This window comes from Kitasatospora sp. NPDC048662 (genome assembly GCF_055587065.1).
The window spans coordinates 1-57671 of record NZ_JBVJHA010000020.1; the positions used below are offsets into that span (position 1 = coordinate 1).

General features: G+C 73.7%; 42 protein-coding genes. 27 read left to right on the forward strand and 15 right to left on the reverse strand.

Features of this window, described 5'->3' with window-relative positions:
• From ACZ6R9_RS32315 to ACZ6R9_RS32360, 10 genes are all read left to right on the forward strand, one after another.
• Positions 1–196: elongation factor 1-alpha C-terminal domain-related protein (locus ACZ6R9_RS32315; RefSeq protein ID WP_465542230.1), on the forward strand; the 196-nt coding region annotated here is incomplete at its 5' end.
• Between the two features lie 103 nt (positions 197–299).
• The gene (locus ACZ6R9_RS32320) at positions 300–1229 is read left to right on the forward strand and encodes a metallophosphoesterase family protein (protein ID WP_465542232.1); all 930 of its coding nucleotides are present in this window, start codon (positions 300–302) and stop codon (positions 1227–1229) included.
• Complete coding sequence (locus tag ACZ6R9_RS32325; protein WP_465542234.1) at positions 1226–1888, forward strand: 4'-phosphopantetheinyl transferase family protein; 663 nt, start codon at positions 1226–1228, stop codon at positions 1886–1888. Before ACZ6R9_RS32320 ends, ACZ6R9_RS32325 begins: the two co-directional genes overlap by 4 nt.
• A 286-nt stretch (positions 1889–2174) precedes the next feature.
• Positions 2175–2927, forward strand: a complete 753-nt coding sequence (locus ACZ6R9_RS32330) for a 2OG-Fe(II)-dependent halogenase WelO5 family protein (RefSeq protein WP_465542236.1) — start codon at positions 2175–2177, stop codon at positions 2925–2927.
• Positions 2928–2985: 58 nt separating this feature from the next.
• The gene (locus ACZ6R9_RS32335; RefSeq protein ID WP_465542238.1) at positions 2986–3783 is read left to right on the forward strand and encodes a phytanoyl-CoA dioxygenase family protein; all 798 of its coding nucleotides are present in this window, start codon (positions 2986–2988) and stop codon (positions 3781–3783) included.
• 11 nt (positions 3784–3794) lie between these two features.
• Entirely contained in the window at positions 3795–4916 is a 1122-nt protein-coding gene (locus ACZ6R9_RS32340) for a zinc-binding dehydrogenase (RefSeq protein ID WP_380479042.1), read from the forward strand.
• A gap of 84 nt (positions 4917–5000) precedes the next feature.
• Positions 5001–6110, forward strand: a complete 1110-nt coding sequence (locus ACZ6R9_RS32345) for a winged helix DNA-binding domain-containing protein (protein WP_380479040.1) — start codon at positions 5001–5003, stop codon at positions 6108–6110.
• Positions 6111–6161: 51 nt separating this feature from the next.
• On the forward strand, positions 6162–7433 hold the full coding sequence (locus ACZ6R9_RS32350) for an MFS transporter (protein WP_380479039.1): 1272 nt from the start codon (positions 6162–6164) through the stop codon (positions 7431–7433).
• Positions 7434–7483: 50 nt separating this feature from the next.
• A complete protein-coding gene (locus ACZ6R9_RS32355; protein WP_465542241.1) occupies positions 7484–11035 on the forward strand; it encodes a condensation domain-containing protein in 3552 nt (1183 codons plus the stop codon).
• On the forward strand, positions 11032–12573 hold the full coding sequence (locus ACZ6R9_RS32360; protein ID WP_380479035.1) for an amino acid adenylation domain-containing protein: 1542 nt from the start codon (positions 11032–11034) through the stop codon (positions 12571–12573). The genes ACZ6R9_RS32355 and ACZ6R9_RS32360 overlap by 4 nt, the downstream gene beginning before the upstream one ends.
• A gap of 12 nt (positions 12574–12585) precedes the next feature.
• On the opposite strand, the gene ACZ6R9_RS32365 is transcribed toward ACZ6R9_RS32360, so the two are convergent.
• Together ACZ6R9_RS32365 and ACZ6R9_RS32370 are read right to left on the reverse strand one after the other, a co-directional pair.
• A complete protein-coding gene (locus ACZ6R9_RS32365; protein WP_380479033.1) occupies positions 12586–13317 on the reverse strand; it encodes a sulfotransferase-like domain-containing protein in 732 nt (243 codons plus the stop codon).
• On the reverse strand, positions 13314–16751 hold the full coding sequence (locus tag ACZ6R9_RS32370) for a condensation domain-containing protein (RefSeq protein ID WP_465542243.1): 3438 nt from the start codon (positions 16749–16751) through the stop codon (positions 13314–13316). The genes ACZ6R9_RS32365 and ACZ6R9_RS32370 overlap by 4 nt, the downstream gene beginning before the upstream one ends.
• Before the next feature lie 152 nt (positions 16752–16903).
• Here ACZ6R9_RS32370 and ACZ6R9_RS32375 point away from each other — a divergent pair, with 152 nt between their 5' ends.
• Positions 16904–17632 carry a thioesterase II family protein gene (locus ACZ6R9_RS32375; RefSeq protein ID WP_380479029.1) on the forward strand — a complete coding sequence of 243 codons (729 nt, stop codon included), beginning with the start codon at positions 16904–16906 and terminating at the stop codon, positions 17630–17632.
• Positions 17633–17740: 108 nt separating this feature from the next.
• On the opposite strand, the gene ACZ6R9_RS32380 is transcribed toward ACZ6R9_RS32375, so the two are convergent.
• Positions 17741–18775, reverse strand: coding sequence for an acyl-CoA dehydrogenase family protein (locus tag ACZ6R9_RS32380; RefSeq protein WP_380479027.1), 1035 nt, complete (start codon positions 18773–18775; stop codon positions 17741–17743).
• Positions 18775–19821: an acyl-CoA dehydrogenase family protein gene (locus ACZ6R9_RS32385; protein WP_465542246.1), complete on the reverse strand. Its 1047-nt coding sequence runs from the start codon at positions 19819–19821 to the stop codon at positions 18775–18777. The genes ACZ6R9_RS32380 and ACZ6R9_RS32385 overlap by 1 nt, the downstream gene beginning before the upstream one ends.
• Before the next feature lie 264 nt (positions 19822–20085).
• Here ACZ6R9_RS32385 and ACZ6R9_RS32390 point away from each other — a divergent pair, with 264 nt between their 5' ends.
• Genes ACZ6R9_RS32390 through ACZ6R9_RS32400 form a run of 3 tightly spaced genes read left to right on the forward strand, consistent with a single transcriptional unit; the run spans position 20086 to position 27967 of the window.
• A complete protein-coding gene (locus ACZ6R9_RS32390; protein ID WP_465542248.1) occupies positions 20086–23388 on the forward strand; it encodes a non-ribosomal peptide synthetase in 3303 nt (1100 codons plus the stop codon).
• Positions 23388–24146, forward strand: coding sequence for a thioesterase II family protein (locus tag ACZ6R9_RS32395; protein WP_380479022.1), 759 nt, complete (start codon positions 23388–23390; stop codon positions 24144–24146). The genes ACZ6R9_RS32390 and ACZ6R9_RS32395 overlap by 1 nt, the downstream gene beginning before the upstream one ends.
• Before the next feature lie 11 nt (positions 24147–24157).
• On the forward strand, positions 24158–27967 hold the full coding sequence (locus ACZ6R9_RS32400; RefSeq protein ID WP_465542250.1) for an SDR family NAD(P)-dependent oxidoreductase: 3810 nt from the start codon (positions 24158–24160) through the stop codon (positions 27965–27967).
• Between the two features lie 725 nt (positions 27968–28692).
• On the opposite strand, the gene ACZ6R9_RS32405 is transcribed toward ACZ6R9_RS32400, so the two are convergent.
• Genes ACZ6R9_RS32405 through ACZ6R9_RS32440 form a run of 8 tightly spaced genes read right to left on the reverse strand, consistent with a single transcriptional unit; the run spans position 28693 to position 35472 of the window.
• Positions 28693–29457, reverse strand: a complete 765-nt coding sequence (locus tag ACZ6R9_RS32405; RefSeq protein WP_380479018.1) for a thioesterase II family protein — start codon at positions 29455–29457, stop codon at positions 28693–28695.
• Positions 29454–30740 carry a cytochrome P450 gene (locus ACZ6R9_RS32410; protein WP_465542253.1) on the reverse strand — a complete coding sequence of 429 codons (1287 nt, stop codon included), beginning with the start codon at positions 30738–30740 and terminating at the stop codon, positions 29454–29456. Before ACZ6R9_RS32410 ends, ACZ6R9_RS32405 begins: the two co-directional genes overlap by 4 nt.
• A gap of 1 nt (position 30741) precedes the next feature.
• Positions 30742–30990, reverse strand: a complete 249-nt coding sequence (locus tag ACZ6R9_RS32415; RefSeq protein WP_380479014.1) for a phosphopantetheine-binding protein — start codon at positions 30988–30990, stop codon at positions 30742–30744.
• Between the two features lie 43 nt (positions 30991–31033).
• Entirely contained in the window at positions 31034–31987 is a 954-nt protein-coding gene (locus ACZ6R9_RS32420; protein WP_465542255.1) for a transketolase family protein, read from the reverse strand.
• Positions 31984–32763 carry a transketolase gene (locus ACZ6R9_RS32425; protein WP_465542257.1) on the reverse strand — a complete coding sequence of 260 codons (780 nt, stop codon included), beginning with the start codon at positions 32761–32763 and terminating at the stop codon, positions 31984–31986. The genes ACZ6R9_RS32420 and ACZ6R9_RS32425 overlap by 4 nt, the downstream gene beginning before the upstream one ends.
• The gene (locus ACZ6R9_RS32430; RefSeq protein ID WP_465542259.1) at positions 32760–34058 is read right to left on the reverse strand and encodes a DegT/DnrJ/EryC1/StrS family aminotransferase; all 1299 of its coding nucleotides are present in this window, start codon (positions 34056–34058) and stop codon (positions 32760–32762) included. Before ACZ6R9_RS32430 ends, ACZ6R9_RS32425 begins: the two co-directional genes overlap by 4 nt.
• Positions 34055–35065 carry a BtrH N-terminal domain-containing protein gene (locus ACZ6R9_RS32435; RefSeq protein ID WP_465542261.1) on the reverse strand — a complete coding sequence of 337 codons (1011 nt, stop codon included), beginning with the start codon at positions 35063–35065 and terminating at the stop codon, positions 34055–34057. The genes ACZ6R9_RS32430 and ACZ6R9_RS32435 overlap by 4 nt, the downstream gene beginning before the upstream one ends.
• Complete coding sequence (locus ACZ6R9_RS32440; RefSeq protein ID WP_465542263.1) at positions 35062–35472, reverse strand: hypothetical protein; 411 nt, start codon at positions 35470–35472, stop codon at positions 35062–35064. The genes ACZ6R9_RS32435 and ACZ6R9_RS32440 overlap by 4 nt, the downstream gene beginning before the upstream one ends.
• A gap of 399 nt (positions 35473–35871) precedes the next feature.
• On the opposite strand from ACZ6R9_RS32440, the gene ACZ6R9_RS32445 reads away from it, so the two are divergent.
• From ACZ6R9_RS32445 to ACZ6R9_RS32505, 13 genes are all read left to right on the forward strand, one after another.
• Entirely contained in the window at positions 35872–36048 is a 177-nt protein-coding gene (locus ACZ6R9_RS32445) for a lysine biosynthesis protein LysW (protein WP_380479003.1), read from the forward strand.
• Between the two features lie 45 nt (positions 36049–36093).
• Positions 36094–36942 (forward strand): RimK family alpha-L-glutamate ligase, encoded by an 849-nt coding sequence (locus ACZ6R9_RS32450; RefSeq protein WP_380479001.1) that lies wholly within the window; start codon positions 36094–36096, stop codon positions 36940–36942.
• On the forward strand, positions 36939–37919 hold the full coding sequence (gene argC, locus ACZ6R9_RS32455) for an N-acetyl-gamma-glutamyl-phosphate reductase (protein WP_380478999.1): 981 nt from the start codon (positions 36939–36941) through the stop codon (positions 37917–37919). Before ACZ6R9_RS32450 ends, argC begins: the two co-directional genes overlap by 4 nt.
• A gap of 16 nt (positions 37920–37935) precedes the next feature.
• Positions 37936–38766, forward strand: a complete 831-nt coding sequence (locus ACZ6R9_RS32460) for a [LysW]-aminoadipate kinase (RefSeq protein WP_465542266.1) — start codon at positions 37936–37938, stop codon at positions 38764–38766.
• Complete coding sequence (locus ACZ6R9_RS32465; protein WP_380478995.1) at positions 38763–39866, forward strand: [LysW]-lysine hydrolase; 1104 nt, start codon at positions 38763–38765, stop codon at positions 39864–39866. Before ACZ6R9_RS32460 ends, ACZ6R9_RS32465 begins: the two co-directional genes overlap by 4 nt.
• An 11-nt stretch (positions 39867–39877) precedes the next feature.
• Positions 39878–40696 carry an SDR family oxidoreductase gene (locus ACZ6R9_RS32470; protein WP_380478993.1) on the forward strand — a complete coding sequence of 273 codons (819 nt, stop codon included), beginning with the start codon at positions 39878–39880 and terminating at the stop codon, positions 40694–40696.
• Between the two features lie 92 nt (positions 40697–40788).
• Entirely contained in the window at positions 40789–44196 is a 3408-nt protein-coding gene (locus tag ACZ6R9_RS32475; RefSeq protein WP_465542269.1) for an amino acid adenylation domain-containing protein, read from the forward strand.
• 63 nt (positions 44197–44259) lie between these two features.
• Positions 44260–46077, forward strand: a complete 1818-nt coding sequence (locus ACZ6R9_RS32480; protein ID WP_465542271.1) for a non-ribosomal peptide synthetase — start codon at positions 44260–44262, stop codon at positions 46075–46077.
• Positions 46078–46151: 74 nt separating this feature from the next.
• A complete protein-coding gene (locus tag ACZ6R9_RS32485) occupies positions 46152–46352 on the forward strand; it encodes an MbtH family protein (protein WP_380478987.1) in 201 nt (66 codons plus the stop codon).
• A gap of 51 nt (positions 46353–46403) precedes the next feature.
• Positions 46404–51767: a type I polyketide synthase gene (locus ACZ6R9_RS32490; RefSeq protein ID WP_465542274.1), complete on the forward strand. Its 5364-nt coding sequence runs from the start codon at positions 46404–46406 to the stop codon at positions 51765–51767.
• A complete protein-coding gene (locus tag ACZ6R9_RS32495; protein WP_380478983.1) occupies positions 51767–53002 on the forward strand; it encodes a cytochrome P450 in 1236 nt (411 codons plus the stop codon). Before ACZ6R9_RS32490 ends, ACZ6R9_RS32495 begins: the two co-directional genes overlap by 1 nt.
• Positions 52999–54069 carry a methyltransferase gene (locus ACZ6R9_RS32500; protein WP_465542276.1) on the forward strand — a complete coding sequence of 357 codons (1071 nt, stop codon included), beginning with the start codon at positions 52999–53001 and terminating at the stop codon, positions 54067–54069. Before ACZ6R9_RS32495 ends, ACZ6R9_RS32500 begins: the two co-directional genes overlap by 4 nt.
• A 190-nt stretch (positions 54070–54259) precedes the next feature.
• The gene (locus ACZ6R9_RS32505; protein ID WP_380478979.1) at positions 54260–54694 is read left to right on the forward strand and encodes a VOC family protein; all 435 of its coding nucleotides are present in this window, start codon (positions 54260–54262) and stop codon (positions 54692–54694) included.
• Between the two features lie 26 nt (positions 54695–54720).
• Here ACZ6R9_RS32505 and ACZ6R9_RS32510 read toward each other — a convergent pair whose 3' ends face one another.
• From ACZ6R9_RS32510 to ACZ6R9_RS32520, 3 genes are read right to left on the reverse strand one after another with little or no spacing between them, the layout of a single operon-like run.
• Positions 54721–55974, reverse strand: coding sequence for a kynureninase (locus ACZ6R9_RS32510; RefSeq protein WP_380478977.1), 1254 nt, complete (start codon positions 55972–55974; stop codon positions 54721–54723).
• Positions 55971–56840: an alpha/beta hydrolase family protein gene (locus ACZ6R9_RS32515; RefSeq protein WP_465542279.1), complete on the reverse strand. Its 870-nt coding sequence runs from the start codon at positions 56838–56840 to the stop codon at positions 55971–55973. Before ACZ6R9_RS32515 ends, ACZ6R9_RS32510 begins: the two co-directional genes overlap by 4 nt.
• Positions 56833–57669, reverse strand: coding sequence for a tryptophan 2,3-dioxygenase (locus ACZ6R9_RS32520; protein WP_380478973.1), 837 nt, complete (start codon positions 57667–57669; stop codon positions 56833–56835). The genes ACZ6R9_RS32515 and ACZ6R9_RS32520 overlap by 8 nt, the downstream gene beginning before the upstream one ends.
• Positions 57670–57671 lie beyond the last annotated feature (2 nt).

Here is a 57671-nt window from a genome sequence, read left to right on the forward strand (position 1 = left end):
CGACACCCTCCAACAACGGCCCGCCACCGAAGGCCTGAACGTCAACGACATCGGCCACGTGACCCTGCGCACCGCCGAACCACTCGCCCTCGACAACTACGCCGACAACCGCCGCACCGGCTCGTTCATCCTGATCGACCCGGCCGACGGCACCACCCTCACCGCCGGCATGGCGGGAACCGATCTTCGGGCCTAATGATGCTGATCCACTCCCACGAACGCTCCGAGACGGTAGATTCGAGCACACTCCGCACGGTGGGAGCGGGGCAGTGTCAGACGGCAGATCGGAAGTCCGGTCCATGAGTCAAGCGCACAACTACGCTCCACCGCCCGGCTCCAGTGAGCCGGGCCGGCTGCTGGCCGTGAGCGATCTGCACGTCGGGATCGCCGACAACCGGCCACTGGTCGAGTCGCTCCGGCCGACGTCCGAGCGGGACTGGCTGATCGTCGCGGGCGACGTGGCCGAGCAGGTACGGGACGTCGAGTGGGCGCTGCGGCTGCTCGCGGGCCGGTTCGCGCGGGTGGTGTGGACACCCGGCAACCACGAGCTGTGGAGCACCGCGAAGGACCCCGTGCAGTTGGGCGGGCGGGACCGCTACGAGCATCTGGTGGCGGTCTGCCGGGAACTCGGGGTGGCCACCCCGGAGGATCCCTTCCCGCACTTCCAGGGGCCGGACGGGCCGTACGCGGTCGCCCCGGTGTTCGCGCTGTACGACTACTCGTTCCGGATGCCGGGGACGGCGAGCAAACAGGAGTCGCTGGCCCGGGCCCGGGAGGCGGGCGTGGTGTGCACCGACGAGTACCTGCTGCGGCCGGACCCGTACGGATCGATCGAGGAGTGGTGCCGGCAGCGGGTGGCGCTCACCGAGCGGCGGCTCGCCGCGCACGATCCGGAGGTGCCCTTGGTGCTGGTCTCGCACTGGCCGCTGGTGCGGCAGCCGACCGAGCTGATGCGCTATCAGGAGTTCACCCAGTGGTGCGGTACCGAGCTGACCGCCGACTGGCACCGCCGTTTCCACGTGGCGGCGGTGGTCTACGGGCACCTGCACATACCGCGGACCACCTGGTACGACGGCGTGCGGTTCGAGGAGGTGTCGATCGGCTACCCCCGGGAGTGGGGCCGCCGCGGGCATCCGCTGGGGCTGCTGCGGCAGGTGCTGCCCGCGCCGGACGCCGGCGAGCGGCCGGGCGTCCGACGGGAGTTGCTCCGGCGCGGGACGGACGCGTGATAGCCGGGCTGCTGCCGGACGAGGTCCGGTGCGTGGTGCGGCGGGAGGACGGTTCGCCCAGCGAGCCGCTGTTCCCGGCGGAGGAGGCCCTGCTGGTACAGGCGGGGCCCAAGCGCCGGGCGGAGTTCACCACGGTGCGTGGCTGCGCCCGGCGGGCGCTGGCGGGGCTGGGGCTGCCTCCGGTCCCGGTCCTGCCCGGGCAACGGGGTGCGCCCCAGTGGCCCGCGGGAGTGGTGGGCAGTCTGACGCACTGCGAGGGCTTTCGGGCGGCGGCGGTGGCCCGGGCGGGCCGCATCCGGTCGCTGGGCATCGACGCCGAGCCGAATCTGCCGCTGCCGCCGGGCGTGCGCGAGGTCGTCCTGCGGCCGGCCGAGCTGCGGCTGCCGGACGGGCCGCAGGGCAGCGGCGGCGTCCACCTGGACCGGCTGGTGTTCAGTGCGAAGGAGAGCGTCTTCAAGGCCTGGTACCCGCTGACCGGGCTGGAGCTGGACTTCCTGGAGGCCGAGCTGAGGCTGAGCCCGGCGGCTCCGGGGAGCGCCGACGGATCCTTCGAGGCCAGGCTGCTGCGCAGCGCGCCGGGCTTGTCCGGAACCCTTCACGGGCGATGGTCGGTGCGCGACGGAATTGTGGCGACCGCGGTCGTGGTGAATACCGGTTGAAGAGTCGGGATTTCCCCGGGGAAATGTCGGTGAGTGCCCTCCCCGGCATTTTGATCAAGGAGCGGTGTTGATCATGGTCGGGACTCGGGAGCACTTCGGAAAGCCTTGACGCGATTGCATCGGGCCGACTATAAAAGGACCGTCTCTGCGGCTAATCTGCTTGTGTGGTACGTCGTTCCACCGCAGGAGGAGGGGACCGGTGTCGGACGGAATTCTCACTTCACCCGAGCTTCGGGATGTCAGTACAAATGGCTCGCCAATCTATACGCTTTTCGATGTGGAAACGGTGGACGAGCTTACTGCCGACCATATTCTGAGGCTCGCGGCGGGTGTTCTCGGCGCGGTCCGGATCAGAAACTTCGCACCATTGCAGGACTGCGCCGACGTGATGGCGAGTCTGGAGACGTGCGAGCTGGGCGCGTACGACGAGGCGCTGATCTACCCGCGGATCGCCAAGCTGGGCCCGGCCGCCTACGACTTCTACAGCGCGTACGGCCTGGACAAGACCTACTGGGAGCACGCCGAGCAGTCCCGGGCGACCCGGTCGACCCTGCTGCGCGGCGGTGACCCGATGGACGTGGCGGTGGAGCGGCTCCAGCGGGCCTGGGGCGGCGAGCTGATCCCGGCGACGTCCGGCGGGCGGCCGATGTTCTCCGGCATGATCCGGGAGATCACCAAGGGCGCGAAGATCCACTTCGATGAGATCGTCCGCGAATTCCCGGGCGCGATGGATGCCCCGCCGGCCAGCTTCCTGACCTTCAACTGGTACCTCTCGATGCCGAGTTCGGGCGGCGAGACGGTGGTGCACCGGCACCGCTGGCAGCCCTCCGACGAGCAGTACCGGGACGGCTACGGGTACGTCGACGCGTCGGTCGAGGGCCTGCCGTCGGTGACGGTCGCACCGGAGACGGGCGACGCGATCCTCTTCGACTCACGGAACTTCCACGCGGTGCTGCCGGTGGACGGGGAGGGGCGGCGGGTCAGCCTGTCCTTCTTCCTCGGCGTCACGGGGCGCGGCCCGCTCGCGCTCTGGTCCTGAACGGGGCTGGGTGCGGCCGGCGGCCGAACATCCGATTCTCGACATCCAGGGGGATGCCATGCGCCTCAGCGAGGAACAGGTCCACAACTACCGGGACCGCGGATATCTGACGGTGGAGTCGGTCTTCGACGAGCAGGAGGTGGCCGCCCTTCGGGAGGCCTTCCTGCGGGACTGCCAGGTCCCGGGCGAACAGCGCATCATGGAGGACAAGGGCGACGCGGTCCGCGCGATCTACAGCTCGCACGTGCGGCAGTCCGAGTTCGCCGCCCTGGTCCGCACGCCACGGCTGCTCGGACCGGTCAAGCAGCTGCTCGGCGAACAGGTCTACCTGTTCCAGCTCAAGGTCAACGCCAAGGGCCCGTTCACCGGCGACCTGTGGGCCTGGCACCAGGACTTCCTGGCCTGGAAGCTGGCGGACAACCTGCCCGCCCCCAGGCTGGTGAACGTCGGCATCTACCTGGACGAGGTCACCGAGTTCAACGGCCCGGTGATCTTCGTCCCCGGCTCCCATCAGGGCGGCCTGGTCGGGGACGGCCGCCGGCACGCCACCAAGTCGATCCAGCACCTCGACCCCGACGACATCAGCCTGACCCCCGCCCAGCTCGCCGAACTGGTCGAGGAACGCGGGATGGAAAGCCCCAAGGGCCCGGCCGGCACGGTGATCTTCTTCGACCCGCAGATCGTGCACGGGTCCGCACCGAACATGTCCCCGCTGCCGCGCAAGCTGCTGATCGCGACCTACAACCAGGTGGGCAACGAGCCCCGGCCGGTCGCCGAGCCCCGGCCGGACTACCTGATCTGCCGTGACAACCGGCCGCTGCAGGCCACCGACGAACCGTTGGTTCCCACGACGTGAGGAGTGACCAGGTGACCGATCGTGCCACCGAGGCGAGGACCGGCAAGGCCGTCGTGCTGGAGCGGTTCGGCGAGCCGCTGGTGCTGCGGGAGTTCCCCGTACCGCCCGCGCCGCCCCAGGGGATGGTCGTGGCCAGTCGCTACGGCGGGATCTGTGGCACCGATCTGCACCTGCAGCAGGGCCATCTGCCCATCCCGACCCCGCTGGTGCTCGGGCACGAGGGCCTCGGCACCGTGGAGGAGCTCGGCGAGGGAGCCGGACCGGACGCCAACGGCGAACAGCTGGCCGTCGGCGACCAGGTGATGTGGGCCTCCTCGATCGCCTGCGGGGAGTGTCCGCCCTGCCGGACCCACCGCGAGCCGACCCTGTGCGAGAACCGGCGGACCTACGGGGTCAACCGGCCGGTCACCGAGGAACCGGCGCTCTCCGGCTCCTGGGCCGAGCGGATCGTGCTGCGCCCGCGCACCACCGTGGTGAAGGTGCCGGAGGGCGTGGACCCGCTGGCCGCGATGTCGCTGGCCTGCGCCGGACCGACCATGGTGCACGCGCTGTACGAGCGCCGGCCGGTACGGCTCGGCGAGGTGGTCGTGGTCCAGGGCAGCGGGCCGGTCGGCCTGGCCGCCGCGGCCCTGGCGCAGCTGTCCGGTGCGGCGAAGGTGATCCTGGTCGGCGGCCCCGCCGAGCGGCTGGAGCGGGCCGCCAAGGCCGGGATCGGCGACCACCACGTCAATCTGGTGGAGGCCGAGGACCGGTCCGCGGCGCTGGCGCAGGTCCTGGAACTGACCGGCGGACGCGGGGCCGATCTGGTGATCGAGTGCACCGGCGTCCCCGAGGCGGTGGACCAGGGTCTGCGGCTGTGCCGGCGCGGTGGCTCGTACCTGATCGTCGGTCAGTACACCGACAGCGGCGACACGCTGATCAACCCGCACCAGATCGTCTACCGGCAGCTCGACGTGGTCGGCTCCTGGGCCTTCGGCGGAGCGCATCTGGTCGAATACGTACGGCTACTGCCGGCACTGGTCGGGCGCTTCGACCTGGGCAGTCTGGTGACGCCCTTCCCGCTCGCCGAGCACGCGGCGGCGACGGCTGCCGTGGCCCGCGGCGCGGTCTTGAAGGCAGTCCTGCTGGGCTAGGGTGGCGCATGTCAACTTGCTTGCCGGGCAGGGCATTTCGCTGATCTGCCCGGCGGTCCGGCCGGGTGTGCACAGGGAGCGTGCGTGAAGATCAGTTGGGACCAGGCGCTGGCCTGGCGGTTGCGCCGGCAGTACGTCGACCCGCCCCAGGGCGCGGACGCCGTACAGGTCGTCAGCCGGCTGTGCGGCGTCCAGGCCCAGGTCGGCTCGTCCGCCGAACTGGCGGTCGCACTGCGGCGGCGCACCGACGACCCCGGCGCGGTGGCCGAGGCCCTCGCCGAGCGACGGCTCATGAAGACCTGGGCGATGCGCGGCACCCTGCACCTGCTGGAGCCCGCCGAGGCCGGGGACTACCTGTCGCTGATCGCCTCCGCCCGGACCTGGGAGAAGCCCGCCTGGCAGCGCGAGTTCGGAGCCACCCCGGAGCAGATCGCGGCCCTGGTCGAGAGCGTGTCCAAGGTGCTCGACGGCGAGTCACTCACCCGCGAGGAACTGGCCGTCGAACTGCTGAAGGACCGCCGGTTCGCCGGCATGGAGAAGCAGCTCAAGTCCGGCTGGGGCGCGCTGCTCAAGCCGCTGGCCTGGCAGGGCGCGCTCTGCTACGGCCTCGGGCAGAGCAACAAGGTGACCTTCACCCGCCCCGACGGCTTCCCCGGCTGGCGCGGCCTGCCCCACCCCGACGAGGCCGGCCCCCGGGCGATCACCGCCTACCTGGGCGCGTACGGGCCGTCCACCCCCGAGCTCTTCGACGCCTGGCTGTCCCGCAACAGCCTGCGCAAGACCGCGCTGCGCCGCTGGTTCGACCAGCTCGGCGACCGGCTGACCCAGGTCGACGTCGAGGGCCGGGCGGCGTACGTCCTCACCGAGCACGCCGAGGAACTCGCGCGGACCGAACCGAGCCGTTCGGTGCGGCTGCTCGGCGCCTTCGACCAGTACGTGCTCGGCCCCGGCACCAAGTCCGTCGAACTCCTCCCGGCCGAGCACCGGGCCAAGGTCAGCAAGGCCGCCGGATGGATCGCACCGATCCTGGTCGTCGGCGGGCGGATCACCGGAGTCTGGGAATTGACCGACCGTCGGATCGACGTGACGCTGTTCCCCGGCGTCGCACGGCCGGCGCAGAAAGAACTCGAGGCGGAAGCGGCGAACGTCGCCCGGGCCAGCGGCCTGAGCCGCCTCGACATCCACCTGTCCTGACGCCGCCCGCCTCCGGTCGGTCGGCACACTCACGAAAGGGCGCAGCACACCATGGAGACCAAGACCAAGTCCGTCCTGTTCAGGAACCGCGATTTCGCCTTAGTGTGGTCGGGCGAGACAGTGAGCCTGCTCGGCAGCGAGATCAGCGTCATCGCGCTGCCCTCGATGGCCGTCCTCGTCTTCGACGAGGGGACGCTCGGCGTGGGCCTGCTGATGGCGCTGCAGTGGATACCCTTCGTTCTGCTCGCCCCGCTGATGGGCGTGTTCACCGACCGGATGCGCCGCAAGCCACTGATGCACGTGGCGAACATCGGCCGCTTCGTCGTCCTCGGCTCGCTGCCGCTGCTCGCCGTGCTCGGCCACCTGACCCTGGCCCAGCTGTACGTCGCCGCCGTGGTCAAGGGCGTCTTCGACGTGGTGTACCAACTCGCCTACCAGGCCTACCTGCCGCAGCTGCTGCAGCGGGAGGACCTGATGGACGCGAACGCCAAGACCCAGCTCAGCCGCTCGCTGGCGATCGTGTTCGGCCGCTCCGCCGGCGGCGGCCTGGTCGGCCTGATCGGCGCGGCCAAGGCGGTCACCGCCGACGCCTTCTCCTACCTCGTCTCCAGCCTGGCGCTGCTGCTGATCCGCCACGAGGAACCGGCCCCCGCGCCGGCCCAGCGCGGGCTGGCCGCCACCCTCGCCGACCTGCGCGGCGGCGTCCAGCTGACCTTCGGCAACCGGCTGCTGCGCAACCTCACCCTGATGGCCACCTTCGGCAACACCGCGGTGTCCATGACGCTGGCCATGGTCATCGCGTACGCCTACAACGACCTGGGCTTCAGCGCCGGGCAGGTCGGTCTGGCCCTGGCCGCCGGCGGCGTCGCCGTGGTCGCCGGCGCGCTCCTGTCGCGCCGGATCACCGCCAAGGTCGGGGTCGGCAAGGTACTGATCTACACCCACCTCGGGCTCGGCGTGGCGTTCCTCGTCCTGCCGCTCGCCCAGCACAGCACCAAGCCGGTCGCCTTCGCCGTGGTGGCGCTCTCGCAGTGCATCGCCGCGTTCACCACGCCGATCGGCAACGTCGGGATCATGACGCTCATCCAGAAGGCCACCCCGCCCCAGGCGATGGGCCGGGTCGGTGGCGTCGCACTGCCCTTCGTCTGGGGCGCCAACGCGCTCGGCCCGCTGGCCGGAGCCGCCATCGCCGCAGCGCTCAGCACCGTCTCCACCTTCTACGTGGCGACCGCGCTGGCCTGGACCGCCACCATCTGGATCGTGCTCGGCTCGGTCCACGAGCTCACCGACGAGGTGCCCGAAAGGCTGCGGGTAGCCGTCTGACCACCTGACACCACCGGACCACAGAAAGGGCTGCCGTGCAGGAGCCGGGATTGACCGACAGCATTGCCGAGAAGCGCCGACTGCTCGCCGCACGACTGGCCGATCCCGGCCGGAGCCCCGAACACCGCACCGGTCCGGTCTCCTTCGCCCAGCGACGGCTCTGGATCCTCGACCGGCTGGTCCCGGGCAGCAGCGCGTACAACGTCCCCATCGTGCTGCGCACCCCGACCGCGCCCGACCCGGAGGCACTGGGCCGGGCGCTGGCCGAGGTGATCCGCCGCCACGAGGTGCTGCGCACGGTCTTCAGCAGCCGGGACGGCGCGCCGGTCCAACGGGTCCGGCCGCCGTTCCGGCCCACGGTCGAGACCAGGGACGTCAGCGCGGCCGAGGATCCGGCGGCCGCCGCCGACCAGCTGGTCCGGGATTCGGTCCGGCAGCCCTTCGACCTGGCGGAGGGGCCGCTGCTGCGGGTCCTGGTCGTCACCGTCGGCCCGCAGGAACACCTGATAGCCCTGACCGTCCATCACATCGTCTGTGACGGATGGTCGATCATCACCCTCTTCCGGGAGCTGGACGCCCTCTACGAGCAGGTCCGCGGCGGCGCCGAGGCCGGGCTGCCGGAGGTCGAGCAGCAGTACATCGACTTCGCGCTCTGGCAGCGGGCCAGGCTCTCCGGCGACCGCGTGGAGGCACTCAACGCCTACTGGCGGGAGCGGCTGGAGGGCGCGCCCGGCCTGCTCCAACTGCCGCTGGACGCGGCCCGCCCGGTGCACCACCGGGCCAACGGCGGGGTCCACGAGTTCCGCTTCCGGCAGGGCCTGCGGGAGAAGATCCTCGCCCTCGCCGCACAGGAACGCAGCACCCCGTTCGCCGTGGTGCTGTCCTGCTTCTCGGCCCTGCTGCAGCGCTTCAGCGGACAGGACGACATCGTGGTCGGCGTCCCGGCCGCCGGGCAGACCCACGGCGCGCTGCAGGGAATGATCGGCTTCTTCGTCAACACCCTGGTGATGCGCACCGACCTGCGCGGCACACCGGGACTGCGCGAGGCGGTGGCCAGGACGCGGGACGTCGCGCTCGGCGCGTTCGCCCACCAGGACATGCCGTTCGAGAAGCTGGTGGTGGAACTCCAGCCCGACCGCAACCCCACCGTCACCCCGATCTTCCAGGTGCTGTTCAACTTCCAGACCGCCTCGGACGAACGGGTGCGGCTGCCGCACCTGGACGCCGACCTGGTGCCGTTCGACACCGGAATCGTCCGGTTCGACCTGGAATTCAACGTCTTCGTCGGCGAGAACGAGATGGGCGGCACCTGGCTGTACAACCGGGACCTCTTCCCGGCGGCGGCCGTGGCCCGGATGGCCGACCTGCTGGAGCGGCTGCTCGCCGCGGCGGTCGAGGCCCCCGACACCCCGCTCGCCGCACTCGACCTGTTCGGGCCGGACGACCTGGCCGAACTCGGCCGGATCGGCGGATCGGCGACCCCCGGGCAGCCGCTGCCCGCCGCCGGACAGTGGCCCGACGTCAAGGTCGGCGACCGCACCGGCCCGGCCGAGCAGCTGTGCCCCGGCTGGAACGCCACCGACCCCACCACGGCCCGCGCCGCCGACCGCCGCCGGCGCACCTTCGACCTGCCGCCCGGCGCGAACGTGCTGTTCGCCGCCCGGGCCGGCGCCGTCGCGCCCGACGAACTGCGCTGGGCACTGGACAGCGGCGCCCGGCCGGTCCTGGCCGGCCCGGAGGAGGACCTCGCGGACCGCGTCCTGCGCACCCTCGCCGAAGGGGACATCGACACGCTCTGCATCGCCCCGGCGCTGCTTGCCCGGGTGGTCCGGGCCGTGGAGCGCGGGGAGAGCTCCCCGAAGCCCCGCCGGATCATCGTCGGCGACGAACCGCTCGGCCTCGACCTGGAGCGCCGCTGCCTGCGCGCCCTCCCCGAGGCGGAGCTGTGGACCGTCCACCGCGCCACCGGAATCGGCGACCTGGCCGTCCGGCGCTGCCACGGCGACGTCCCGCCCGGCCACCAGGTGGCCGGCACCGTCCTGCCCGGGCTGGCCGTCCGGATCCGCGACGAGGCCGGACGGCTGGTCCCGGTCGGCGCGCCCGGCCGCATCCACGCGGGCGACGAGGCCGACCAGGGCGACGGGCAGCCCACCGAGGAACTCGGCAGGTTCCGCGAGGACGGCGCACTGGAGATCCTCGGCACCGCCCGCGACCAACTGCACGTCCGACAGGTCCGGGTGGTGCGCGGCGAGATCGAGGAGACCCTGGTCGCCCACCGGGCGATCGGCGACGCCCGGATCGTCGCCGCCCCCGACGCGCACGGCACCACCCTGATCACCGCCTACCTGACCCCCGCCGACGGCGCGGCCACCGGCGGCGAGTGGGCCGACCACGGGAAGCTGCGCGACGCCGTACGGGCCCACGCCCAGCGCGTCCTGCCCGGCGTCCTGGTACCGCACCGCTACGCGCTGCTCCCCGAACTGCCGCTGACCGCGCGCGGCGCGGCCGACCTGGCGGCGCTCGGCGCGATCGACCCGGGCGAGCAGCGCGGGACCGAGCGGGTCGCGCCGCGCACCGAGCTGGAACGTCTGCTGGCCGAGATCTGGTGCGCGGTGCTGGGCGTCGACGAGGTCGGCGTGCACGACAACTTCTTCCTGCTCGGCGGCCACTCGCTGCTCGCGATCCAGCTGATGACCAGGATCCGCCGGGCCACCCGGGTCGACCTGCCGGTGAGCGTGCTCTTCCGCTACCGCACGGTGGCCGACCTGGCCGCCCGGGTGGAGACCGTCTCGGCCGGCGGTGACGCGGGCGACGCCAACCTGGTGCGGATGCAGTCCGGCACCTCGCCGGTTCCCGTGGTGGCCGTGCACCCGGCCGGTGGCGGGGTGTTCTGCTACGGGCCGCTGGCCGCCGCACTGCCGAGCCGCACCGTCTACGCCTTCGAGGGCCGGCACCCCGGGGCGACCCTGACCGCGCTGGCCGAGCGCTACCTCGACCAGCTGCCCGCGGAGGTCGCCGAGGCGCCCTTCGTGCTGGCCGGCTGGTCCTTCGGCGGCGTGGTGGCGCTCGAAATGGCCCGGATCCACGCCGAACGCGGCGGCCCGCTGACCCCGGTGACGATGGTCGACTCCTTCCTCTTCGAGGTGGACGTCAACGCGCCGGACGCCGAGGAGCGCATCCTGGCCGGCTTCCTGGAGGGCCTGCGGGCCGACTTCGACCTGGACCTGCCGCCGGTGGCGACGGCGGGGCTCAGCCCGCGCCGGATCTTCGCCGACCTGCTGGAGCAGCTAGGCGCCGAGGCGCCCGAGGTACTGGACCTGGAAGAGCTGATGCGGCAGTACGCGGTGTACCGCTCGCACATCCTCAACCTCGCCGAGTACCGGCCGGCCACCCCCTACCCGGGAGCCGTCCACCTGATCAAGGCCACGCGTTCGCCCGAGACGGTGGACAGCTGGCACCGGCACCTGCCGGACCTGACGGTCGGCCGGGTCGAGGGCGACCACTACAGCGTCATGCGCAACCCCGGGCTGGCCGCAGTGGTGGCGCAGTTCGACCGGGCCCCGCAGCGGGCCGCCGAGCAGGGGAGGGGACAGCAGTGGTGAGCAAGCCGAGCGGAGCCGGCACGGTGGTCGGCCTGATGGCTGAAGCGGCGGCCGCACACCCGGCCGTCCCCGCGGTGCTGGACGGCGAACAGGTCCTGACCTACCGGGAGTTCTGGCAGGCCACCGAGCAGGTGGCGCGGCGGCTGCTGGCCCTGGGGGTGCGCACCGGGGACACGGTGGCACTCGCCGCCGAGCGCTCGGCGGGCCTGCTGGTCGGGCTGGTCGGCGTCCTGCGGGCCGGCGCGGTGGTGCTGCCGCTGGACATCACCTACCCGCGCGCCCGGCTGCTGATGATGCTCGAGGACAGCGGAGCCGAGGTGGTGGTCGGCCAGGAGCACACGGTGGGGGAGTTCACCGGTGACGGCCGCCGGGCCTGCCTGCTGAGCGAGGCGCTCGCCGCCCCGCTCGACCCGGCCGCCCCGGCGCTGCCCGAGCCCGACCCCGCCGACGGCTGCTACCTGCTCTACACCTCCGGCTCCACCGGCGGCCCCAAGGCCGTGCTGATGCCGCACTCCTCGATCGCCGGGCTGGTCCGCTGGCAGGCGGCGACCTCGCAGGTCGGCCCCGGCAGCCGCACCCTGCAGTACGGCGCGATCTCCTTCGACGTCGCGCTGCAGGAGATCTTCTCCACCTTCGCCACCGCCGGCACCCTGGTCTGCGTGGACGACGACACCCGGCGCAACCCGCTGCTCACCTGGGAGCTGCTGATCCGCACCCGGGTCGAGCGGATCTTCCTGCCGTACGTCGGCCTCCAGGCGCTGGTGATGGTCGCCGACGCGGTGGACGCCGAGTCCGCCGCCCTGCGCGAACTCATCCCCGGCGGCGAGCAGCTCCAGGTCACCCGCGCCCTGCGTGAACTGATGGCCCGGATGCCGCAGTGCCGGATCAGCAACCACTACGGGCCGGTCGAGACCCACGCCGTCACCTGGCACCCGCTGGAGCAGGACCCCGCCCGCTGGCTCGCCCTTCCGCCGATCGGCACGGCCATCCCCGGCAACCGGGTGTTCGTGCTGGACGAGAACACCCGCGAGGTGCCCGTCGGCCAGGTCGGCGAACTGTACGTGGCCGGCGACCAGGTGAGCTACGGCTACTGGGGGCGGCCCGCGCTGACCGCGGAACGCTTCCTGCCGGCACCCGACGGCGACGGCGGCCGGATGTACCGCACCGGGGACCTGGCCCGCCGCCGCCCGGACGGCGCACTGGACTTCCTCGGGCGGGCCGACGACCAGGTCAAGATCCGCGGCTTCCGGGTGGAACTGGCCGAGGTGGAGGCCGCGGTCAGCGACCACCCGGAGGTGGCCGCCTGCGGCGCCACGGTGGCCGGCGAGGAGGGCATCGACCGGATCCTGGTGGCCTTCGTGCTCGCCAGGACCGGGGATCTGGACCCCGACGCGGTGCGCGAGGACCTGCGCGGCCGACTGCCCGGGCACCTGGTGCCCGAGACGGTCCGCGTCGTCGACACCCTGCCCCAGCTGCCGAGCGGCAAGCTCGACCGCCGGGGCCTGCAGCTGATGGCGGAGCGGCAGATCAGGGTGTGACGGTGCGGCAGATCAGGGCGTGACGGTCATCCGGTGCGCCATCAGCCGCTCGTAGTACGGCAGATGGAAGTCGAGGTAGTCGGCCAGCAGCGGGTGGTTCTCCGGCGTACTGGAGTACGCGGCGGCCACCCGCTGGAAGCCACTGGTCTCACTGGCCGAGCGGTGCCAGCGCTCGGTGCGCCGCCACTCCTCGCGCATCCCCGGCCGCCAGGACAGCGCCTGCTCCAGGAACGGGATGCCGACCCGGGCGCAGTACTCCTCGACGGTCCGCTCCGGCAGGGCCAGCAGGTCGTCGGAGTCCACCACCACCGGCTGCCGGCCGGCGGCCACGGCCGCGTCGAAGATCTCGGCGAGCAGGGCGAAACCGATCTCGTCCCGGCTCAGCTCCGGGTTGAGCGCGAAGTGCGAGGCGATCGCCTCGCGCGGGTGGCGGAGAATGAAGGAGTGCGACACCTCGGCCAGGAAGGCCTGGTCGGCGAGCAGCCCCGGGTAGCGGAAGTCCGTGGTGTCCTTGAAGAACACCGGCTGCTCCAGGGACAGTTCGCGCAGCAGAGCGATCAGCTCGGCCTCGCTGCCCACCCGCCGCCCGGCCACCTCGGCCGCGCCGAAGTCGGCCACGTGGGAGAACGGCTCGTGCACCACCAGGAAGTCGCCCCGCTCGGCCATCATCCGCATGAACGCGGTCGATCGGCAGCGCGGCGCACTCCACAGTGCGATCAGACGTGGGCCGTTGTGCTCGGTCACCGGGAACTCCCGTCGTCGGTCGGGGACGGCCGGCCGGCCAGTTCGGACAGCCGGGAATCGGGCGCGGCGGTGAGCCGTGCCAGCAGGGCGGTCAGCTCGTCGATCCACCGCAGGCCGGTCTCCGGCTTCCACAGGGCGGTGTCGATCTCGAGCATCGTCATCAGGTCGCTCTCGCGGACCATGCCGTGGAACGACAGGTCGTAGCGGGCGGTGCCGTGCGAGAGGAGCTCGTAGCGGACCTCGCAGCCCGGCAGCTCCACCGGCATCCAGCCGGCCAGCTGGAGCTCGCAGGTCACCTGGTAGACCGGGTGCCGGTCGCTCTGCCGGTCCGGCCGGACCGCCTCCAGGATCTCGGAGAACGGCAGCCGCTGGTGGTCGTAGCACTCCAGCAGGCGCGCCCCGACCCGGTCGAGCAGCTCGGCGGCGGTCGGATCGCCCGAGCAGTCCACCCGGACCGGCAGCACGTTGAGGAAACAGCCCATCAGGTGCTCGCTGCCGCGCCGGGACCGGTTCTCGGTCGGCACGCCGACCACGAAGTCCGACTGGCCGCTCAACCGGTGCAGCAGCGCCACCACGGCGGTGAGGAAGACCGTGTACGCCGTCGTCCGGCGCTCCGCGGCCAGGGCGATCACCGCGTCGGCGAGCTCCCGGGGAGCGGGCCGGCCCAGGAACTCGCCCTGGTACGCGGGCCGCTCCGGGCGCGCCCGGTCGGTGGGCAGCTCCAGCCGGGGCGCGCCGGCCAGCGTGGCGGACCAGAACCGGCGCAGCCGCTCGCCCTCCCGGCCGGACAGCAACTCCTGCTCGGCCGCCGCGAGTTCGGCGAAGCCGAGGCCGAGCTCGGGCAGCCGGGCCGGCCGCGCACCGGTCCGCTCCAGGTAGTACTCGGACAGCTCGCGCATGAACAGCGTCATCGACACCTCGTCGGTGACCAGGTGGTGGAACAGCAGGTGCAGCACGTGCTCCCGCTCGCCGAACCTGACCAGCCGGGCCCGCAGCAGCGGGCCGGTGGCGATGTCGAAGCCGCCGTACGCGGTCTCCTCCTCCAGCGCCCGGCCGCGCTCGCGCCGCTCCCCGGCGGGCAGCGCCGCCAGATCGGTCAGCGGCACCTCGAACCCGGTGAACGGGACGATGCGCTGCATCGGCACGCCGTCCACCTCCACGAACACCCCGCGCAGCCCGGGCTGCCGGGCGACCACGTCGGCCACCGCGGCGCGCAGCGCCCCGCCGTCCAGCGGGCCGTCGATCCGCAGCAGCACCGGGATGGTGTGGGTCAGCCGGCCCGGGTTCAGCTGCTCGGCCAGCCACAGCTGGCGCTGCCCGGACAGCAGCGGCACCAGCTGCTCGGTCGGCTCCCGCTCGGCGGCCGGGCCGTCGGGCTGCTCCCCGGGGTCGGATTGTTCCGCGAAGTCGGACTGTTCCCCGGGGTCGAGCTCGCCGACCAGGCGCAGCAGTTCGTCCAGTTCCGGGTTGCGGCGGCGCAGCTCCTCGGTGAGCAGACCGGGGGTGGGGTTCTCGAACAGCATCCGGACGGTCATCTCCCGGCCGAGGCTGTCGCGCAGGTTCTCGACCAGGCGGGCGGCGAGCATCGAGTGCCCGCCGAGGACGAAGAAGTCGTCGTCGGGGCCCACCGCGGGGACGTCCATGGTCTCCGTCCACAGCTCGCAGACCAGGGCGAGCAGGGCGTCCCCGGCGCCGCCGGCGGCGGGGGAGGGCTGGGGCGATCCGCTGAGGAACTCCACGCCGCCGGTCAGCTCGATCTCCCCGGACGGCGCGAGGCGGCCGGTCAGTCCGGTCGGCACGGCGTGCCCGTCGCGGACCAGGTGCAGCGGTGCGGGGGTGCGCGGGGAGAGCCCCGCCGCCGGGAGCAGCCGGCCGGGGCCGGCCACCCGGAGGGTCGGCCAGCGCTCGGGCAGCCCGGTGAAGTCGGCCACCAGCAGGGCGCCGGCGCCGTCCGGGCGGATCAGTCGCAGCGCGCGCCGGCCGGGCCGCTCGCGGAGCCGGGCCAGGTCGGCGGCGGGGACCGGGCCGTCCACCACCAGGTCCCCCGGCCCGCTCTCGCGGGCGAGGCGGCCGAACTCCGCGGCGGACAGCACCGGTTCGGGATCGGCCCCGATGACGGCCGGGGGCTCGGCGGCGGCCCGGTCGGCCAGGGCGAGCCCGGTGAGCGGCCGGGCGGGGTCGGCCAACCAGTCGGTGAGCAGCTGCTCGAAGTCGGCCATCAGGTCGGCGATGCCCTGCTCGGTGTAGAGCGCGCTGTCGTACTCCACCCAGGCCGTGGCCTCCGTGTCGGTGGCGGCGAACTCGACGATGGTGTCGAAGCGGCCGCGACCGCGCTCCACCTCCCACTCGGTGACCGGCAGCCCGGCGAAGCGGGTGGTCCCGATCGCGTCGAGCCGGGGGACGAACAGGTGCTGGATCAGGGGAGTGCGGCTGGGATCGCGCTCGGGCCGGGTCAGTTCGAGGATCCGGCCGAAGGCCAGCCGGCTGTGCTCGACCGCGCCCGCCACCACCCGGCCGCAGCGTGCGGTCAGGTCGGCGAAGTCCGGCTCCCCGGTGAGGTCCAGGCGCAGCGGCACGGTGTTGGAGAACTGGCCGACCAGTCGCTCCACGCCCGGTGCGGTGCGGTTGGCGGCCAGCACACCCAGGACGAAGTCGGCGGCGCCGGTGGAGCGGTGGACCAGCGCGGTGAAGGCGGCCAGCGCCGCCGTGTAGGGCGTGGCGCGGTGCGCGCGGGCGAAGGCGAGCAGCCGAGGGCCCAGCGCGGGGTCGAACCGGAACTCCGTCCGGCGGCCCGCCAGGCCCTTGACCGGCGGCCGCGGCCGGTCCGTCCGCAGGTCCAGCGCGGCCGGCACACCGGCCAGCGCGTTCTGCCAGAACGGCCCGTCGGTGCGTTCCGCGACCGGCAGCAGCACCTCGCGCTCCCAGCGGGCGAAGTCCGGGTACTGGAGCGCCGGAGGGGCCACCGGCCCGGGCTGCCCGGCCAGCTGTGCGGCGTAGTCGCGGCTCAGCTCGTCCACCATGACGCGGACGGAGGTGGCGTCGGCGACCAAATGGTGCACGGCGAGCACCAGCACGTGGTCGTCCCCGGCCAGCCGGACCGCCAGGACGCGCAGCAGCGGGCCGGTCGACGGATCGGTCTCGGCCTCCGCGAACTCCCGGGCCGCCGCCGCTGCCGCCTGCTCGGGGCCGGGCCGGCCGGTGAGCTCCAGCCACGTCACCGGGGGGTGCGCGGGGGCGTCGTGCACGTGCAGGAACGCCTCGCCGCTCTCCGTGGAAATGGTGCTGCGAAGAATTTCGTGCCGCTCGACCAGCGCCGCCACCGCGTGCTCCAGAACGGGCCGGAGGATCGGCCCGCGGATCCGCAGTGCGGCGCATTCGCTCTGCGATCCGCCGAACGCCCCGGAATTCAGGAAGTGCTGTTGAATCGGAGCCAACGGCACACTGAACTGCGCCCCCTGCATCGAACCCCCTGAGCATACGGCGGAAGGGCCAGCGGCCACTCGAAGTGCGGTGCGAAGCCGCAGCCTAGCAGCCACAACTGACGTACTGCTAGCTGATGTTGAGTCGAATCGCTACCATCGTGGGCATGCCGATTCCGAAGTGGTTCCTGCGGGCGCCCGCGCCCGACGCCGAATTCCGGCTGTTCCTCTTCCCCTATTCGGGGTGCGGTGCCTCGATGTTCCTGAAATGGCCGGAGCGGATCGGTGGGGTCGAACTCCTCCCGCTCCAGCTGCCCGGCCGGGAGAACCGGATGCGCGAGCCGCATTTCGGTACCTACGAAAACCTCGCGGTCGATCTGGTGGACGGGATCTCCGACTACCTGGACCGGCCGTACGGGGTGTTCGGGCACTGCGGCGGCGCGCTGCCCGCCTTCGAGAGCGTGCTGCGGGTGCAGGAACTGGGCCTGCGCCCACCGGCCCGGTGCTTCCTCTCCTCCCAGGTCGCCCCGCAGGACGGACCGTACGGGCGGTTCCTCGGGCTGTCCGAGGAGGAGCTGCGCGACGAACTGCGCGGGCTGTTCGGTGCGCTGGGCTCGGCGAACCCGCCGGCCGACCTGGTCGACCTCTTCATGGAGGTGATGACCGCCGACGTGGAGGCCAACCGGCGCTACCGCAAGCCGGCCGCCGGCCGGGCCCCCTGCCCGCTCACCGCGATCGGCTGGGACGCCGACGTGGAGGTGCCGTACCGGCTGATGGACGGCTGGGCGAAGTGGGCGCCGACCGAGGACGTCCTCCTGCCGGGCACCCACTACACCTTCCTCGACCCGCCGGCCGCCCTGCTGGAGCGGCTGCACGCCGACCTGACGGCCGGCTGAGCGCCCGGCCGCCAGGGTCTGTCCGGCCGGTCCTGCCGGGCGCGCGACGCCGGATCATCCCGCTGGACCGACCGGACAGACCCTAGGCGCATTCGCCGGGCCGGGTGCTCAGCCGGTCAGGCCGGGCGCGGCCCGCCCCGCCGCCAGGTGCGCCCGGCCGGCCTCCGCCCAGAGCCGGGCGGGCGGACCCATCCGGGTGGCCTCCAGCGAGGCCAGGCGGTACGCGGTCGCGGCGGTCGAGTGCGCCAGCATGCCGCGTGCGCCGTGCAGTTGGATGCACAGCCGGGTGGCCGTGAGGGCGTGTTCGGCCGCCGCGGCCAGCGCCTGCGCGGCCTCGCCGGTGCACGGCTCGCCCAGGTCGTGCCGCCAGGCGGCCTCGTGCACGAGCAGCCGCCACCCGTCCGCCAGGCCCACCAGCCGGGCCAGTCGGTGCGCCACCGTCTGCAGCTCGACCAGCGGGCGGCCGAACTGCGTCCGGCGGTTCACATGGGTGCGGGTGGCCGCCACCGCCCGGTCGGCCAGGCCGAGCAGGACGGCGGCCTGCCGGATGCGGGCCGCGTCCAGCTCGGAGCGGAGCAGCTCGTCCGGCACCTCGATCTCGGTGGCCCGGGTGCCGGCGAACCGCACCGTCCGGCCCGGAACGCCCAACAGGCTTCCGTCGCCGGCCGGTTCGTCCGCCGGGTCGGGCCGCACAACGTACCAGCGCGGGACGCCGCCGGGGGCCGTCGCGCGGACCACCGCCAGCGCCGGCTCGCCGGACGGCAGCGGCCCGCTCTCCCCCCACAGCCCGCCCGCCTGGTCGGCCCGCAGGGTGGGCCGGTCGTGCACCCCGATGGTCACCACGTGCGCGGCGCCCTTGAGCACCTGTTCCAGCAGGCCGTCGGGCAGCTGCTCGGCAGTCAGCAGGCCGAGCGCGAACAGGGTCTCCCGCCCGGCCGGGAGCGGCTGGAGGTGGTGGCCGAGCCGCAGGTTGACGACCACGTCGGCGCCCAGCCCGAGGCCGTACCCGCCGAGCCGGGCCGGCAGGCTCAGCTCGGGCACGCCGATGGCGGCCAGCTCGGCGTACGGGTCGCCGGTGCGGCTGAGCGCGGCGTCCACGGCCTCGGCCAGTCGGCGCTGGACCGGATCCGTCCGAAGATCCATCAGTTGCCCCCCGTCTCCACGTCCTCGAGCAGCCGGGCACCGGTCACGATGTCCAGCAGAACCTCCGACGCGCCGCCGGAGATGGTCATCCCCGGGGCCTCCCGGTACGCGGCCTCCAGGACACCCTCGTCCCGGCCTGGGTCCAGCAGCGGTACCCCGATCACCTCCAGCGACCACCAGGAGATCGCCTGCGCGGTCTCACTGCAGTGCCACTTCGACATTGACGCGCGGGCGATGTCCGGCCGGTCCTCCTGGAGCTGCTGCATCGCCCGGCAGGTGAGCAGCCGGCCGGCGTCCAGCCGGGCCCGGTGCCGGGCCAGGTCGGCCAGCTCGGTGGAGTCGGGCTCGCGGCCGGCGTCGGTGAGGCGCTCGGCCGTCAGGTCGAGCCAGTGCCGGGCGCGGGCGTAGTAGTCGAGCCCGCTGCGCTCGGCGGCGAACATCCGGGTGATCAGCGACCAGCCCGCGCCCGGCGCACCGAGGAGTGCCTCCGGGCCGACCCGGACCTGGTCCAGGGTGACGTCGTTGAACTGTTCGCCGGCCAGGGCGGGCATCGGCCGCACCGTCACCCCCGGCGCGTCCAGCGGCACCAGGAACAGCGTGAGGCCCTCGTAGCGGTTGAGTTCGTCGTCGGTACGCACCACGCACAGCGCCAGGTCGGCGTAGCCGGTCTTCAGGTTGTACGTCTTGCGCCCGTCCAGCACCCAGCCGCCGGCCTGGTCCGGCTCCGCCCTGGCGGTGACGGACGCCAGGTCCGATCCGTGCTCGGGCTCGGTGAACAGGATGCAGGCCGCCAGCTCGCCGGAGGCGAGCCGGGGCAGCAGCTCGCGCTTCTGCTCCTCGCTGCCGGACTGCATGATGAGCGAGCCGACGATCTGCACCGATATGTAGTAGAGGCTCTGTGGCACCCCGTGCCGCACCAGCTCCTCCAGCAGGACCATCGTCTCGGTGAAGTCGCCGCCCCGGCCGCCGTGCTCCTCGGGCCAGGACGGGGCCAGCACCCCGGCCCGGCCGAGGTGGCGGTAGACCTCGCGCACGTCTCCGTCCATGCCGTCCTCGCGCGCCCGTAGTCGCTCCAGCAAACGGGCGGTATCCGCAGAGGTCAACAGGGTTTTCAGCTCTTCGCCGAAGTCAACAGCTCTCCGGGTGATGCCAAAATCCATGGCTGTGATCCTTGTCGAGACTCGATGACCGCACTACTGTGTCACACGTTGACGACCCTGGATAGCAGAGCGCGTAATTCCCGCGATTAATTCGGACGGGTGGTCTCCCGCAGAGCCGTGGATGCCGCCCGGTGGACTGGGGGGCGAAATTTGAGTCAGCAGAGCGAGTTGCTCAGAAGGCTGCGCGGCATGCCGGCGGACCGCCGGGCGGAGTTGCTTTCCCGACTGGACGGAGTCTCACCCGGCGCTCGCACCGCGCCGCTGTCGTACCGGCAGGAGCAGCTCTGGCTGTTCGACAAGGTGTCGCCCAGCAGCAGGGCGTACGGGCTGGGGTTCGCGTTCCACCTGGACGGACCGCTGGACCGGGAGGCCCTCCGGCAGGCGCTGGACGACCTGCACGAGCGGCACAGTGTGCTGCGTTCGGTCTTCCCGCACGAGCACGAGGGCGGGGTACAGGTTGTGCAACAGGCGCGACCGGCCGTACTCTCCGAAGAACCTTGCACAGAAAATGAATTGACCCATCGTCTGCACCACCTGGTGGCCACCTCGCTGGCCACCGGGTTCGACCTGAACGCCGAGCCGCCGGTGCGCTGGCGGCTGCTGCGGGTGTCGGCCGACCGGCATGTGCTGGTCCTGGTCAGTCACCACCTGGTGATGGACGCCCGCTCGGCCGGCGTGCTGCTGGACGACCTGGCCGAGGCGTACCGCGCCCGGGCGGCCGGCGAGCCGCCCCGCCACCCGGCGCCGAGCCGCCACTTCGGCGAGTACGCGAGCGCCCAGCGGGAACGGACCGGAACTCCGCAGGCCCAGCGGGACGCGGAATTCTGGCAGCGTGCGCTGGCGGCCTGGGAAAACACCGAAATATCCGCCGACCATGCCCGGCCGCGGGTACTCGACCTGACCGCGGAAGTCGTCGAGGTGGCGGCTTCCGGTGAAATTCAGGCGAACGTGAGAAAACTCGCGGAAAATCTGGACGTATCCGAACGGGATGTTCTGCTGGGTGCATTCTTCGCGCTCGTCTCCCGGCACGTTTCGGCCACCGACCTGACCATCGGCCTGCCGTACCAGGCACTCGACGGGCTGCCCTCCGGGCTGCTGGTCGGCGACTGCGGAAACCTGCTGCCGCTGCGCGTCGAGCTGGACGAGCACGCCTCCTTCGCCGACACCGTCCGCCGGGTCGCCGCCCACCGGGCCGAGGCCGAGCAGCACGGGTCCCTGCCGTTCCGGCTGATCCTCGACGGGCTGCGGCTGGAGCCCGACCCGTCCCGGCTGCCGCTGGCCCAGCTGGGCTTCCAGACCGGCGCCGAAGCGATCGGCACCGCCACCGCCGGAGCGCTGCGCCTGCGCGCGGAACAGGTCGAGACCGGCGCGAGCGCCTTCGAACTCGCCCTGGAGACCCGGTTCGACGACCGGGACCCGGCCGTCCTGGTGCGCTACGCCACCGCGCTGTACGAGCAGAGCACCGCGCGCCGGCTCGCCGAACGCTACCTGGCGCTGCTTGCCGAGGGCTGCGCCGTCCCGGACCGGCGGCTCGGCCGGCTCTCCGTCACCGCCGAGGAGGAACGCGAGCGGATCCTCGCGGAGTGGAACGCGCCGATCGGACACCGGCCGCCCGAACTGCTGCACCGGCGCTTCGCCGAGGTCGCCGCCGCCCACCCCGACCGGATCGCGCTGGCCGCCCGCGGCGGCGAGATCAGCTACCGGGAGCTGGACCACCGCACCAGCCGGCTGGCCCACCATCTCGTCGCACAGGGTGTCCGCCCCGGCGAATGCGTCCCGGTGCTGCTGCCGCGCGGCCCGGCCGCAGTGGAGGCGGTCCTCGCCGTACTGAAGGCCGGCGCCGCCTACGTGCCGATCGACAGCGGCCAGCCCGCCGACCGGGTCCGCACCGTGCTCGCCGACTGCGGCGCCCGCACCGTGCTCGCCGACCCGCAGGCCGAACAGCTGAGCGGACTGCCCGGCCTCACCGTGATACCGGTGGACACCGACACCACGGGGCTGCCGGACACCCCGCCGGAGATCGACCTGGCGCCCGAGTCCCTGGCGTACGTGATCTACACCTCCGGCTCCACCGGCCGCCCCAAGGGCGTCCTGATCGAGCACCGCAACGCCACCGGCTTCATCCGCAACGTCCAGGAGATGTTCGGCCTCGGCCCCGAGGACCGGGTCCTGCAGTTCGCCTCCGTGGGCTTCGACGTGTCGGTGTTCGAGATCTTCGCCGCGCTGCTGTCCGGGGCCCGGCTGTACGTGGTGGACGACGAGGAACGGTCCTCGCTGGACACCGTCGACCGGCTGATGACCGAGCAGCGGATCACCGTGATCGACCTGCCGCCGGCCATCATGGAACTGCTCGCCCCCGAACGCTACGCCGACCTGCGGGTCGCCTTCGTCGGCGGCGAGGCGTTCTCCGGCGAGCTGACCACCCGCTGGGCCCGGCACTGCGCCTTCACCAACGGCTACGGCCCGACCGAGACCACGGTGACGGTGGTGGCCAAGCAGTGCGAGGGCCACTGGACCGGCTCGCCCCCGATGGGCCGGGCCATGACCAACCACCGCGCGTACGTCCTCGACGCCGAGCTGGGGCTGCTCCCGGCCGGAGCGGTCGGCGAACTGGCGGTGGCCGGCCTCGGCGTGGCCCGCGGCTACCTCGGCCGCCCCGACCTGACCGCCGAACGGTTCCGGCCCGACCCGTACGGGCCGCCCGGCTCCCGGATGTACCTGACCGGAGACCTGGCCGGCTGGCGCGCGGACGGCGACCTGGTCTTCCGCGGCCGGGCCGACCGGCAGGTCAAGGTCCGCGGGGTGCGGATCGAACTGGGCGACGTGGAAGCGGCGATCCAGTCGCTGCCCGAGGTGGCGAGGGCGGTCGCCGACGTCGCGGTCGACCCGCACCGAGGCACCCTGCTGGTCGCCTACGTGGTCGCCGCCGAAGGCGCCGACCTGAAGCTGGACGCCGTCCGCTCGGCGCTGGGCCACCGGCTGCCCCCGACCATGGTGCCCAGCGTGCTGGTCCCGGTCGACGAGGTGCCGCTCACCCGCAGCGGCAAGGTGGACCGGCGGGCACTGCCCGCGGTCGAGTTCGACGCACCGGACCTCCTCGGCACCGACGACCTCGCCGACGCCACCGCGACCGAACGCACCGTCGCCACCGAGGTGTTCGGCCCGCTGCTGGGCGCCCGGGTCGGCAAGCACGTCAACTTCTTCGCGCTCGGCGGCACCAGCCTCCAGGCGATCCGGATCGCCCCCCGGGTGAAGGCCGTCTTCGGCGTGGAGATCCCGATCTCCGAGTTCTTCGCCGCACCGACCGCCGCGGGGCTGGCCCGGATCATCGACGAGACACTCGCCCGGGAGGCCGAGCGCCGCGAACTGCTGGCCGCCGCCCTCGACCTGGTCGAGGGACTCGGCGACGAGGAGATCGCCGACCTGTCCCGCTCCCGGTTCGGGGACGAGTGATGGCGGGCGCCGTGTTCACCGCGGAGTCGCCGTGGATCCGGCGGGCCGCCCGGCCCGCCCCCTCGGTCCGGCTGATCTGCCTGCCCTACGCCGGCGGCGGCGCCTCGGTCTACCGGGACTGGCCCGAACTGCTGCCGCCGTCCGTCGAGGTCCTCGCCGTCCAACTGCCCGGCCGCGAGGACCGCTCCGCCGAGGACCCGCCGGCCGGCCTCAACCCACTGGTCCGGGCCGCCGCCATCGCCCTGCGGCCGTTCTGCACCGACGAGTTCGTCCTCTACGGGCACTGCGCCGGCGGACTGCTGGCCTACGAACTGGCCCGCGAGCTCGGGCAGCGGCACGGCATCCGGCCGCGCCGGGTGATCGCCGCCGCCCAGCCCGCCCCGCAGTCCCCACCGCCCGCCCGCCCGCTGCACACCCTGCCGGACGCCGAACTCCTCGACACCGTCCGGGAACGCGGCGGACTGCCCGACGCGGTGCTGGCCAACCCGGCCATGGTGGAGTTCCTGCTGCCGCTGCTGCGCGCCGACTTCGCGCTCTGGGAGCAGTACCGGCACCGGCCCGGCGACCCGCTGCCCTGCCCCGTCACCACCCTGCGCGGCACCGAGGACACCGTGGTCGACCGCGCCGACCTGGCCGGCTGGGAGTCCTGCACCACCGCCGGACACAGCCACCACGAGGTGGACGGGGGCCACTACTTCGTCAACCGCCCGACCGAACGGACCCTCCAGGTGCTCGCCCGCACCGTGCTGACCGACTGAAAGGGCCCACCATGGCGTACCCCGCCGAGCCACCGCGGCCGACCGGCCCCGACCTGGCGGAACTCGGGCGGCTGGCCGCTGCCGTGCCCGGCGTCCGGGAAGCGGCGGCCGTCGCCGACCGCCGACTGCGCGCCGCACCCGCCGACCGGACCGCCGAATCACCGTCCCCGGTCCGGCCGCCCGCCGCCCGGCCGATCCCCGGCGACCGGCCCGCCCTCAGCACCGGCGGGCCCCTCGCGCTCCCGCCGGACGCACCCACCACCCTCACCGCGGCGCTGATCCGGGCCGCCGAGACGGCGCCGCAACGCGGCACGCTCTTCCTGCTGCCCGACGGCAGCACCGACCGGCAGAGCTACGCCGCCCTGCTGCACGAGGCCCGCTGCCTGCTGACCGGCCTGCGGCAGCGCGGACTGCAACCCGGCGAGGCCGTGCTGCTGCACTGCGCCGACAGCCGGGCCTTCCTCACCGGCTTCTGGGCCTGCGTACTCGGCGGACTGGTCCCCACCCCGGTCGGGCCCGCACCCGACTACACCGCCGAGAACGCCGTCACCCGCCGGCTGCGCTCGGCCTGGGAACTGCTGGAGCGGCCGCTGATCCTCACCGACGACGCCCTGCGCGACCCGACCGCCGGCCTCGCCGGGCTCTGGGGCACCGCCGACGGCCCCCGGGTCGCCTCGGTGCGCGAACTGACCGCCGCCGACCCCGCGGACCCGCTGCCCGACGACCCGGACCGCCCGGCCCTGCACCTGCTCACCTCGGGCTCCACCGGAGCGCCCAAGTGCGTCCGGCACGCCCACCGGTCGATCACCGCCCGCAGCCACGCCGTGATCGCCGCCAACGGCTTCACCGAGCACGAGGTGACACTCAACTTCATGCCGCTCGACCACGTCGGCGGCATCGTCATGTCCAACGTCCGGGACGTCTTCCTGCGCTGCGAACACGTCAACGCCCGCACCGAGGACTTCGTCCGGCGGCCGGTCGCCCTGCTCGACTGGATCGACCGCTACCGGATCACCAACACCTGGGCCCCCAACTTCGCGTTCGCACTGGTCAACAAGCACGCGGAGGAGATCGCCGCAGGCCACTGGGACCTCTCCACCGCCCGCCACCTGTGCAACGCCGGCGAGGCAGTGGTGGCCCGCACCGCGCGGCGCTTCCTCCAGCAGCTCGCACCGCACGGCCTGCCCACCGACGCGATGGTGCCCTGCTGGGGCATGTCCGAGACCTCCTCCGGCGTCACCTACTCGGTGCTGCACGCCGAGGACCCCGCCGTCGGCACCGTCTCGCTCGACCCCGACACCCTCGACGGGCAGCTCGGCGCCGTCCCCTACGGCACGCCCAGGTCGGTGGCGCTGACCGAGGTCGGCCCGCCGATCCCCGGAGTGGCACTGCGGATCGTCGACGAAAAGGGCGCGCTGCTCCCCGAGGGACGGATCGGCCGACTCCACGTGGGCGGCGACACCCTGCTGCGCGAGTACTACCGCAACCCCGCCGCCAACGCGGCGAGCTTCGCTGCGGACGGCTGGTTCGACACCGGCGACCTCGGCTTCCTGCGCGACGGACGGCTCACCCTGACCGGGCGCGAGAAGGACATGGTGATCGTCAACGGGGCCAACTACCCGGTCTCCGACGCCGAGGCCGTGATCGAGCAGGTACCCGGGGTGCGGCCCGCCTGCGCCGCGGTCTGCGGAATCCACGACGAGGAGGCGGGCACCGACGCGGTGCTGGTGTTCTTCGTCCCCGCCGAGGAGGCCGCCGGCGACCTGGACGGCGCCGTCGCCGCCGTGCGCACCGCGCTCGCCCGCGAACTGGCGCTGCGCCCGGCGGCGGTGGTGCCCGTCAGCGCCGAGGAGTTCCCGCGCACCGCCAGCGGGAAGATCCAGCGCGGGCAGCTCGCCGAGCAGTACCTCGCCGGACGCTTCGCCGACCGGCAGTACGACCGGCAGCACGGCCGGGGACCGGAAACCGCCGAAGGCCCGCAGCAGGCCGGCCCCGGCCGGGTCCTGGAACGCGTCTGGGAGACGCTCGGCCCGGCCCGCGACACCGAGCCCGGCCGGGGCCCGGTCCTGCTGCTCGCCAGGCCCGGCAGCGCACTGCCCGCCGCACTCGCCGCCCTGCTGCCGGCCGGCGAGCTGCACACCGTCACCCTCCCCGGCACCGAAGCCGGCTTCGAGCCGGAACTCGCCCGCCTCGCCGCCCTCGGCCCCGACCCCCGGGTGATCTGTGCCTGGGAAGCCGAGTCCGGGCCCGAGCCCGACCCCGCCGCGCGCTCCGTCCGGCTGCTGGACACCCTCGCGGCCCTCGCCCGGACCCTGCCCGCCGCCGAGGTCACCGTGCTCACCCGGGGAGCGCTCGGCGTCCACGCCGAGGACCCCGTCGACCCGGGCAGCGCCGCACTCGCCGGCCTGGTGCGCACCGCGGCGGCCGAGGGCACGGTCGGCGCGATCCGGCTGGTCGACCTGGCGCCCGCGGCCGACGCCGAGGAAGCGGCCCGGTCCGCGCTGGCCGGCCACCCGGCCGACCTGGTGGCCGTCCGGGACGCCGTCGCCCACACCCCACGGCTACGGCTGGCCGACCTCCCCGACACCCGGTCGGTGCCGCCGCAGGCGCTGCGGCCCGGCGGCCGCTGCCTGCTCGCGGGCGGGCTCGGCGGAATCGGCCGGCACGTCGCCGAGTACCTGCTCGCCGCGCTCGGCGCGCGGCTGCTGATCACCGGCCGCACCCCCGAGGACCGGCTCGCCGCAGAACCGGCCGCCGTCCTGGCCGACCTGCGGACCCTCGGCGAGGTGCGCTACGCGGCCGCCGACATCGGCGACCCGGAGGCCCTCGGCCGGGCCGTCACCGAGGCCGAGGCCGACTGGGGCCGCCCGCTGGACCTGGTGGTGCACACCGCCGGCGCGTCCGTCACCCCGCAGTGGCAGGACCTGTCCGGCCACGAGCTGCGCCGGGAGAACCCGCAGTGGCTGCGCGGGATGCTGCACGCGAAACTGGCCGGCGGCGCCGCCCTGGAACAACTGCTCGCCACCCGACCGGACACCGGTGTGGTGCTGTTCTCCTCGGTCAACGGACTGCTCGGCGGCAGCACCTACGGGGCCTACTCGGCCGCCAGCGCGGCCCTGGACGGCTACGCCCACCGCTGGGCGTCCGACGGCCGGTACGTCCGCTGCCTGGCCTGGAGCATGTGGGCGGAGACCGGCATGAACGCGGGCAGCCCGCTGGTCGCCGCCGCCGAGCGGCGCGGACTGCTGACCGTCGATCCGTCCGACGGGCTGGCCCTGCTGCTTGGCGCGCTCAACCAGCCGCTGCCGTACCTGGTGCTCGGGGTCGATCCGGCCAACGCGCACCTGAAGGCGCAGCTGGCGGACGACCAGTTCGCGGGCAGCAGCACGGTGGTCGCCGTGGTGCCGGAGGCCACGGCCGAGCCGGCCGAGGTCCGGCGAGCGGTGGCGGCGGCGCTGGCCGGTCACGGCCGGCTGGTGCAGGTACTGGTGACACCGCGGATCGCCCGGGACGCCGCCGGCGCACCCGACCCCGCGCAGATCCTGGCCGGGCGGGACGGCGACCGGGCCGCCGCCCGCTACAGCGAACCCGAGGGCGAGACCGAGCAGGCCGTGGCCCGGGCCTTCGCCACCCACCTCGGCCACCGCCGGGTCGGCCGGGAGGACTCGCTGTTCACGCTCGGCGGCGACTCCATCCAGGTGCTCCAGGTCGCCGGCAGCCTGAGCGACCGCTTCGGCCACGAGCTGCCGGTGCCGCTGCTGTACCGGAACCCGACGGTGCGCGAACTCGCGGCGGCGATCGACGCGGCCGGTCGCGGCTGACCGTCCCTGGGCCCGCGCCACCCTGCGCGGGCCCCGAGACGGCGGCGGGTACCGAGACGACGGCTGGCGCCGATGCGGCGGCGGGCGTCGGCAGGACGGCTGGCGCCGATATGACGGCGGGCTCCGGCAGGGCGGCGGGCCCCGGCGCGGCGGCTGGTGCCGTCGTGAGGGCGGGTGCCGAGACGACGGCTGGCGCCGAGACGACGGCCGGCTCCGGCAGGACGGCGGGCCCCGGCACGGCGGCGGGTGCCGACGTGAGGGCGGGTGCCGATATGACGGCGGGTGCCGACGATACGACGGTGGGCCTCGGCAGGACGGCTGGCGTCGATGTGAGGGCGGGTGCCGATATGACGGCGGGCCCCGGCATGAGGGCGGACCCCGGCACGAGGTGGGTGCCGACATGAGGGCGGGCCCCGGTATGGCGGCGGGTGCTGACATGACGGCGGGCCCGGTACGCGGCGGGTGCCGATGGGCGAGGCCTCGGCAGGACGGCTGGCGCCGACGTGAGGGCGGGTGCCGGTATGGCGGTGGGCCCCGGCATGAGGGCGGACCATGGCACGAGGTGGGTGCCGATATGAGGGCGGGCCCCGGTATGGCGGCGGGTGCTGACATGACGGCGGGCCCGGTGTGCGGTGGGTGCCGATGGGTGGGCCCCGGTGCGGCGGCGGGCGCCAGCACGACTGCGGGCCGGGGCGGTGATCCGTCCCGGCCCGCAGTCGGGTTCGTCAGCCCAGCGCCGCGACCGCGTTCAGCACCTCGGCTGCCACCTCGTTCCGGTGATCGGTCAGGAAGAAGTGCCCGCCCGGCCGGACCGACAGCTCGAAGCGGTTCTCGGTCATCGCCCCCCAGCCCCGCATGTCCGCCGGCGTGACCTCGGGATCGCGGGATCCGCACCAGGCCCGCACCGGGCAGGAGAGTGCCGGGCCCGGGCTGTATCGGTAGCCCTCGATCATCGCGAAGTCGGCCCGCATCATCGGGATCAGCACATCCAGCAGCTCCTCATGGGCCAGCACCTCGTCCGGCGCGGCACCGTACTCCCGCAGCATCTCGACGAACTCGCCGCGGGGGAGCGTGGAGACCGGTGAGAGCGGACGCGTCAGCACGGGCGACGGCCGTCCACTGACCGTCAGGAACTCCGCCGGGCGGCCCAGCCGCTCCAACCTGCGGGCCACCTCGAAGGCGGTGATCGCCCCCATGCTGTGGCCGAGCAGCAGGATCCGGTTGCCCGAGCCGGCGATCAGCGCCGCCACCTCCTCGGCCATCGCGGTGATGCTCTCCGCGCCCGGCTCGGACATCCGCGCGCCCCGCCCGGGCGGCTGCACCGGGACGAGCTCGACCACGTCACCGGCGAAGGCGGCCGCCCACGAGGCGTAGTAGGCGGCGGTGCCGCCGGCGAACGGGAAGCAGAAGAGGCTGAACTCGGCCCGGGCCGAGCGGAAGCGGTCGTCGAACCAGGACCCGGCCCGCGCCCGGGCGGGGGAAGCCGTCACGTGCCCGCCCCCGCCAGCTTCCGGTCGGTCAGGCCGGCCCGCGGGGTCAGCCGGACCGGCATGTTCTTGTAGCCCGCCACGAAGTTCGACGCCAGGTGCCGGACCTCGCCGGCCGGCTCCACCGCCTCCACCAGCTCCAGCAGCTCGTCCAGCAGCAGCTGAAGGCCCAGGGTGGCCAGGCCCGAGCCGATGCAGTAGTGCGGCCCCACCCCGAAGGCCAGGTGCTTGTTGTTCTGGCGGGTCCCGTCGAACTCGTACGGCCGCTCGAAGACCCGCTCGTCCCGGTTGGCCGAACCCAGCCAGACGCTGACCGGCTCGCCCGCGCGCACGGTCTTCCCGTGCAGTTCCACGTCCCGGACGGCGTAGCGCATGAAGTGGCTGGCCGGGGACGCCCAGCGCAGCGCCTCCTGGAGCAGCGGCCGGCGCAGCTCCGGGTCCGCGCGGGCCGCCCGGTACTGCTCCGGGTGGTGCGCCATCATCCGCACCATCGTCGCGGCCACGTGCGGGGTGGTGACGTTGGCGCCGAGCAGCAGGGCGTAGCAGTTGAGGATCAGCTGGCGCTCGGTCAGCTGTTCGCCGTCCACGTCCATCGCGCGCAGCACGCCGATCACGTCCGTCGCCTCCGTGCCGCCGGCGGCGCGGCTGCGCACCTCGGTCCGGAAGAAGTCGAACAGCTCGTGGTGGGCCAGGCGCAGCGTCGTTTTCGCGTCGCCGACCGCGTAGTCGGGATCGTCGTAGGCCACGGTCATCGTGGTCAGCTCGGACATCCGCCGCCAGTGCTCGCTGGGCAGGCCCATCAGCGTCCCGGTGAAGGCCATCGGGAACAGCAGTGCCGCCTGGGCGATGTCGAAGACCTCACCGTCCAGGGCCGGCCGCAGCAGGTCCCGGACGATGCGGCGCAGCGCGCCCTCCTGGGCCGCGATCGCCCGCGGGGTGAGCGCCCGGTTCACCGGCTCGCGCAGCTGGCGGTGCCGGGGCGGGTCGGTGTCCGGCATCATCTCGTCCGACGCGAAGTCGGGCATGCTCAGATCGACGATGCACAGCATGGTGCCGCGCCGCGAGGAGAAGGACTCGTGCTCGCGCAGCACCCGGGAGACGTCCTCGTACCGGGTCAGCACCCAGAACGGCTCGCGCCCGTCGGCGGGGTCGCAGTAGTACGCGGGGTCGCTCTCGCGCAGCTGCGCCCAGAGCGCGTGCGGGTCGGCGGTGGCGTACCAGGCCGAGTCCAGGAGGTCGGCGTCCTTGAAGTCCACCGGTGCGAACGGCGGCCGGGTGATCCGCATGTCAGGCTCCTTGGTCGGGTCGCGCGAGCAGGGCGTCCACCTCACGGGCGAGGTCGGCCACGGCGGTCGCCCGGTACAGGACCCGGGGCGGCAGCCGGATCCCGAGCTCGGCGTCGATGGCGTCGAGCAGTTCCATCGCCGTCAGCGAATTGCCGCCCAGGACGAAGAAGTCGTCGTCGCCGGACACCCGGTCGACGTCCAGCACCTGCCCGTACAGCCGGGCTATCCGTGCGCTGGTTCCCTCCGGCATTGCTCCCCCTTCAAATGTGCGGTTGTCTCGGAGTGCGGTTGTCTCAGGACGGGCGGTTGTCGAGGACCCGAAGGGCGGCCCGGCGGACCGCCTCGGCGCTGACGCCGGCCTCGGCGAGGGCGTCCCGGTGGCTGCGGACCACCCGGCCCACCGGCCCGCGCACGGCGACCCGCAGGTGCGGTGCCGGGCAGTGGGCCCCGAGCACCTCGGCGACCGCGTCGCCGAGCCCGCCGTGCGGGCGGTGCTCCTCGATGGTCACCAGCCCGCCGGTGGTGCGGGCGGCGTCCGTCACGGCGGCCTCGTCCAGCGGGTCGAGGGTGTGGATCTGCACCACCCGGCAGTCCACCCGGTCGGCCTGCAGCGCGCTCGCCGCCTCCTGCGCCAGCAGGACCGGCAGCGGGCCGGCCGCGAGCAGCGTCACGTCCGTGCCGGGCCGCAGCGTCACCGCCCGGCCCAGCTCGAAAGCGGGCGGCCCGGCGTGCACCGGCGCGGTCGCGGAGCGGCCGAGGCGGAGATAGGACGGGCCGGGCAGGCCGTGCAGCGCGCCGACGGCCGGGCCGATCTCGGCGGCGTCGGCGGGCACCACGATGGTCAGGTCCATCAGTGCCCGCGCCACCGCGAGGTCCTCCAGGCCGTAGTGGGTGGTGCCGAAGTGGGTGGCCGACAGGCCCGCATGGGTCGCCACCACCCGGACCGGCAGGCCGTTGCCGACGATGTCCAGCTTCAGTTGCTCGGCCGCGCGCAGGGTGGCGAAGCACGCCATGGTGTGCACGTAGGGCCGCAGGCCGCGGGCCGCCAGACCGGCGGCGATGCCGAACATGTTGGCCTCGGCGATGCCGATGTTGAGGTAGCGCTCCGGGAACCGGGCGCCGAAGGAGTTCTCCAGGCCGCCGGTGTCGGAGTCCAGGCACACGATCCGCTCGTCCTCGGCGGCCAGGGAGAGCAGCGCCTCCCGGTACGCCTCCCGGGGAGCGCGGGTGTCGGCCGGGCTGCTCATGCGGGCCTCCGGGCGTCCAGCGCGGCCAGCGCGCGCTTCAGCAGCTCCGGCCGGAGCGTGACGTAGTGGCTCGACGTGCGGCCTTGGAGGAAGGGCACGCCCTTGCCCTTGACGGTCCGGGCGAGCACTATCACCGGGCGGTCGGCCGGCGTGGTCAGGGCGGTCCGCAGGGTGTCCAGGTCGTGGCCGTCCACCGGCCGCACCTCCCAGCCGAAGGCCTCGAAGCGGGCGTCCAGCGGCTCCAGCCCGACGGTGTCCTCGGTGTCGCCGGTCAGCTGGAGGCCGTTGCGGTCCACCACCGCGACCAGGCCGGGCGGGCGGCGGTGTCCGGCGTACATCGCCGCCTCCCACACCGAGCCCTCCTGGAGTTCACCGTCGCCGAGCAGCACGTACACCCGGCCGTCGCCGCCGGTGAGCTGCTCGGCCAGGGCCAGCCCGATGCCCAGGCTCAGCCCGTGCCCGAGCGAGCCGGTCGGGAACTCCACGCCCGGCAGGCCGCGCGGCGGGTGCCCGAACAGCCGGCTGCCGGGGGTGGCGTAGTGGGCCAGTTCGGCCCGGTCGATCCGGCCGGTGGCGGCCAGCGCGGCGTACAGGGCGGGCGCGGCGTGGCCCTTGCCGAGCACGAAGGCGTCCCGCTCGCCGAGCACCTCGCCGTACAGCACGGCCAGCACGTCGGCGCAGGACAGGCTTCCGCCCAGGTGCGCCCCCTGCGGGCCGGCCGCCATTTCGACGATGTCGCGGCGCAGTTGACGGGCCAGTTCCGCCGCGGCGTTCACCGGGCCTCCCCGGCCAGCGCCCGGCGCCAGTCGTCCGAGGGCTGGGCGCGGACCATGTCACGGATCACCGGCAGGTGCTCCCAGACCTTCTCGAAGCCGCGCGCGTAGGCCTGGAGCACCGGCCCGGCGGCCGGGTTGAGCTGGCGGCGCTGCAAGCAGAGGGTGCCGTCCACGGTGGCGCCGGCCACCGGGAAGCGCTCGGCGATCTCGTCCACGCTCAGCCCGGCCGGCCGGAAGGCCGGGTGGGCCGGAAGCGGCGCGACCTGGTACTGCGACAGCGGCACGCCCTCGGCGCGCAGCGCCCGGTGCAGCACCCGCCGGACGGCGGCGGGCGCGACGCCGGGCAGGCCGAGCTCCGCCGGGACCAGACGCAGCCGCAGGATGTGCCAGGCGTGGGTCCGGTCGGCCGGCACCACCGGCACCCGCAGGCCCGGCAGTTCGGCCAGCCGGCCCAGGAACGCGCCGACCACCCGGTCGCGTTCCTTGGTCTGCTCCGGCAGCCGCTCCAGCTGGCAGCGGGTGAACGCGGCCTGCACCGGGCCGAGCCGGGCGTTGCCGCCGGGCCCGTGGGCGATGTAGCTGCGGGTGCGCACCGGCGGACGCTCGCCGAAGTTCCGCAGGGCCAGTGCGGCCCGGTGCACCTCGTCCGAGTCGGTGGTGATCAGGCCGCCCTCGCCGCAGGTGGGCAGGTTCTTGCTGGGGTGCAGGCTGAAGCAGCCGGCCAGGCCGAGCGCTCCGGCCGCCCGGCCGCGGTAGCTCGCGCCGTGTGCCTGGGCGGCGTCCTCGACGACCGCCAGGCCGGGTGCGGCGGAGCGCAGCGCGTCCAGGTCGGCCGGAAGGCCGTGCAGGTGGACGGGGAGCAGGGCCGTGGTGCGTGCGGTGAGTGCCTCCGGCACCCGGGTCGGGTCGAGGGTGTAGGTGTCGGGGTCGATGTCGGCGAAGACCGGTTCGGCGCCGCACTGGCGGACGGCGTGCGCGGTGGCGTTCATGGTCAGGGCCGGCACCACCACCCGGTCGCCGGGGCGGACGCCGGCCGCGGCCAGCGCGACCTGCAGCGCCGCGGTGCCCGAGCCCACCGCGACGCAGTGCGCCACGCCCGCGTACTCGGCCCACTCGCGTTCCAGGGCCACGATCTCGGGCTCGCCCGCGGCGGTCGCGGTGAGCCGGCCACTGCGCAGCACCCGCAGCACGGCCGCCTCCTCCGCCTCCGTGACGACCGGCCAGTCGGTGGCGGCGGGGTCGGTGGAGCCGGCGGGTACGGCGGGGGTCCCGCCCAGCATCGCGAGGCGGCTCATCGCGCCTCCTGGACGACGCTCTCCAGCCGTTGCAGGCTCTGCTCCCAGTGCACCAGCAGCTTCCTTCCCTGGTCGATGACGTGTGTGGTGCTCGGTCCGGCGCCGAGCGCCGCGTGGGCGGCGCTGACGCGCAGTCCGGTCCAGCTGTGGGCGACCAGGTCCACCCAGCGGGCGGCCTCGGCCAGGTCGGGCCGCTCCAGCCGGGCGGCGGCGTCGGCCAGGAAGGTGGCGTGCAGCGCGGCCTCCGCCTGGGCGGGCCAGCCGAGCACGTAGTACTCCTGGAGCGCGGACGGCCCGAACTCCGCCGCGCGCTTGGGCAGTTCGTTCAGCATCCGGTCGAGGGCCGCCGGGCCGGAGCGGTCGCCGGGGGCCCGCATGGCGGCCAGGTTCTCCCGCAGCGTGTGCTCCACCCATGCTTCGGTGAGCTCGGGTTGGGGGCCGGTGGGGCGCACCTCCAGCCAGCGCAGCGCCGGGGAGCTGCCCGCGAAGAACGGGTCGCTCTCGTCGTCCACGGCCAGGGCCTGCCGGGCCAGTTCGAGGACCGCCCGGGGCAGCTCGCCACGGTAGGCGGGCGGCATCGGGTCGGCGATCCGGTAGACCTCGCGCCGCGGGTCGTAGCCGGTGACCACCAGCAGGTGGGCGGCGTGCACGTCGTGGTACGCGGGCCGGAACGGCAGGTGGTAGTTGTTCACCGCGACGATCGGCAGGATGCCGTCGGCCAGCGCGTCCAGCACCGCCCGGTGCGCGGACGCGGCGTCGGCGGGCCGGTGCCAGCGGAGCTCGACCGGGTGGTAGAGGCAGAACTGCTCGCCGAGCCGTTCGCCGGCCGGATGGTAGTACTCGACCGACTCGACCGGCCCGGTGGGCGCGGTGAAACGCCAGCCGGAGGCCAGTGCGCGGACGGGGTCCCAGCCGGCCGACATCAGGACGTAGCCGATGTCCATCTGCAGGCAGCTGCACAGATCGTCGTACCAGGGGACCAGGGAACCCGGCGCGGGCGCGCTCACCGGACGGTCTCCACGGTGAGGGCGAACAGGTGCAGCGCCGGGTTGGCGGGCAGCCGCAGGGCGCGCAGCGGTGCGCGCCGGGTCACCGGGACCCGCAGTGCCCACAGCTGGCCGCCCAGGTTGCCCTGGCGGTGATGCGGATAGTGCATCGCGCCGGAGCGGGCCGCCAGCTGTTCGCCGAAGCGGGGGCGGGCGGGCCAGAAGTCGGAGACCCGGATCCACTCCGGGTCCACCGCCCCGCCGGCGTAGTGGACGTGCGCGATCTCCTCGCAGCGGCGTTCGGCGGTGGCGAGCAGGTGCAGCCAGTCCGCGGTGACCTCCGGGAGCGGCAGCAGCTGCCCCTCGCAGCGGACGTTGTCCGCTCCGGCCGGGGAGCGCCGGGGGGCGGTGAAAGGAACCCCGCCCACCGTGAATCGTTCAGCGGGGACGGTTTCCGCGGGCAAGCTGTTCCCCCAAATGTTCAGCCGGCCGTTGTGCAAAGTCTGCTCGTCGGTGAGGGCCGTATTGTTGAGAAGCGGTCCCAGGTCGACGGCCGTCATGCTGTGGGTTCGGATGGTTTCGTCCGGCAGAATTTGGCTCACTGCTTGACTCTCGTCGATTCAAGTGGAGTATCCGGCGTGCCATGGCGCTGAGCCCGGATGCTAGACGAGCCGGTCCGTGCGGCGCAAGGCTTGCCACGTGCTGGGGAGAGCCTTGACTGACTGTGGATCAGATGCTCTACTGGCGCAGTCCGTTGCACTGCACATGATCGTCAAATCACGTTTCGTTGCCGGGTGTTGGGGAACGGGACAGTTGGGGGAAGCGATATGGCCGAGTTGCTGGACAAGTGCCCGGAGTGCAGTTCCCCGGTCACTGTCGAAGACGGCGTTATGGTCGCCGAAATCATTGATTGTGCGGATTGTTCGACCGCCCTCGAGGTGGTATCCGCGAACCCCCTGATTCTTGCGCTCGCCCCGGAAATCGAAGAGGACTGGGGCGAGTAGGCAGGCCCTTCGTTCGTAAGCAGGCGTTCATTCAGGGGGGCCAGTTTGCGGTCAACGGATCCGCTCGTACTGATTGCCACGAGAATTCGCATCGAGGAACGTCAGCTGGTCGAGGCGCTGCGGCGGAGATCGATTCCGTACCTGCACGTCGACGACCGCACCCTGGTCTACCGGATCGGCGAGCCGCCGCCCGCGTGGCGGGTGGTGCTCAACCGGGCCCTGTCCGCCACCCGCAGGCTGGAGGCCAGCCGGTATTGCGAGACGGCGGGAATCCCGGTGGTCAACTCCACCGCCACCCTCGACCTGTGCGACAACAAGATCGCCTGTACCAGCGCGCTGCACCTCGCGGGCGTCGAGGTGCCGGCCACCGCGGTCGCACTCGATCCGGCGGCGGGCGCCCTCGCGGTCGAGCAGGTCGGCCTGCCCGCCGTGGTGAAGCCCGTGGTCGGCTCCTGGGGCCGGGGGATCGCCCGGGTCGACGGGCCGGACGCGGTCGATGCCGTCTTCACGCTGCGCGAGCAGCTGAGCTCGCCGGTCCAGAAGCTCGGCTACGCGCAGGAGTTCGTCCACGGCCGGGACCTGCGGGTGCTGGTCGTCGGCGGGCAGGCGGTCGCGGCGATCGAGCGCACCGGCGAGCACTGGGTGCGCAACACCGCCAGGGGCGCGCGGGCCACCGCGTGCCCGCTCGACCCCGAACTGGCCGCACTCGCCGAACGCGCCGCCAAGGCCGTGGGCGGCGGCATCCTCGGGGTGGACCTGCTGGAGACCCGGGCCGGCCGCAGGCTGGTGGTCGAGGTCAACGGCGGCGTCGAGTTCCACGGCCTGGCCGAGGCCCACCCCGGCCTCTCCATCGCCGACCTGATGATCGACTACGTGTTGGACAGGAACCCATGAAGGTGTCGGTCATCGGCGCCGCCGGCTACGTCGGCGGCGAGCTGGTACGTCTGGCCCTCGGCCACCCCGAGCTGGAGCTGGTGCAGGCGACGTCCCGTCGGCACGCCGGAAGCCCGCTCGGCGTCGTCCACCCCAACCTCCGTCACCACCGCACCCTGCGGTTCACCGAGCCCGACCGGCTGGAACCCGTCGACGTGCTGTTCACCGCCCTGCCCAAGGGCGAGAGCAGCAAGCTCGCCGCCCGGCTCGCCGACCTCGCGCCCACCCTGGTCGACCTCGGCCAGGACCACCGCGAACCGGACGGCACCGAGGGCGGCGGCTACGTCACCGGGCTGCCCGAGCTGTACCGCGCCGAACTGGCCGGCGCGACCCGGATCGCCGTCCCCGGCTGCATGGCCACGGCGGCCGCCCTCGCCCTCAAGCCACTGGCGGAGGCCGGCCTGGTGGCGGGCGACGTGGTGGTGGACGCCCGGACCGGCTCCAGCGGCGCGGGCGCGACCCCCAGCGAGGCGAGCCACCACCCGGAACGCCAGCACGCCCTGCGGGTCTACAAGGCCACCGGGCACCGGCACGAGAAGGAGATCGCCCGGCTCTGCCGCACCCGGGTCCGGATGACGGTCACCGCCCTGCCGCTGGTCCGCGGCGTCCAGGTGATCCTGCACGTCCGGCCACCGCGGCCGGTCACCCGGGCGGAGATCTGGGAGACCTACCGCCACCGGTACGACGAGGAGCCCTTCGTCCGGCTGATCGCCCGCCGCACCGGAGTCCACCGGCTGCCCGATCCGCAGTTCCTGACCGGCAGCAACTTCACCGACATCGGCTTCGACGTCGATCCCGACGGCCGGCGCGTGGTGGTCGTCGCGGCGCTCGACAACCTGGTGAAGGGCGCCGCGGGCGGAGCCGTGCAGAGCCTGAACGCCGCCGCCGGACTCGCCGAGACGACCGGGGTGGACTTCCCCGGCCTGCACCCGGTGTAACGGAGGGACGCGGACGATGGACGACATCCTGGTGGTGAAACTCGGCGGCGGCCTGCCCGCCGACCCGCTGCTGGACGAGATCGCCGAGCTGACCGCCGCCGCCACCCCGGTCGTCGTGGTGCACGGCGGCGGCGGCGAGGTGGACCGGCTGGCGGGCCAGCTCGGCCGGCCGGTGCGCACCCTCCTCTCGCCGGACGGCACCCGCAGCAGGCGCACCGACGAGGACGCGCTCGACGTGCTGGCCATGGCGCTGCTCGGCCGGGTCAAGCCCGCCCTGGTGCAGGGCCTGCGCTCGCGCGGGGTGCTGGCGGCCGGCCTGTCCGGCGCCGACGGCGGCCTGCTCACCGCCGAACGGCGGCCGGCGGTCCGCAGCGTCGAGAACGGCCGCACCCTGCTGGTCCGCGACGACCGCTCGGGCCGGATCACCGGCGCGCGCCCGGCCGTCCTGCGCGCCCTGCTCGGCGAGGGCATCGTGCCGGTGGTGTCCCCGCCGGCCGCCGACCCGAGCGGCCGACTGCTCAACGTGGACTCCGACCAGGCCGCCGCCGCGCTCGCGGGCGCGCTCGGCGCGGCCGCCCTGGTCCTGCTCACCGGCGTGCCCGGCGTGCTGCGCGACCCGGCCGACCCGGCCAGCGTGATCCCCGAGATCGACTGCGCGGCGCCCACCCTGGCCGAGGCCGGCGGCCGGATGCGGCACAAGGTGCGCGCCGCGGCCAGGGCCAGGCAGGCGGGCGTTCGGCGGGTGGTGATCGCCGCCGCGGCCGTACCTGGCCCGGTCGGCGCGGCCCTGCGCGGGAGCGGCACGGTCTTCACCACCCCGTCCGACCCGGAACGGAGACCGGCATGACCGCGCCCACCGACCAGCTCGTGGCGCTGCTGCGGGGCATGCTGTCGATCCCCTCGGTCTCCGGGCAGGAGGGCCGGCTCGCCGCCTTCCTCGCCGAACAGATGGCACGCCTGGGCATGGACACCCGGATCGACGCGGTGGGCAACGTGCACGGCGCGGCCGGCCCCCGCGACGCGCCGACCGTCCTGCTGCTCGGCCACATCGACACCGTCCCCGGCACCGTGCCGGTCTGCCGGGTCGGAGACCTGCTGTACGGCCGCGGCGCGGTCGACGCCAAGGGCCCGATGGCGGCCATGATCGCCGCGGCCGCCCGCGCCAGGACGGTCCGGGCCGTGGTGGTCGGCGCGGTCGGCGAGGAGGTGGCCGGCTCCCGGGGGGCCCGGCACGTGCTGCGCACCCTGCCCCGGCCCGACGCCGTGGTGATCGGCGAGCCGAGCGGCTGGGACGGGATCTGCCTGGGCTACAAGGGCCGGGTCGGCATCGAGTACCAGGTCAGCCGCCCGCCGATGCACACGAGCTGCCCCGAACCGACCGCGGTGGAGACCGCAGCCGCCTTCTGCGCCGAGGTCCGGGCCTACCTGCGCACGCAGTCCCGCGCCGCCGACCCGGTGGCCTTCGACGCCGCCACCGCCACCGTGGTCAGCCTGCACGGCGACCTCGGCACCGCCGAGGCCTTCCTGACCTGCCGGGTCCCCACCGGCTTCGACTTCGACGCCTTCGAGGAGCACCTGACGCGGCACAGCGCCGGCGGCCGGTTCCGCTTCGACGAACGGGTGCCCGCCGTCCGCAGACCGGCCAGCGACACCGTCGCCCGGGCGCTGCGGGCCGCGATCAAGGCACACGGCGGCGACCCGGCGCTGAAACTCAAGGCCGGCACCTCGGACATGAACGTCGTCGAGCAGTGGGGCACCCCGATGGTCGCCTACGGCCCCGGCGACGCCCACCTGGACCACACCAGCGACGAGCACATCGCCATCGCCGAACTGTGCCGCTCGGCCGCCGTACTGGACACCGCGCTGGAACGGCTCGGTGCGCTGCTGAAGCGGCCCGGTACCGGCGGCGGGCGCACCCCGGTCGCGCTGGCCACCGGATCGGCCTGAGGAGGAGACAGATGCGGGTTGAAGGACAGGTCGCGGCCATCACGGGCGCGGCCCGCGGACTCGGACGCTCCCACGCGTTCCTGTTCGCCAGGGAGGGGGCCGACCTGCTGCTGGTCGACCGCTGCCGGGAGGACGGGCCCTACCCGCTGGCCGGCCGGCGGGAACTGGAGGAGACCGCCGCCGAATGCCGACGGCTCGGCGCGCGGGTCGTCACCGCCGTCGCCGACGTCCGCGACCAGGCCTCGGTGGACGCCGCGGTCGCCGCCGGACTCGCCGAGTTCGACCGGATCGACATCCTGCTGAACAACGCCGGCCTGCTCGCCCCCGGCGGCGTCCGCTCGCACGAACTCAGCGAGCAGGACTGGAGCCTGGTGGTCGACGTCAACCTGAACGGCACCTGGCGCTGCTGCCGGGCCGTGCTGCCGGTCATGGTGGAACAGGGCGGCGGGTCGATCGTCAACACCGCCTCGGTCGGCGGGCTGGTCGGCTACGAGATGTACTCCAGCTACGTCGCCTCCAAGCACGCCGTGATCGGCCTGACCAAGGCGCTGGCCCTCGAGTACGGCCGGTCGGGCATCCGGGTCAACGCGGTCTGCCCCACCACGGTCGCCGCCGAGGACCGGCTGGACACCCGCTCCACCGCCGCGGTCGCGGCCAGCATGGGCGCCTCGCTCGCCGACTACGAGCGCAGCTCCACCTCCTACCACCCGATCGGCCGGCTGGTGACGGCCGAGGAGGTGTCGGCCGCCTGCCTCTGGCTGGCCGGCCGGGAGTCGGCCGGCACCACCGGCTCCGCCCTGGTCGTCGACGGCGGATTCACCGCCCGCTGACACCGCCCGCTGACACCGCCCGCTGACACCGCCCGACGGCACCCCCCGACGGGCACCCTCAGGCACCCCCATCGGCACAGGAAGGAGAGGCAATGACCGGGCAAGCGGACCAGGCGCGCTCCGGAGACCCGCTGGAGCAACGGCTCGCGGCGCTCGGCCCGGCCCAGCGGGAGCTGGTCCGGAAGATCATGGAGCAGGGCGCGCCACAGGCACCCGAGGGCGTCCGGCGACGGCCCGCGAACCTCACCGAGATACCCGCCTCCTTCGAGCAGGAGCGGCTCTGGTTCATGAACGAGCTGCTCACCCACCGGGAGATCTTCCACGTCCCGATCGCCCTGCGGATCACCGGCGACCTGGACACCGAGGCACTGCGCCGGGCACTGCGCCGGCTGACCGGTCGGCACGAGGCGCTGCGGACGGTCTTCACCGACACCCAGGACGGGCCCCGGCAGATCGTGCTGGACACGATGACGATTGAGCTCCCGGTGGCCGACTGCACCGCCGCGTCGGACCCGCGGGCCGAGGCCCGCCGCCTTGCCGCGCAGGCCGTCACCGAGCCCTTCGACCTGCGGACCGGGCCACTGCTGCGCTGCGCGCTGTACCGGACCGGCCCGGCCGAGCACCTGCTGCTGATCGTTCAGCACCACATCGTCTCCGACTACTGGTCGCTGGGAATCCTGCTGGGCGACCTGGGCGCCTGCTACGCCGCCGAGACGGGCCACCCGGCCGAACTCGAACCGATCGACCTGCACTACCCGGACTTCGCCGACTGGCAGCGCCGGACGATGAACGCCGACGCCCTCGGCGAACTGCTCGACCACTGGCGGACCCGGCTCGCCGACCTGCCCGGCACCCTGGAACTGCCCACCGACCGGCCCCGGCCGCCGATCCGCTCCAGCCAGGGCCGCTTCCACCGGGTGGAGTTCCCGCCGGAGCTGGTCACCGCGATGCGCGCGCTCGCCAAGGAGTGCTCCACCACCCTGCACGTCACCTTCCTGGCGGCGTACTTCGCGCTGCTGGAGCGCCTGACCCGCCGTCAGGACCTGGTCGTCGGCGTGCCGGTGGCCGGCCGCACCCGGCCCGAACTGCAGCGCATGGTCGGCTACTTCCTGAACTGGCTGCCGGTCCGGGTCCGGCTGGACGGCCGGCCCTCGCTGCGCGAGCTGGTGGTCCGCACCCGGGAGGCCTTCACCGCCGCGCTGGCCCACCAGGACCTGCCCTTCGACATGCTGGTGCGCGAGCTGCAGCCGTCCCGGACCCCCGGGGTGACCCCGGTGTTCCAGACCTCCTTCAGCCTGCGCGACTCCGCCCCCACCGTGCCCGCGCTGCCCGGCCTGGAGACGGAGTTCGCGGACCTGGACGGCGGGGCGACGCACTTCGACCTGATGGCCGAGCTGTGGTGCGAGGGCGAGGCGGTGGTCGGCTACTTCCCGTACGACGACGAGCTGTTCGACGAGACCACGGTGGCCGACTTCGTCCGCTGGATGACCCGGCTGCTGGCGGAGGGCACCGCCCGGCCGGACCTGCCGATCGCCGCCGTCCCGCTGGCCGCCGTCCCCGCGCAGGCCGTCGCCGGGCCGGCCGCTGCCGCTCCCCGGGCCGCCACCACCCTGCACGGCGCGTTCCGGGCCCAGGCCGAGCGGCGGCCGGACGCGGTCGCCGTCAGCGACGACCGGGGCTCCCTGAGCTACCGCGAACTCGCCGAGCGGGCCGACCGGTTGGCGCACCGGCTGCGCGGGGAGGGGGTCGGCCCCGGCACGGTGGTCGGCCTGCTGGTGGAGCGCACCACCGACCTGGCGGCGGCCGTGCTCGCCGTGCTCCAGTGCGGCGCGGCCTACCTTCCGATCGACCCGGACAACCCGGCCGAGCGCACCGCCGTCCAGTTCGCCGACTGCGCGGTGACGGTGGCGGTGGTCGCCCCGGCGCTGACCGGCCGCCTCCCGGACCGGCCGGTGCGGGCCGTCCCGCTCGACGCGGACGCCGGGCCGCAGGACACCGGCCCCGTTGCCCCGGTGGACGTGCCGACGCCACCCGAGTCGCCGGCCTACGTGATCTACACCTCCGGATCCACCGGCGTCCCCAAGGGCGTGGTGGTCTCGCACGCCAACGTGCTGGCACTGTTCGACGGCGCCCGCCGGGACTTCGAGCTGGGCGAGGACGACGTCTGGACGATGTTCCACTCGTACGCCTTCGACTTCTCGGTCTGGGAACTGTGGGGCGCGCTGCTGCACGGCGGCCGGCTGGTGGTGGTCCCGTACTGGATCACCAGGGCGCCCGACGCCTTCCTCGACCTGCTGGAGCACGAGCGGGTCACCGTGCTGAGCCAGACCCCGTCCGCGTTCGCCCAGCTGGCCGCCCTGGCCGCCCCCGAGCGGCGCGAACTCGCCCTGCGGTACGTGGTGTTCGGCGGCGAACGGCTCGACCTGGCCACCCTGTCCGGCTGGCTGAACACCTACGGCGACCAGGCGCCGCAGCTGGTCAACATGTACGGCATCACCGAGACCACCGTCCACGTCACCTTCCGCCCGGTGACCGCCGCCGACGCCGGACAGCACGCCTCGCCGATCGGCCGGCCGCTCGCCCACCTCGCCCTGTACCTGCTGGACGAGGAACTCCAGCCGGTGCCGGACGGCATCCCGGGCGAGATCCACGTCGGCGGCGCCGGAGTGGCGTCGTACTACCAGGCCGCGCCGGCGATCACCGCCGCCCGGATGGTCCCCGACCCGTTCACCGCCGAACCCGGCGCCCGGATGTACCGCAGCGGCGACATCGCGGTGCGCCGGCGCGACGGCGAACTGGTGTACCTCGGCCGGGCCGACCAGCAGCACAAGATCCGCGGTCACCGGGTGGAGACCGGCGAGATCCGCAGCGCGCTGCTGGCCCTGGACGGCGTCGCCCAGGGCGCGGTGTTCGTCACCGACGACCGGCTCGGCGGCAAGAGCCTGCTCGCCTGCGTGGTACCGGCCACCGACCCGGACCGCGGCGCCGCCCCCACCCCGACCCAGATCCGCCGCGGACTGCTGCGCACCCTGCCGGAGTGGATGGTCCCGGCGACCGTGCTGCTGGTGGAGGAACTGCCGCTCACCCGCAACGGGAAGCTCGACGAGCGCGCCCTCGCCGCACTCCAGCGCCAGGAGACCCGCCTGCGCGAGCCCTCCGAGCCGCCGCACGGGCCGACCGCCCTGGCCCTGGCCGCGATCTGGGAGGAACTGCTCGGCGTCACCGGCATCGGCGGCGAGGACAACTTCTTCGAACTGGGCGGGCACTCGCTGATGGTGGTTCAGCTGGTGTCCAGGATCCACCGCTCGCTGGGCGTCGTCGTCCCGATGGAGACGCTCTTCCTGCGGCCGGAGCTCCAGGCGATGGCCGACGGCCTCGACGAACTGGAACAGAGCGCCGACACCGGGCTGGCCGTGGCCGGCGAGGACTGGATCGAGGGCCTCTCGGAGGCCGAACTCGACGCCATGCTGGCGGCCCTGGACGACGAGGACCGAGCCTGACCCGACCCGCACGGCCGGCGCCGACCGGCCGTCCATCCAGGCAACACCGAGGGAGCACCGTACGTGGACCGCACCGTACCTGCGGCAGTGGAACAGCACGCCAAGGCAACACCCGACGCCCTCGCGATCGAGCGCGACGGCGAACAACTCAGCTACCGGGAGCTCAACTCCCGGGCCAACCGGGTGGCCCGGGAACTGCTCGGCCGCGGCGCGCGCCGCGGCTCGGTGGTCGGCGTCCACCTCGGCCGCTCCGCGGAGTGGGTGATCGCCGTCCTCGGCGTCCTCAAGGCCGGCGCGGTGTGCATGTCGCTCGACCCGAAGGCCCCCGCCGAGCGGACCGCCCGGGCGATCGCGGCCGCCAGCCCGGTGGCCGTGCTGACCGGCCGGCGCGACGGCGGCACCCCGCCCGAGGGCGCGCCGGTGATCCTGCTCGACACCCTCGCGGCCGGCCCGGAGGACGAGGAGAACCCGGACGTGGAGCTGCGCCCCGAGGACCTCGCCTTCGCCATGCACACCTCGGGCTCCTCCGGACGGGCCAAGATCGTTCTGGCGCAGCACAGCTGGCTCTCCGAAGGGGTCCGGCGCGGCGTCGCCGTCAACCGCACCACCGCGGCGGACCGCGGCTCCTGGCTGGCCCCCGCCGGAGCCGGGATCGCCGTCCACGAGGTCTGCATGCTGCTGTGGGCTGGCGCGAGCATCCACATCTGCGAACCGGACGTGGTCGCCTCCCCGGTGGACCTGCGGGTCTGGCTGCTCGACCACGCGATCACCCAGACCTTCGTCATCACCCCGGTCGGCGAGGCGCTGCAGGCCCTGGAGTGGCCCGCGGACGGCCCGCTGCGCCTGATGACCCTCGGCGGCGACAAGCTCAACAGCTGGGCCCCGCCCGGCCTGCCGTTCGAGGTCGCGGTCTCCTACGGCTCGCTGGAGGCCTTCCAGATCGCCAACTCGCTGCACCCCTGGGAGACCCGTCGCACCCCGGCCACCGCCACCGCCGCGGACCGGGCCGCCCCGCCGCCGGTCGGCGAGCCGCTGCCCGGCGTCGGCGTGCACCTGCTGGAGGAGGACCTCACCCCGGTGGAACCGGGTGCCATCGGCGAGGTCTGGGTCGACTCCCCGTCCCTGTCCCTGGGCTACCTCGGCGACCCGGCGACGACCGCCGACCGGTTCCGGCCGAACCCGTTCGGCGAGCCCGGCAGCCGGCTCTACCGCAGCGGCGACGCGGGCCGGCTGCGCGCCGACGGGATCCTGGAGCACCACGGCCGGATCGACGACGTGGTCAAGATCCGCGGCCACCGGGTGGAGGTGGGCGAGGTCGAGTGGGCGCTGGCCGGACACCCCGCCGTCCGGCAGGTCGCGGTGGTCGGCGCGCGGGAGGAGGCCGGGCCGCTCCAGCTGGTCGCCTGCCTGGTCACCGACGGCAGCGCCGAGCCGCGTGAACTGCGCGCCTGGGCGGTCGAGCGCCTGCAGGACTTCATGGTCCCGGTCGCCTACGTGCTGCTGGACCGCCTGCCGGTCAACACCTCCAACAAGATCGACCGGCTGGCCCTGCCACCGCAGGGCTGGCAGCGCTGGCGCCCGGCGGGCCCGTACCGGGCGCCGGAGGGTGAACACGCCGTCGGGCTCGCCGAACTGTTCACCGAACTCCTCGCGGTCGAGCGGGTCGGCGCGGACGACGACTTCTTCGAGCTGGGCGGCGACTCCCTGCTCGCGGCCCGGCTGCAGACGCGGATCGGCGAGCGCTTCGGCGTCCGGCTCGGCCTGGAGGACCTGATGGGCGGGGCCACCCCGGCCGAGCTGGCCGAGCAGGTGGCGCGCGCCGCCGCGGCCGGCGCCGGGATCGAGCAGCTGGCGCCCATCACCCCGCGAACCAGCCACTGAAAAGAAATAATCGACGGATTTTCCGCCCCGCATCGAATAGTGGTGCGGTACGATTCTGCGAGCCGGGAGGCGAAATGACCGACGACGGTCGCCACTACCACGTTGTCATCAATGCGGAAGAGCAGTACTCGATCTGGCAGACCGATCGACCGATTCCCGCAGGATGGTCCGAAGCCGGCTTCAGTGGCTCCAAGGAAGCCTGCCTGGCGCACATCGCAGAGGTGTGGACGGACATGCGGCCGCTCAGCCTGCGGAATCGGCTCGGGATCGCATAGCAGCGCTCAGAACACACGACGTGAGCTCCACCGAAAGCTAGCGGAGGACATGTGAACGGGCAGCACGGGCAGGAATTCGAGGAAGCCATCGCCATTGTCGGGATGAGTTGCCGGTTCGCGCCGGATCTCGACAATCCGGAGAAACTCTGGAAATACCTCGTCGATGGCAGCAGCGCGATAAGCGAAATGCCCGACAAGCGCTGGGACCCGTACGCGGCACAGAGCCCGGACGCGACCGCGATCCTCCGCCGCACCACGCGGAAGGGCATGTACCTCGACGACATCGAGGGGTTCGACGCCGAGTTCTTCAGAATCACCCCGCGGGAGGCCGAGTTCCTCGACCCGCAGCAGCGCATCCTGCTCGAACTCGCCTGGGAGGCACTGGAGAACGCCGGCGTCCCCCCGCTCGGCCTGCGCGGCAGCGGCGCCGGCGTCTACATGTCGGCCAACTCCAACGACTACGGCCGACGGCTGCTGGAGGACCTCCCCCGATCAGGGGCGTGGGCCGTCAACGGCACCACCTTCTACGGGATGGCCAACCGCATCTCGTACTTCCTCGACGTCAACGGCCCGAGCATGGCGGTCGACACCGCCTGCGCCGGCTCGCTGACCGCCCTCCACCTGGCCTGCCAGGCGCTGCGCTCCGGCGAGACCCCGGTGGCCATCGCCGGCGGCATCAACATCATCGCCACCCCGGCGCTCAACGTCGCGCTCGACGCGGCCGGAGCGACCTCCCCCGACGGCCGCAGCAAGGCCTTCGACAAGGCCGCCGACGGGTACGGCCGCGGCGAGGGCGCGGGCGTGGTGGTCCTCAAGCGGCTCGCCGACGCCCAGCGCGACGGCGACCCGATCCGCGCCCTGATCATCGGCACCGGCGTGTTCCAGGACGGCCGCTCCGACGGCATGATGGCCCCCAGCGGCAAGGCCCAGGAGCACATGCTGCGGGAGGTCTACCGGCGCTCCGGCATCGACCCCGCCACGGTCGGCTACCTGGAGGCCCACGGCACCGGCACCCAGGCCGGCGACCGCGCCGAAGTCCAGGCCCTGGCCGCCGTGTTCGGGCAGGCGCGCGACACCGAGGACCCCTGCCTGCTCGGCACCCTCAAGCCCAACATCGGCCACGTCGAGGCCGCCTCCGGCATCGCCGGCACCATCAAGGCCGTCCTGGCCATGGAACACGGCGAACTGCCGCGCAGCGTCCACAACGAGCCCAACCCCGACCTCGAACTCGACCGCTCCGGGCTCCGCCTGGTCGCCGAGACCACCCCGTGGCCGGCCGGCCCCGAGCCCCGCCGGGCCGGCGTCTCCAGCTACGGCGTCGGCGGCACCATCTCCCACCTCATCCTGCAGGAGGCGCCCGCGCCGCAGAGCGCCCCCGCCGCACCGGCCCTGCCGGTCCACCGGGCCGAGGAGGAGCCCCGGCTCTTCCCGCTCTCGGCGATGTCGGAGGCCGGCCTGAAGGCGCTGGCCGGAGCGAGCGCCGCCTGGCTGCGCGCCAACCCCACCGCGAACCTGGACTCGATCGCCCACACGCTCACCCACCGCCGCTCCCACCTCGACTCCCGGGCCGCGCTGCTGGCCGACTCCGCCGCCGAACTGGCCGGCCGCCTCGACCTGCTGGCCGCCGGCGAGCGCGCCCCCGAACTGGTCACCGGCCGGGCCCAGCCCTCCGCCGACCCCGGCGTGGTCTGGGTGTTCTCCGGGCACGGCGCGCAGTGGACCGGCATGGGCCGCGAACTGCTCGGCACCGACCGGGAGTTCGCCGCCGTCATCGACGAGCTCGGGCCGGTCTTCCAGGAGGAGCTGGGCTGGACACCGCGCGAGGTGATCCGCGAGGGCGGCCCCTGGACCGTCACCGTCGTCCAGGCCATGACCTTCGCCATGCAGGCCGCCCTCGCGGCCAGTTGGCGCGCCCGCGGGGTCACCCCGGCCGCGGTGATCGGACACTCCGTCGGCGAGATCGCCGCCTCGGTCGCGGCCGGCGCCCTCGACCTGGTCGACGCCGCCCGGTTCGCCTGCCGCCGCGCCGCCGCCCTGGAGCGGGTCGCCGGACTCGGCGGCATGGCCATGGTCGGCGAGCCGCTGGCCGCCGTCGAGGAGCGGCTGAACGGCTGGAACGGCCTGACGGCGGCGATCTCGGCCAGCCCGCGCTCCACCGTGGTCTCCGGCGACGCCGCCGAGATCGACCGGCTGGTCACCGAGTGGACCGAAGCCGGACTCCAGGTGCGCCGGGTCGACACCGACGTGGCCTTCCACAGCCCGCACGTGGACGCCGTCCTGGCCGAGGTCGCCGAGGCCGCCGGCCGGCTCACCGCGCGCGAGCCGCACACCGTCCTGTACAGCAGCGCACTGCCCGACCCGCGCGCCACCGACCTGCGCGAGGGCGGCTACTGGTCGGCCAACCTGCGCGAGCCCGTCCGGTTCGCCCAGGCCGTCCAGGCCGCGATCGAGGACGGACGCCGGCTGTTCCTGGAGATCTCCTCCCACCCGGTGGTCGCCCAGTCGGTCACCGAGACCGCCGAACACCTCGGCGCGGACGACACCGTCGTGGTGAGCACCCTGCGGCGGGACCGGCCGGAGACCGCCACCCTGCTCCGCAACCTCGCCGAACTCCACTGCCACGGCGCGGAGATCGCCTGGCCGGCCGGCCCCGGCAGCCTGCTGCCGATGCCCGCCACCCAGTGGCAGCACCGCCCCTACTGGATCTTCCCGGAGACCTCCGCGGAGAGCCACGGCCGCGGCCACGACCCGGACAGCCACACCCTGCTCGGCGGCCGGATGACCGTCGCCGGCGCGCCCGCCCAGCAGGTCTGGCAGACCCACCTGGACATGGACAGCCGCCCCTACGCGCAGAGCCACAAGGTGGTCGGCGTGGAGACCGTCCCCGCCTCCGTGGTGCTCAACAGCTTCGTCGCGGCGGCCGCGCAGGGCGACACCCTGCCGGGCCTGAAGGACATCGTCTTCCGCACCCCGCTGGCCGCGCTGCCGCCCCGCGTGGTGCAGGTCGTCCTGGACCGCAACCAGATCCGGCTGGCCAGCTGCGTCCAGCGCGACCCCGCCGAGCTCGTGGCCGGCCAGGAAATGGACTGGCTGACCCACACCACCGCCACCATCGACCACGAGGTGCAGGTCGGCGCGGTACAGATGGAGGACCCGCAGGACATCCGGGAGCGCTGCACCGAGGAGTGGACCTGGCACCGGGTCGACACCATGTTCCGCAAGATGGGTGTGGACGGCTACACCTTCCCCTGGGTGGTCACCGAGCTGCGCCGCAACGCCACCGAACAGTTCGCCACGATGATCATCGACCACGAGCCCAAGCTGCACCCGAGCAGCTGGACCGCGGTGATCGACGGCGCGCTGACCGTGAGCGGCGTGCTGGTCACCCACGAGGGCACCACCACCCTGCGCACCTCCTCGCACATCGAGGCGCTCGCCTTCCGCGGCGCCCCGCCCGGACGCATCACCGTCCACACCACCCGCTCCGCGGACTCCCCGGAGACCAGCGTGGACGCGCTGATCGCGGACGAGAACGGCGACGTGGTCTGCGAGCTCAAGGGTCTGCGCTACACCATCGTCCAGGACCGCCCCGGCGGCATCATGGCCCCGCGCGAGCTGGTGCACGAGATCGACTGGCGCGCGGTGGAACCCGAGGAGAACCACCGGATCCGGCAGCTGCTGCTGCTCGGCGACGACACCGTGACCCGAGCCCTGGCCCGGGACCTGGCCGACTCCGGGGTGCGCTGCGTGCAGCTGGGCTCGCCGGCCGACCTGGCCGACGCCGCGCTGGACGAGCCCGGAGCCCTGCTGGTGGCCCCGCCCCGGCAGCAGGACGGGGAGTCGCCCGAGGAGGCCGCCGAGCGCTCCGCCTGGACCCTGATCGAGACCGTCCAGGCGCTCAGCCGCCGGCTCGCCGACCGGCCCGTCCCGGACGCCGAGTCCCCGCTCAAGCTGTGGTGCCTCACCCAGGGCGTCCGGGAGGCCGAGCAGGAGAACGCACTCGCCCATGCCCCGCTGTGGGGAGTCTCCCGGATCACCGCCGGCGAGCGCCCCGACCTCTGGGGCGGCGTGATCGACGTCTCCGGCGAGCTGGCCGCCTTCGACGGCGACACCTCGGACCGGGTGCTGCGAGTGCTCTCGGCCTTCGCCGGCGCGGAGGACGTCATCTCGGTGACCAAGGACAGCACCTCGGTCGCCCGGCTGACCCAGATCGACCGCGCGGCCGGCTCCGGAAGCGTCCAGTGCCACCCCGACGGCACCTACCTGATCACCGGCGGCGTCGGCGCACTCGGCCTGGAGGTGGCCCGCTCCCTGGTGGAACGCGGCGCCCGCCGACTCGTCCTGGTCAGCCGCCGCGGACTGCCGCCGCGCTCCCAGTGGGCCGAGGTCGAGGACGGCGCCGTCCGCGGCCAGATCGACGCCGTCCAGGCCCTGGAGGCGCTCGGCGCGACCGTCCGGGTGCTGGCACTGGACATCGCGGACGCCGACAAGGTGGCCGCGGCGCTCGACCCGTCCGCGCTCGACCTGCCGCCGATCCGCGGCGTGGTGCACGCCGCGGGCGTGGTCAACGACGCCCTGGTCGACCACGTCGACCGGGACGGCCTGCGGCACGCCATGGCCCCCAAGATGCTCGGAGCCATGGTGCTGCACCGGATGTTCCCGCCCGGGACGCTGGACTTCTTCGTGCTCTTCTCCTCCTGCGGTCAGCTGGCCCGGCTCACCGGCCAGGCCAGCTACGCGGCCGGCAACTCCTTCCTGGACGGGCTCGCCGCCCACCGCTCCACGGGCGGACACACCGAGACCACCAGCCTCGCCTGGACGTCCTGGCGCGGCGCGGGCATGGCCGAGACCACCGCCGGGACCACCACGATCGAGGCCGAGTCCCGCGGACTGGGCAGCATCTCGATCACCGAGGCGTTCCGCGCCTGGTCCTTCGCCGACCGCTTCAACAGCCCGTACTACGCGATCATGCGGGTGCTGCCGGAGCGCAAGCTGCCGGTGTTCAGCGAGCTCACCAGCGTCACCGAGGAGGAGGGCGGCGCGCTGCCCGGCGTGACCGACTGGGCGGCCCTGGAACCGGAGGAACTGCGGGCCAAGGCCACCGAAGAGGTCAACGAGCAGGTGGCGGCCGAACTCAACCTGCCGCCCGAGCAGATCGACCCCAACCGCCCGCTGCTCGACCTCGGCGTCGACTCGGTGCTGACCGTCGGCCTGCGGGTGCGGCTCAACCGGCGCTTCGGCGTCGACCTGCCGCCCACCGTGCTGTGGAGCAACCCGACGGTCAACGCCCTGGCCGAGTCCCTGGTCCAGGAACTCACCCGGCGCACCGCCGAGGAGCAGGCGCAAGCCGCCGACGCGGCCGACGCGGCTGATTCGGCGGCGGACAACGCAACGACGGAGCTCGTGGAGGACTGATGACGCAGGCGCGACAGGATCTCATCGCCCGGCTGGTCGGCGAGTTCGACTGGCACGACCCCGAGTACACCCCCGACGTGGCGGAGGACGTCAACCGCGGCATCAGGGAACGCTCGGGCGTGACCTACACGCCGTCCCACGGCGGGCTGTGGATCCTGTCGCGCCACGCCGACGTCCGGGCGGCGCTGAAGGACCACGAGACCTTCAGCTCCGGATCCGGGGTCTTCCACCCCCGGGCGGCCGGCATGCCGATGTTCTCCCCGATCGAATTCGACCCGCCCGAACACGGCGAGCTGCGCCGCCTGATGGCGCCTCCGCTGCACAACGAGGAGGTGCGCCGGCTGGAGAAGCCGGTGCGCGCGCTTGCCGCCGACCTGATCGACCCGATCGTCCGGCGCGGCCACGGCGACTTCGTGGCCGAGCTGGCCCACCCCTTCGCCATCGGCGTGCTGGCGCTCGCCATCGGCCTGTCCGACCGGGCCCAGTCCCGCGTGCGGGAACTGACCAGCAACCTGTGGCAGCACCTGTCCAAGGACAGCGACGCCGACGACTTCTGGCCGCAGTTCCAGGCCCTGCTGACCGAGGAGGTGGAGGCCGCCCGGGCCAACCCCGGCGACCACTACCTCTCCCGGCTGGCCGCCACCGAGATCGACGGGGAACCGATCTCCGACGAGCGGCTGCACTCGATCATCGTGTCGCTGTGCATCGCCGGCCACCAGACCACCCTCAACACCCTCAGCCGGATGCTCTGGTACCTGGCCGGCCACCCCGAACTCCAGGCCAGGCTGCGCGCCGAGCCCGAGCTGCTGCCGGTCGTCGGCGACGAGACCATGCGCCGCTGGTGCCCGACCGACCGCTTCACCCGGGTCACCACCCGGGAGGTGGTGGTCGACGGCACCGTCATCCCGGCCGGCGCCCGGGTGGTGCTGCTGCTGGACGCGGCCAACCGCGACCCGGCGAAGTTCCCCGACCCGGAGGAGTTCTCGCTCGAACGCGGCACCTCCCACCAGCACCTCAGCTTCGGCTTCGGCATCCACCACTGCCTCGGCGCGAGCCTGGCCCGGCTGGAGTTCCGCACGGTGCTGGGCGAACTCGCCCGGCACCCCGTGTACCACCTCACCGAAGAACCCCACCGGCGCTTCGAGAACGGCCGGCACATCGTGTTCGACGCGGTCAAGGTCCGGTTCGAGGACCCGGCCGCGCAGGACCCGGCAGCGGAAGGAACGGACCGATGACCGCATCCGGTCACCCGACGGACGGGGCGGACGGCCCCGACGGCCTGCCGACGGACGGGGCGGGCGGCCTGGACGGGCTGCTCGGCATCGCCAACGGCATGTGGGCGGCCCAGACACTCACCGCCGCCCTGGACCTCGGCGTGTTCAGCGCCCTCGCCGCCACCGACGGCCTCACCGCCGCCGAGGCGGCCGGGCTGCTCGGCATTCCGGCCCGCCCCGCGGAGGTCCTGCTCACCGCCTGCGCCGCGCTGGGCCTGCTGACCGGCGCGGACGGCCGGTACCGCAACACCGCGGCGGCGGGGCAGTACCTGGTCCGCGGCGGGCCGGACTACCTCGGCGACTACATCACCATGCTCCGCGACCACACCACCCCCGGCTGGCTGCGGGTCACCGAGGCACTCCGCTCGGACACCCCCAGCCGCTGGAAGCCGGAGCAGCAGGACCGGATCTTCGACGCGGAGAACCGCACCACCGCCTTCTGGGACGGCCTCTACCCGCTGTCCGTCCTCACCGGCCGGGCCCTGGCCGCGGCGGTCGACCTCGGCGGCTCGACCCGGCTGCTGGACGTCGGCGGCGGGGGCGGGGGCTTCGACATCGAGTTCTGCCGCCGCCACCCGCAGCTCCGGGCCACCGTGTACGACCTGCCGTTCGTCTGCGCGTACGCCGAGAAGCGGATCGCCGCGGCCGGGCTCGCCGAGCGGATCGGCACCCACCCCGGCGACTTCTTCGAGGAACCGGAGCTGCCCGGGGGCCACGACGCGATCCTGCTCTCGCTGATCCTGCACGACTGGGACGAGCCCCGGAACCGTGCGCTGCTCGCCAAGTGCCACCGGGCACTGCCGGCCGGCGGCCTGCTGGTGATCAGCGAACTGCTGGTGGACGACGCGAAGACCGGGCCGCTGGACGCCGCGCTGATGAGCATGAACATGGTGGTGGGCACCTGGGGCCGCAACTACACGGCCGCCGAGTACGGCGAGTGGCTGCGCGACGCCGGGTTCAGCGACATCCGGACGGTTCCGTTCACCGCGCCCGGGGCGAACGGCGCGGTGATCGCCCGGAAGGCCTGAGGCCGCACCGGAAGGCGCGAAGGGGACGCCCGGAAGGCGTGAAGCCGCACCGGGCCCCTGGCGGAATCCGGCAAGGTTCCCCCGTACGGGTCAACGGGGTCCGTGCGCCGGCCGGCCGGTGGTGCAGCATGAGTGGGTCGTGGTCCGGGCGCCTGGCGCCCGGGCCGTTCCCGAGCACCCTGGACACACCATGGCCCACACCGTGCAGATGACCATCGACTGCGAAGACCCGGCGAGCCTGGCCGAGTTCTGGGCCCTCGCGCTGGACTACGTGGTGCAGCCGCCGCCGCCCGGGTTCGACAGCTGGGAGCAGCTCGCCCGGAGGATCGGGATCCCCGAGGACCGCTGGGACGCGTTGGCCGCCGTGGTCGACCCCGCCGGGGTCGGCCCGCGCGTGCTCTTCCAGAAGGTGCCCGAGCGCAAGACCCTGAAGAACCGTGCGCACCTCGACATTCAGGTGAGCGCCCCCGAGGGCCACCGGTCCGAGGCGGGCCAGGCCCGGCTGACCGACCATGTCGCCCGGCTGGTCGATGCCGGGGCCAAGGTGGTCCGCGAGGTGGACGAGCCGGCCGGCTTCTGCGTGGTCATGCAGGACCCCGAGGGCAACGAGTTCTGCGTGGCCTGAACCTGCGCCTCGCACCGGCCCGGGCGTCAGGTCACCACCGCCCGCTGTCCGTCCAGGTAGGGCCGGTGCGCACGCCCGGCGACGATCTCCCGCAGGGTGGTCATGGCGTGCAGCACCTCGGTGTGGGACACGTAGAGGGCGTTGACGCCGAAACGGAGCAGGTCGGGGGCCCGCATGTCGGCGATCACCTCGCGGGCGGCCAGGGCCTGGACCAGGGGATAGGCCTCGGGGTGGCGCAGGGCGACCTGGCTGCCGCGCCGGTCCGCCTCGCGCGGCGTGGCGGGGGTGAACCCGTGCGCGGTGAGCAGGACGTCGGCACAGTCGAGCAGGAAGCCGGTCAGGGAGAGGCTCTTGGCGCGCAGCTGGGCCGGATCGACGCCGTCGAAGACGGTGAGGGCGGCTTCCAGCGCGAGCAGGGAGAGCATCGGCGGGGTGCCGATCCGGGCGCGGGCGATGCCCTCGGCGGGCCGGTACTCCTCGGTGGGGTCGAACGGGTCGGCGTGGCCGTTCCAGCCGGTCAGCGGGTGGTCGAAGCCGGCCTGGTGCCGGTGGGCCACGTAGAGGAAGGCCGGGGCGCCGGGGCCGCCGCACAGGTACTTGTAGCCGCAGCCCACGGCCAGGTCGGCGCCGAGCGCGTCCAGGTCGAGGGGGAGCGCTCCGGCGGCGTGGCACAGGTCCCACACCGTCAGCGCGCCCGCGTCGTGGGCGGCCCGGGTGACGGTCGCCGGGTCGGTCAGCCGGCCGGTGCGGTAGTCCACCGGAGCGCCGAGCACGGCGGCCACCCGCCCGCCCTCCCGGGACAGCAGGTCCGTCAGCGCGTCGGCCGGCACGGCACGCAGCCGCAGGCCGTGCAGCCGGGCGACGGAGGCGGCGAGGTAGCGGTCGGTGGGGAAGTGGTCCTGGTCCACGACCAGCAGCGGCCGGCCGGGGCGGAGCCGGACCGCCGCGCTCAGCGCGTTGAACAACTGCACGCTGGTGGAGTCGCCGACCACCACCTGCCCCGGGGCCGCGCCGATCAGCCGTCCGACCGCGTCGCCGACCCGCAGCGGGGCCTGCCACCAGGCGGCGTCGTTCCAGGAGCGGATCAGACCGGTGCCCCACTGCCGGTGCACCACGTCCGCCAGCACCGGCGGGACGGCCGCGGGCAGGGCGCCGAGCGAGTTCCCGTCCAGGTAGACGACGCCCGGCGGGAGCAGGAAGCGCTCGCGCAGGCCGGACAGCGGGTCGGCGGCATCCAGCGCGGCGGCCCGGGCGGCGAGGTGTTCGACGGCGCCGGTCATGCCGTGCCCCCGGCGCTCCCGGCGGCCTGCTCGGGGGCGAACTCCGCTGCCAGCCGGTGCAGTTGCTCCGCGACCGCGCGGGCACCCGGCGCGCCGGACTCGATCAGGGTGTAGTGGCCGGTGTCCGGCAGCACGACGACCTCCAGGTCCCGGTGGACGGCGGCGTAGTCGGTGAACTGGCCCAGCGGCACTTCCTCGTCCACCGCGCCGTGCAGCAGGACGGTGCGCACCCCGGTGGTGCCCGGCCCGCGCAGCAGGGTGACCGGGTCCACCAGCGCCAGCCGCTCGGGTGCGGCTTCCGGGCCGCCGAGCAGTTGCAGGGCCGCGTCCTCGCTGAGCCGGTCACGGATGGTGGCCCGGAGGTCGGTGATCGGGGCCAGCGCGAGGATCGCGGTCGGCGATGTGGTGCTGTGCCAGGGGGAGTCGGCCGGCAGCAGGGCGCGGGCCCCGGCCCACAGGGCCAGGTGCCCGCCCGAGCAGTGCCCGGCGAGGACGTACGGGCGCCCGGCCGGGAGGGTGTCCACGATCCGTGCGATGTCGTCGAAGGTCTCGGGGTATCCGCCCGCGCCGCCGGAGCGGCGGAAGCCCGGCAGCAGGGTGGTCAGCCCCTGCCGCGCCAGGTAGGCGGCGAACGGCGTCAGGTGCATCCGGTCGTAACGCCAGTAGCCGCCGTGCAGCAGGATCACCAGGGGCGCGTTCTCGTCCGTGCCCTCGGCCGGCCACAGGTCGTAGACCTGGTGCGGGTGGTCGCCGTAACGGCCGTGGACCGGGGCCAGGACCGGCCTGAGGCCGAGGACCCGCCGCTCCTCCTCGGCGGCGAAGGCGGAGATCGTCCTGCCGGTCGTGGTGGTGGTCGGGTCAGACATGGCTGCGCACCGCCCACAGCTCGGGGAAGGGCCGGCGCGCCGCGCGCCGCTCCAGCCAGTCCATCCCGGAGGTGCCGGCGCTGCCCGGCCTGGCGCCCATCGCGCGCCGCACCACCAGCAGGTGGTCGGCGCGCCAGCGCTGCACCAACTCGGCTATGTCGGTGAGCAGTTCACCCAGCAGCAGCAGCGGGTCGTGCTGCGGTCCGCGGTAGATCCGCAGCCACACCCCGACGACGTCCTCGTCTGGCTCGTAGGCCTGAGTGACGTCCCGTCGGAGCACGGCCTGCGGCACCTCGTGGCCCTGGTAGTGCAGGAAGCGCAGCACCTCGTCCCAGAGCGTGGGGGTGTGCAGGTGCTCGGCCAGCTCGGCGTGCTCCACCGGGTCGCCGCGGTGGGCGTCCAGGATCGCTCCGGACTTCTCGCCGAGCAGGAACTCCATCATCCGGTAGCGGGCGGACTGGGCGCCCGAGGCCTGGCCGAACGCGGCCCGGAAGCCGTTGAAGCGCACCGGAGTCAGCGCGGCCAGCGGAGTCCAGGAGGCGTTGAGCGACAGGTGGGCACGGCGGCTGCGCTCCAGCGCGTCCAGCGCCGCCGGCAGATCCTGCTTGGCGAACGCGTCGCAGGCCGTGCGCCACTCGTGCACGATCAGCTTGAACCACAGTTCCATCACCTGGGTGGTGATCAGGAAACCCATTTCCTCGGGCGCATCGGTGAGCGGCTGCTGGAGCGAGCCGAGCACCGACGCGTGCACGTAGTCCTCGTACGGTGAGGTCCCGGCGAAGACGGCCAGCTCGGCGGCGTCCCCGGCGACGGGCGTTTGGTCGATCATCT

What these genes read in the sequence shown, in the direction of transcription:
- ACZ6R9_RS32520 (WP_380478973.1), bottom strand. Translation starts at nt 57,669, where the DNA reads ATGATCGACCAAACGCCCGTCGCCGGGGACGCCGCCGAGCTGGCCGTC.
- ACZ6R9_RS32445 (WP_380479003.1), top strand. Translation starts at nt 35,872, where the DNA reads ATGGCCGAGTTGCTGGACAAGTGCCCGGAGTGCAGTTCCCCGGTCACT.
- ACZ6R9_RS32430 (WP_465542259.1), bottom strand. Translation starts at nt 34,058, where the DNA reads ATGAGCCGCCTCGCGATGCTGGGCGGGACCCCCGCCGTACCCGCCGGC.
- ACZ6R9_RS32500 (WP_465542276.1), top strand. Translation starts at nt 52,999, where the DNA reads ATGACCGCATCCGGTCACCCGACGGACGGGGCGGACGGCCCCGACGGC.
- ACZ6R9_RS32415 (WP_380479014.1), bottom strand. Translation starts at nt 30,990, where the DNA reads ATGCCGGAGGGAACCAGCGCACGGATAGCCCGGCTGTACGGGCAGGTG.
- ACZ6R9_RS32400 (WP_465542250.1), top strand. Translation starts at nt 24,158, where the DNA reads ATGGCGTACCCCGCCGAGCCACCGCGGCCGACCGGCCCCGACCTGGCG.
- ACZ6R9_RS32515 (WP_465542279.1), bottom strand. Translation starts at nt 56,840, where the DNA reads ATGTCTGACCCGACCACCACCACGACCGGCAGGACGATCTCCGCCTTC.
- ACZ6R9_RS32375 (WP_380479029.1), top strand. Translation starts at nt 16,904, where the DNA reads ATGCCGATTCCGAAGTGGTTCCTGCGGGCGCCCGCGCCCGACGCCGAA.
- ACZ6R9_RS32410 (WP_465542253.1), bottom strand. Translation starts at nt 30,740, where the DNA reads ATGCGGATCACCCGGCCGCCGTTCGCACCGGTGGACTTCAAGGACGCC.
- ACZ6R9_RS32510 (WP_380478977.1), bottom strand. Translation starts at nt 55,974, where the DNA reads ATGACCGGCGCCGTCGAACACCTCGCCGCCCGGGCCGCCGCGCTGGAT.
- ACZ6R9_RS32465 (WP_380478995.1), top strand. Translation starts at nt 38,763, where the DNA reads ATGACCGCGCCCACCGACCAGCTCGTGGCGCTGCTGCGGGGCATGCTG.
- ACZ6R9_RS32380 (WP_380479027.1), bottom strand. Translation starts at nt 18,775, where the DNA reads ATGGATCTTCGGACGGATCCGGTCCAGCGCCGACTGGCCGAGGCCGTG.
- ACZ6R9_RS32420 (WP_465542255.1), bottom strand. Translation starts at nt 31,987, where the DNA reads ATGAGCAGCCCGGCCGACACCCGCGCTCCCCGGGAGGCGTACCGGGAG.
- ACZ6R9_RS32495 (WP_380478983.1), top strand. Translation starts at nt 51,767, where the DNA reads ATGACGCAGGCGCGACAGGATCTCATCGCCCGGCTGGTCGGCGAGTTC.
- ACZ6R9_RS32460 (WP_465542266.1), top strand. Translation starts at nt 37,936, where the DNA reads ATGGACGACATCCTGGTGGTGAAACTCGGCGGCGGCCTGCCCGCCGAC.
- ACZ6R9_RS32385 (WP_465542246.1), bottom strand. Translation starts at nt 19,821, where the DNA reads ATGGACGGAGACGTGCGCGAGGTCTACCGCCACCTCGGCCGGGCCGGG.
- ACZ6R9_RS32395 (WP_380479022.1), top strand. Translation starts at nt 23,388, where the DNA reads ATGGCGGGCGCCGTGTTCACCGCGGAGTCGCCGTGGATCCGGCGGGCC.
- ACZ6R9_RS32470 (WP_380478993.1), top strand. Translation starts at nt 39,878, where the DNA reads ATGCGGGTTGAAGGACAGGTCGCGGCCATCACGGGCGCGGCCCGCGGA.
- ACZ6R9_RS32320 (WP_465542232.1), top strand. Translation starts at nt 300, where the DNA reads ATGAGTCAAGCGCACAACTACGCTCCACCGCCCGGCTCCAGTGAGCCG.
- ACZ6R9_RS32485 (WP_380478987.1), top strand. Translation starts at nt 46,152, where the DNA reads ATGACCGACGACGGTCGCCACTACCACGTTGTCATCAATGCGGAAGAG.
- ACZ6R9_RS32335 (WP_465542238.1), top strand. Translation starts at nt 2,986, where the DNA reads ATGCGCCTCAGCGAGGAACAGGTCCACAACTACCGGGACCGCGGATAT.
- ACZ6R9_RS32505 (WP_380478979.1), top strand. Translation starts at nt 54,260, where the DNA reads ATGGCCCACACCGTGCAGATGACCATCGACTGCGAAGACCCGGCGAGC.
- argC (WP_380478999.1), top strand. Translation starts at nt 36,939, where the DNA reads ATGAAGGTGTCGGTCATCGGCGCCGCCGGCTACGTCGGCGGCGAGCTG.
- ACZ6R9_RS32350 (WP_380479039.1), top strand. Translation starts at nt 6,162, where the DNA reads ATGGAGACCAAGACCAAGTCCGTCCTGTTCAGGAACCGCGATTTCGCC.
- ACZ6R9_RS32475 (WP_465542269.1), top strand. Translation starts at nt 40,789, where the DNA reads ATGACCGGGCAAGCGGACCAGGCGCGCTCCGGAGACCCGCTGGAGCAA.